We start from the raw sequence: 43,245 nt of genomic DNA on the forward strand, positions 1-43,245 counted from the left end.
AGAACACCCTTAATTAATTGTGTTTGTTTCATATAGTCACTTCCAACTAAGTTGTTTTACTACATAGATAGAATAACAAATGCTCACTAAGTTGTAAAGCAACTTAGTGAGCATTTGTTATTGATTAGACTAGATATTTATCGGTGAAATTATAATGTTGATAACTTCATTTAACTTCCAATATCGAGGAGGGTAATGTTCGTACCTTCGTCGCAAGCGACTACCACGTATCAGAGTGGACTTTCATCATCAAATTAGTGTCCGCCGGGCGCAATTCAAAAAAACTCACTAACTTAAATAGGTTAGTGAGATCTTTTTGATAGTATTATAAAGTGTGCTTTCTTGTTAAACGTACTTTATAAAAAGTTTAATCCTAACGTGAATAAAGTACATTTTTGAACAAAAATTTTTTACTTACCCAAATTCTATTAAGCAAAATACTTCTCAGCAATGGTCTTATAAATTTCAATATATTGTAAATAATCATCTTCGAAGACAAATTCATTAATTTGATGGGCGCTTTCATTACCAGGACCAGCAACGACTACATCTAGTTTAGGATTTGCTTGAACAAATTTAGAAGCGTCTGTACCACCAGGTGCACCAACTGTTAAGATGTTAACTCCTAAGACATTTTTGTAACTATCGCGTACGAGCTTCATAAACTTAGAATCAATATCAGTCTTAACGGGCCAGTTACTGCTTGAGACTTTCAACTCTAAGTTCATTTTTGGATCAGCTTGGTTAAGTTCATTAACGATAGACTGTAGATCAGAAATAATTTGGTCATTGCTTACTTCTGGGATGGTTCTAATTTTGGCTGTTAGTTCAGCATAGTCAGGAATGGTATTATCTTGGTCACCAGCATTCATAATGGTAACAGCTGGCTTGGTCGTTCCTAAGACGTCATCTTCGACTTTGATTAATTCCTTAAAGTAATCATTTTGTTTATTATAATAAGTAATCAAATTATCAAGGGCATTAATTCCAACCTCAGGCATTGAACTGTGAGCGGCCTTACCATGGGAAATAACTTTATATGAGACGGAACCCTTATGAGCACAAAAAGCTGCAATTCTAGTTTCTGGTTTAGCACCATTGGTTTCAATCAAACCGCTGTGTACTAATTTTTCAAGGACCAATTGTGATGAAGAGTTACTTGGTTCACCGACCACTAAAGCACTAAGATCGTCAGCATAACCTTCTTTAGATAACTTTTCAGCTCCAGCTTCACCTAATTCTTCACTAACTGTAGCGATAAATTTAATATTTCCTTTAAAGCTAGGATCTTCGTTCAATTCGATCAAAGCGATGGCAAGTCCGGCAAGTCCACCTTTCATATCAGATGATCCACGTCCAAAAATTTTACCATCAATATGTTTAGGATTAAATGGTCCATAATTCCAGGCATCATCATTGACTGTGGCAACGACATCTTCGTGACCAGTAAATCCAAGAATAGGGCCGTCACCTTTTTTAATGGTAGCAATTAAGTTATAACGATTATCATCAAACTTGTTTAGTTCACTTTCAATACCATTTTTAGCAAAAAGATCCTTTAAATAATTAGCAACCTTTTCCTCTTCACCATTGACTGTTTCTAGCTTAATCAAATCGTCCAGAATGCTAAGTCTTTGTGCTTTATCCATTTTTACTCCTCCAAGATAATGTATAATGTCATTAATAGGTTTAACTATTCTTATTCTAGTATTTTTTAATCAAAATTAACATCGAAAGGTTAAGAAAAATGAATTTATTGATGAAAATAGACCGATGGTTAGGGATTTTATTATTGGTAGTTGCAGTTTTAGGATTTTTTTTCCATTGGTTCAGTCGTAGTAACATAATTTCCGCTTTGATTGCTGGAGCAGTATTGTTATTGATCTCAGCAACAGCTGATATAGATAGGCCGAATAAAAGAAAATAAGCTATGTTACATGCGACAATCATCGTATATAACATAGCTTATATAATTAGTTTACTTTTTTACGTCCCTCAGGAGTATATTTGTTGTTTTGATGTTTATGATACAGATAATAGATTACACCAATAATTGCCAAGATTACGATTAGTGGCAAAATTATATGGATGAAGAATGAGAATAAAAGCAGGGCAATGAAGAATCCCAAAACGTATTTCCAAATGTTATTCATTTATTTCTCCTTTTTTATTTGTGTCTTAATTCTATTCAAAATTACCATTAAGTCAAGAAAAAGACATTTTGATTGACTTAAATTAGTAAAGCAGTTAGTATAGTCAACAGTCGCTACCTCTAATACAATATTCGGAACATAAAGGAGGCGTGAATAATATGAAATATAGAATTCTTTTAGATCTTAAAGATCAATTATTCACAGCAGTTGATGTTAATGATAGCAATAACTTTGGTAACGGTACAACCATTGAAAAAGCTATCAGCAATTTAAAGAACAACAATAAAGCTGCATAGATATTATTAATTTGCCAATAACTTCGGTTATTGGCTTTTTTTATTCCGGATTGTCAACGGCAAAATCACCAAAGGTAGCATTAACGGCCTTGGCTAAGTCATGGGGTTCAACTAGAATAGATTGACCAACCTTTCCGGCGGAGACAATAATTTTTTCTGACCTTTCAGCTTCGTTATCGAAGTAAATTGGATAATTATGTAAGGAATGGATTCCAACAGGACTATTAGCACCGTGTTCAAAACCACTAGTTTTAATCAAATCCTTTAATGGAACCATACCAACTTTTTTATTACCGGATAATTTGGCAAGCATTTTATAGCTCAAGTGTTTATCTAAGGGCAACATACCAACTAATGGACCGGTCTTGTTCCCAGTTAGTACAAGGGTTTTATAGATCTTGTAGCCATCGCGTGTATTTTTGTTTGTGACTAACTCTTGAGTGTCACCGTCAGCCGCAGTTTCAAAAGTCATTGGAACATAACTTACTTTCTCTTTATCAAGTATCTTTTCAACTAATGTTTTTTGTATTTTTTTCTTTTTGCTCATTTTTACCAACCTCTAAAACTTACTTATTATATAATAACAAAGCTAATAAATTTTAAAAGTAAGAGGTATTAACAGTTAGTAAAATTATTTTTAATTTTTCAGGCATATTTTCAGTCTACTGTTATATAATAAATTAGCGGTACAACAGGATAAGGAGCGATTATTATAATGAGTCTTTTCAAAAAGCACGAAGAAGATCCTGCCAAGAATGATTTTAGTAAGATTTCTCAAGAAATTAAGAATAGCCCTAAAAAATTGTCTGAGGCTCAAAAGTTATTTAAGGATAACGAATCTTTAAGAAAAAAAGTTGCTGATAGAAAGGAACAATCTACTGATAATAAGTAGATTGTTCCTTTTTTTGTGTTGTTTTTAATAAAGAAATGTTAAAGAAATATAAATTATATACTTGATTGTATATACAGTCGTGAGTATACTATTTTATGAAATCGATTACAAAGGGGTGTAAAGATGACATATGCAATGATTGGTACTTGGAGAATGGCCTATGAAGGACTTTGTAAAGGAATTGATCTTTTAAAAGATAGTGGTACTAGTGCTGATGCTGTAGAAACTTCTATTAAGGAAGTAGAGGACTATCCTTTCTTTAAATCCGTTGGTTATGGTGGCCTTCCGAATCAAAATGGTCTTGTCGAAATGGATTCGGCATTTATGAATGGCGATACATTTGCAGTTGGAGCGGTTATGGGGATAAGTGATGTAAAGAACCCTATTTCGGTTGCTAGAAGTTTGAGCCATGATCATTTCAACAGCGTGTTAGTTGGCAATGGAGCAACAGAGTATGCCACTCAAAATGGCTTTGAAAGAAAGAATATGTTGACTGAGCGTGCTCAAAAGATTTGGAGAAAACGTAAACGTGAAATTGAAGAGAAAAATCTTTCTCCTTATGACGGTCACGATACTGTCGGTATGGTTAGTTTGGATCAAAGCGGATCAATAAGTGTTGGGACGTCTACATCAGGTTTATTTATGAAAAAGCCTGGGCGTACTGGTGATTCAGCATTAGTTGGCGATGGATTTTATGCTGATAGTGAGATTGGTGGGGCCGCTGCAACAGGTTTAGGCGAGGATATTATGAAGGGATGTCTTTGCTATGAAATCGTTCGTTTAATGGGGACTGGTCTTAGTCCCCAAGATGCCTGTGATAAAGCGGTTTATCCTTTTGTTAAAAAGTTGAAAGAACGTTATGGAAAGATTGGTGAGTTTTCACTTGTTGCTTTGAATAAAGAAGGTCAATGGGGTGTTGCTACTAACGTTGAATTCACTTTTGCAGTTGGAACTGAAGATAGTAAGCCAGCAATTTATATAGCTTTTCCAGGTGAAAATGATACAACCAAGATCGATCCGATCACTCAAGAATGGTTAGATGCATATTCAAAGAGAATTAAGGCACCAATTGATTAAAGAGGAATGAATTATGAAATATTTGTACAGTGAGATTGCTGATAAATTAGAAGAATCAATTAAAAAGGGGGAGTATGGCACACATCAGAAATTGCCATCAGAAAATGATTTATCATTTCAATATGAGACTACCCGCTTAACTATTCGTAAAGCAATTTCGGAGTTAGAAAAACGTCAGGTGGTTGTAAAAGATCGAAATAAGGGAACTTTTGCATTAGCACCTGAAACCAAAATATCAAGTGGTATTAATGGATTAGTAGGGTTTACTGAAGCTGCTGAACGTAGAAACCTTCCAGCAGAAACAAAACTTTTGGATTTAGAAGATGTAAAAGAAATTCCCAAACAGGTTCAAGAACAATTGCAAGTTACTAAGAATGCAAGTTTTTGGAAAATTGAACGTTTACGTTTGATTGATAATGAACCGATGACTCATGAGAAGATTTATATTCAAAAAAAATTTGTACCTGATTTAAATGGGGAAAACGCAACAGGTTCATTATTTAAATTAATTGAAACTAATGTTGCCATTGCCTATGCCAGTCAGGAACTAGAATCAGTTATTTTGGATGGTGAAATTGGAAGACTTTTGCATGCTAAAGAACATATGCCGGGATTTTTGGCATATACGACCTCATATTCGGTAAACGGGTATCCGGTGCTTTATGATGAGTCGTATTATCGTTCCGATAAATATACTTTCCATAATATTTTGTACCGAAATCACTAACTTGGAGGTAACAGTATGAAAGTTATTATCTTATTAGATCAGATTCAATCAGGTTTAGGTGGCAAAGAAAAGGCCGACACCGCTCTTGGTGGCAAAAAACTAGCCATGGGTGCTGCCGATACGATCGATAAAACGTTGAAGAAACAAGATTCTTCAGTTATGGCAACATTCTTTTGTGGAACTGAATATTATGAACAGAATAAAGAAGAAGTCACTGGTAAAATAACTCGAATGTGTCAAAAAATGCAACCAGATATTTTGCTTGTAGGCCCAACATATGATTATGCGGATTTCGCCAGAATGGCCTGCGAAATAGGTTATGCGGTGGAAACAAATTCAGATATTCCGGTAGTCGCAATGGTCGCGAAGGAAAAAAATTCCGATACGGTCGCTCAGTTCAAAGATAAATTAAACATTATTAAGATGCCTAAAAAGGGCGGAACTGGATTAGCTGATTCAATTGATCATGGAATAGAGTTGTGCAATAAGAAAGTAAAGAAAGAAGATACTGATGATTTTGTAAAACAATATTGTTTTTAATTAGGAGATGAGCTTAATGCAGAAGAAATTTGAGCAAGTTTTAATGCCAGTGGCTACTAAATTAGCCAATAATGTAGTTCTGAGATCATTACGTGATGGTTTTTTGATTATTACGCCATTAATTATTGTTACATCAATTTTTTTGTTAATTGGTAATTTTCCAATTCCAGGTTGGGCGGATTTTTGGTCTGGGGTTTTAGGTCCAAAGTGGTCTGAATGGTTTAGTGCTGTTTCTGATTCTGTTTTTAGTTTTACTGGACTCTTAGCATGTTTTGGTATTTCGTATGCTTATGGTAAGAATCGGGGTTTACAAGCTGTACATGCGAGTGCAGTAGCAATTGTTTCTTTTTTAATTATGACACCAACAACAGTTAAAGTTGGGAAGACAACACTAGGTGCAGTTCAAACTATTTATTTAGGACCTAATGGTATTTTCTTAGGACTATTTACAGCTTTAGTTAGTGTTGAGCTTTATCGTTTTGCAATTAAGCGAAACTGGACAATTAAGATGCCAGATGGTGTTCCACCAGCTGTTAGTGAATCATTTGATGCTTTGTTGCCAAGTGCTTTTGTTATTTTGTTCTTTTTCTTAATTAGAATCATTTTCAGCTTGACTGAGTTTAATACTGCTTATAATTTTATTTATACAATGCTTCAGGCACCTCTAAAGAATGTTGGTAATTCTTTGCCATCAGTCTTGTTATATAATTTCTTAGCATCACTTTTATGGTGTTTTGGTATTAATGGACCAACTATTACTAATAGTGTTTGGTCACCAATTTTCTTTGTTTTAACGCAAGATAATTTAAAAGCTTTCCAAAGTGGTGCTAAATTACCACATATTTATACACAGCAATTTATTGATATTTTTACAACCTATGGTGGTGGAGGTAGTACACTTTCACTTTTAATAGTTATGTTGTTCGTATGTAAGTCAAAACGAATTAAGGAATTAGGTAAATTAGCAATCGTTCCAGGTATTTTTGGTATTAATGAACCAATTATTTTCGGGTTACCAGTCGTTTTAAATCCAATTATTGCAATTCCATTTATCATAGTGCCAGTCTTAAATACATTGATCTCAGGATTTGTATTTTCAATGCATTGGATTCCATATACTAATGGGGTTATGTTGCCATGGACAACACCACCTTTGATTTCTGGATGGCTTTCTACCGGTAGTTGGACTGGGTCTGTACTGCAGCTTTTTGAGTTGATATTAGGAGTTTTGCTTTATTATCCATTTGTTAAGATGCTCGATAAGCAATACTTAAATGAAGAATCTGCAGCGGCAGAATTGGATGATGTAGATATTGATTTTAGCGATATTTAAAATGACAAATAAGGGATGAATGAATTGAAAAAAATCAGATCGGATTTTCAAGAGTTATTTGATCAATCAAAAGATGAATTTATAACAGATTTTCGTAAATTAGTTCAAATACCTAGTGTTAATGGAAATAAAACTTTTGAAGCACCATTTGGTATTGGCCCCAAAAGAGCGCTAGAATATTTGCTTGAATTATCATCAAAATTAGGCTTTAGAACTGGTCAAGTTGCAAATTGTGTTGGTTGGGCTGAATATGGCCCCGAAGATGGCGATTATTTTGGAGTTTTAGGACATTCAGATGTGGTTGATGTAGTTGATGACTGGACGATGTCACCATTTGATTTAACTCTAAAAGATGATTATTTCTATGGTAGAGGTGTACTAGATAATAAGGGACCACTTCTGGCTTCGCTGTTTGCACTTTATTTGATAAAGAAACAAAATATTTCATTGAAAAAACGCGTTCGGATTATGTTTGGTACCGATGAAGAGATGGGCAGTAGGGATATTCCTTATTTTTTGAAAAAGGAAAAACCACCATATGCTGGTTTTACGCCTGATTGCAAGTTTCCAATTGTTTATGGAGAGCGTGGAATTGTCGATTTGACTGTTACTAAATCAATAACCGATGGATCATTAGAAGAAATTGATGAACTAGGTGGTGTTTTTGATCGTAGTTTTTTACCTGATTATGCGTTTGTAACGATTAATGATAAAAAAACAGATTTTCATGGTAAAAAAGCACCTAGCAATGCTCCAGATATGGCAGATAATGTGTTACCAAAATTGATTAAATGTTGTAGCTCACTAAATGGTCAAACGGGTGAATTATTTGAATGGCTTAATAAAAAAATAGCTAATCAGTATAATGGTGAGAATTTAGGACTAGATTTTCATGATGATGATTCAGGAGAGTTACAGCTTTCACTTTATTCGATTAAAATAATTGATGATGAGATCAATTTTAGTTTGTCAATGCGTTATCCGGTAACGTTTACTGAGAAAACAATTCTTGATCAATTAAATAGTCAATTTATTGATGGGATGACTCTTACAATTAATCGTAGTTTTCCTTCAACAGTTAAAGATAAGAATTTGGATTATATGCATAGGTTTTCCAAGATATATCAAGATGATACTGGATTAGATGGGACACCTGTTACTACGACAGGGGCAACTTATGCTCGTGAGATGCCAAACATCGTAGCCTTTGGACCATCTTTTCCAGGACAAAAAGGAATCGCTCATAAAGGTGATGAATGGCTCAAATACAGTGATTGGCAAATGATGATGCAAATTTATTATGATTGTTTGTTAGATGAGCTAGGCTAAGAATTGGACGAAAAGGGAATTTTAGGACTATCTTATATTAGAGCATTACTTAAATTGATTTTATAATTTAAGTAATGCTTTTTTAATGGGTTCAGATATATAAAATAATATTTGAATAATTTTTATTATTTTTGAAATTATCACTATTATTATAAACTAATACTATTAATAATTATTTTCGTATGATATAGTATTAAGAAAGGAACGAGGTGTAAGTATTTATGACAGCAAAAACAAATAAATATCGTATTTTAGAAACTAATGTTTTATTAGAAAGATTCGTTACTTATAATGAGGTGTTCACTGAATACTTTAAGACGATAAAGATTATTGAACGAGGTGAAGCCTTAAGGTATGAAACTTATGCACGTTTAACGGATAATTATATTTCTAATATCAAACGTTTCATCAAGTTATGTAATTCTTATATAACAAAATATAATCTTGAGAACAGCATGGTTGCCGAAAGAATGAACAATTACTTTATAGATCTGATTAATGCTATTGGTTGCTTGGACGTGAAGCATAATTCCATTGATTATTCAAGACTAGAGAATGCCAAGTCTAGAATCAGAGCTCGCCAAGATGAATTTGTTGATTCGATCAATATTTTAATTAATTAGTTAAATAAAGACGGTAACGTCTTTTTTTTATGTCCAATTTTTAGTAATCTTATTAATAATGGAGGAACGTTTATGATTTGGAAAAAAATAACTGTAGCGATTCCGAATGATTTCGATCCAGAAATCATTTCTGATATATTTATGCGCATCGGTGCTAACGGAACCGAAATGGTTGATGATGAAGATACGTCTGTTAAAACAAAAATTAATTCTTATTTTGATGAAAATAATTATAATGAAAAGATTGTAAATGATTTGAAGGATCGGTTGAAACAATTACCAGAATTTGGTTTTGATATAACTGGCGTCGAAGTTTCGGTTGATGAATTGGATGATAGTAGTTGGGAGAATGAATGGAAGCAATACTACCATCCTATGAAAATCAGTCGCTATTTAACCGTTGTTCCCAATTGGGTTAATTATCAACCGACACATGATGATGAACATATTATTGTTATGGACCCGGGAAAATCCTTTGGTACTGGAACACATCCGACAACGTATTCTTGTATGCAAGCTTTAGAGCTGATCTTAGGAGATGCAAATTCGTTATATGATGTTGGAACCGGTTCAGGTATTCTGTCAATTCAGGCACGTCAATTAGGTGTTAAAAATATCAAAGCTTTTGATCTTGATCCTGAAGCTGTAAGTGCAGCCAAAGAAAATATTCAATTAAATCCTGGTTGTGAAGATATTGAGGTTTTTGAAAATTCACTTTTAGATGGAGTAGATGGCAAGGTAGATGTAATTGTTGCTAATATTTTGGCAGATGTGATTGAACAATTTATTCCTGATATTGACAAACATTTAAATGTGAATGGGTTTGTAGTATTGTCAGGTATTATTAATGAGAAGGAAGCATTAATAACTAAAAAAATGACAGAAATTGGATTCATAGTTTTGGAAGCCTTTCATCTAAAAGGCTGGTCAACTTTAATTTGTAGAAGAAAAGAAGAGTACGAGGCAGAAGATGGAGCAATACTTCGTTAATAAAGTTATTGAAAATAATAGATTCGTAATAGAGGATTCTGAAACTTTTAAACATGTCGCTAAGGTTTTGCGTCATAAACCTGGGGATGTGATTTATTTAGTCGATCCTGAACAGAATTTATTTACAGCTACAATTGAACGAATAACTGACGATAAGATTGAGACAAGTGTTAATAAATTAGCAACACCTAGTACCGAATTGCCAATAGATGTAACAATTGCATGTTCTTTGTCAAAAAAAGATAAGATTGAATGGATCACACAAAAATCGACCGAATTAGGTGCTAAAAAGATTATTTTCTTTAGTTCTAAGTATTCAATTATGACTTGGAAGAAGAATGTTATTGAAAAAAAACTCATTCGTTTACAGGAAATAGCTAAAAACGCAGCACAGCAGTCAAAAAGACGAATCGTTCCCCAAGTTGTTTATGTCAATAAATTAACGGACCTAGTTGACCACAAAGCTCAGTCCAATCTAGTTGCATATGAGGAGTCAGCTAAACAAGGAGAAATAAGCCTTCTCGCCCAAACATTGAATCAGAATCCTAACTCAATTCTTTGTGCATTTGGTCCCGAAGGTGGATTTGCACCAGATGAAATTAATTTTTTAAATAAAAGTGACTTTTTGTCGGTTGGATTGGGACCTAGAATTATGCGAGCAGAAACAGCACCCATGTACTTCTTATCAGTGCTATCATATAAATACGAACTAACTGTAAAATGAGGAACAGATTGTGAAAAATATTTGGAAAAAAGTTGAAGCATCAAAAACAACTTATATTACTTTGATTTCTATTGTTTTGGTATTTATTATGCCAATTTTGTTTAATCTCTTTCATTTGGGAAGAACAAATCGAATTATCTGGTTATTCTTTATTATTAATATTTTCTTTGCTGGATTTATTGGTTGGTTTTCAAGAAAGTATCATTTGTCGTTTTATAATTTAGTTATTTTTCCGGTTATATTTGTTATTAGTGTTTTTGTCAAATATGGTCGTTATGGTTACTTTTTAGCTGGGATATATCTGGTTTTGAGTATTCTAATATATTTCTTATTTGAGAAAGAAAAATAATTGTAATTTAATGTCAAAGTAATCATAATAATATGTAAAATAAAAAGGCACTCAATGAGTGCTTTTTATTGTAACGGGGTGAATATTTCTATGAAAAAAATTAAAGATTATACTCCAGAAGAAGTTCTCGATATATGTCGAGAATACATGAATGATGAACATGTCGAGTTCGTTAATAAAGCCTATAATTTTGCGGCTTATGTTCACAAGGAGCAAAAGCGTGCCACTGGTGAACCATATATTATTCACCCAACTCAAGTAGCGCAAATATTGGCTTCGTTGAGAATGGATCCATACACAGTTGCTGCTGGCTATTTACACGATGTAGTAGAAGATACCAATATTACCTTAGGGGATGTTAAAGAACTTTTTGGTGATCAAGTAGCTACTATTGTTGATGGTGTGACTAAGATCAGTAAGTACAAATATCATTCACACCAAGAACTATTGGCGGAAAATCATCGTAAGATGCTTTTGGCAACCGCTAAAGATTTGCGTGTGATCATGGTTAAACTAGCTGATCGTTTGCACAATATGAGAACTCTGAAGGCATTACGTCCGGATAAGCAACGTCGTATTGCTACTGAAACTTTGGAAATTTATGCCCCATTGGCTGATCGTTTAGGTATCAGTAAGATCAAATGGGAGTTGGAAGATTTATCGTTACATTATATTAATCCTCAACAATATTATCGAATCGTGCATTTGATGAATAGCAAACGTGATCAACGTGAAGCTTATATTGCTGAAGCAATTGATTACATTAAGAAAAATGTCGATGCTTTGGGTATCAAATACGATATCTATGGTCGTCCTAAACACATATATTCTATTTATAAAAAGATGCGTGATAAGCATAAACAATTTTCAGAATTATATGATTTATTAGCAATCAGAATTGTGGTTGATTCTGTAAAGGATTGTTATGCCGTCTTAGGTTCAATTCATTCAAAGTGGAAACCAATTCCTGGCCGTTTTAAGGATTATATTGCGGTTCCTAAAGCCAATGGATATCAATCGTTGCATACAACCATTATTGGGCCTGGTGGTCAACCACTTGAGGTTCAAATTAGAACTTTCGAAATGCACCAAGTTGCTGAATATGGTGTTGCTGCTCATTGGGCTTATAAAGAAGGCAATTTCGATGGTGTACAATTAGACGATAATGAACAAAAAATTGATGTCTTCCGTGAAATACTTGAATTACAGGAGAACTCTGATAATGCATCAGATTTCATGAAGTCAGTCAAAGGCGAAATTTTTAATGATCGAGTTTATGTATTTACTCCTAATGGCGAGGTCATTGAATTACCAAAGGGTGCAGTAACATTGGATTTTGCCTATCAAGTCCATACTGAGGTTGGTAATCATTCAATTGGTGCCAAAATTAATGGCAGAATGGTTCCTTTGAATTATCAGTTGAAGAATGGCGATATAGTCGAGATGCTGACCAATTCTAATTCTCAACCAAGCCGTGATTGGGTTAATGTCGTTTATACGGCTAGAGCAAGAAACAAGATTAAACGTTATTTCCGAACTAAAGATCGTGAAGAAAATATTGTTCTTGGTCGAGAATCAATTGAAAATGAACTGAAGAATCGTTCACTTTCGGGTAAGAAGTATCTTGATAAAAAGCATTTAGAGATAGCTATGAAAATCTTCAATTACACCGAGCCTGATGAACTGTTTAATGCAGTAGGTTATGGTGAATTGTCACCAATTAACGTAGTTCATAAGTTGGTAAGTGAAGATCCCGATCGTAAAAAGGAAGCCGAGAAAAAAGAACTCGAAGATCAGGTTATCACTGATACTGATGATAAAGCTGCAAAAACACCAACCGATAGTCCTAAATTGCAAAAAGAACGTAATAATGCCAATAACAGTATTTCTGTTCAAGGAATCGATAATTTATTGATTCGCTTGGCTAAGTGCTGTAATCCGATTCCTGGAGATGATATTGTTGGATATATTACAAAGGGACGAGGATTAACAATTCATCGTGCTGATTGTCCTAATGTTCAAAGTGAAGAGGCAAAAAGCCGTTTTATTGATGTTGACTGGGATAATGTTACTAAAGAGAAACGTTATACAGCAGAATTGGATGTCTATGCTTTTAATCGTAATGGATTGATTAATGAAGTATTACAGGTTATCAATACCAATACTAATACGCTCAATAATGTCATTGGACGTCTTGATAAAGAAAAAATGGCCATTATTCATGTAAGTATCGGCGTTAATAACAAAGAGCACTTGGATAATATTATTTCTAAATTAAAGAATATTCCAAATGTCTACGAAATTAAAAGGACGGTAGCGTAATAGATGAAAGTTGTGATTCAACGAGTATCTAATGCCAAAGTTACTGTAGATGATAAAACCCTTGGTCAGATTGATCAGGGATTTTGTTTGTTAGTCGCCTTTGCAGACGAAGATACTGATGAAACTTTGGAGTACATGGCACGAAAAATTGCTAATATGAGAGTCTTTTCAGATGAAGATGACAAAATGAATTTATCTATTCAAGATATTGGTGGTAAAATTCTATCAATTTCGCAATTTACATTGTATGCTGATACTAAACATGGAAATCGACCAAGCTTTATTGGAGCGGGTAATTTTGAAATATCTAGTAAAAAATATGATCAATTTAATGATTTATTACGTGGTCGTGGCTTGATTGTTGAGACTGGAGAATTTGGCGCTGATATGCAAGTATCATTGACAAATGATGGACCAGTTACTATTTTAATGGAGAGATGATTATGAAAAGTATTGTTTGGGACTTTGATGACACTATTGCCAATAGTTATTCAGGGATTGTTTCAGCTACACAAAAATCTCTACGTGAAAATTTTGGCATTAGTCTATCGAAAGATACTATTTTTAAGGAAGCAAAAAAGACTTCAATAAGAAAGTTTGTAACTGAAATTTTAAATAATGAAGAAAATGTTGACCAAGCAGTTAAGATTTTTTATGTTTCTTATTTTCGTTATGAGAAAGAATATCACGATAAAATTACTTTGATGCCACATATTAAAAATGTGTTGGAGTTTTGTAAAGAAAAGGGCTATGAGCAGTTTATAGTAACTCATCGTGATCAATCAATTTACGACTTGGTAAGATCATTAGGAATTGCAAACTATTTTACAGAGGTCGTTAGTGTCGCTGATAATCATAAACGAAAACCTGATCCTGAAATGCTTAATTACTTAATAGATAAATATAAATTAACAGCTAATGAACTTTGGACTATTGGAGATCGTCAAATTGACCTAGATTTTGGTAAGAATGTTGGTGCACAAACAATTCTTCTAAATAGTGATAATGTTGATTTTGCTTATGACTACAAGGTTAGTGATGTACTAGAAATCGAAGAGATACTTTAATGGATAATAATATGGAAAAGAAACTAGAAAAGTTAACATATGATCAAATTGTGGCTATACATTTAGCAATTGAAGATGATGAGGAAATTACTTTCAGTGAAAAGCGTCTTCAAAGCGATGTTGAATTTATTAATCAGTTTGATGATTTAAATGTTTATTTGACGCATTTGTTCTGTACCATCATTTGTGACGATATTTTTGAAAAATATAATATGCAAACGGCTATTGCAACAATGGACTTTTTCTTGCGCCGTAATGGTTATTGCCTGGATTTAGAAAATGATATGGAAAAAGATACCATTATGGGATTAGTCAAAACAATTAAGGACAGCCGTGAATTGAAAAAAACTGAGATTAATTATATACAATCTCGTTTAGCGGATTGTATTCATCCATATAAGGGGAATTAGCCCACAGAAATTAAGTACTACAAAAAATAGGATCATATCAGACAAAAATTGTTTGATATGGTCCTATTAATATTCTATTTTATAGATTCCACAGTAAGGAATAACTGTTTCACCAGTCATTTGCGCAATTACACCACCATGAGTAACACAGGCAATACAATCATATTTATTCTTGTATTGATCTAAGACAGAATCTACACGATGTTTAACTTCATCTTTAGTTTCGAAATCAAGAGATGAGTGATGTGTTTCATTAAGATAATCATTATAGGCCTGTTGAACTTGTTTATCAGTTGGTTTTTGTGTACCTGATTTGTCAGGACGCCATTCGTGTAATAATAATTCAACCTGAGTTGGTATTTGTTTGTATTTTAAAATTTCTTGAGCAGTTTGCATAGTACGAGTATATGGGGAAATTAATAATAACTGGACTTCATTAAAAATGGGATCTTGAGCTGCTTTCTCAGCAATTTCTATCCCTTTAGGAGTTAATCGGGTTAGATCTCTAGCCAATCCGGTATAACCTGCTTTATCAACCTGAGAGAAATCAGGTTCGGAATGTCTGATTAAATACACTTTCATTATTAAGCCTCCGTATAGTTTATACTATAACAAAATAGAAATAAAAAAATCGATTTAGCAATCACTTTAAAGTGTTCGTTAAATCGATTCTTGTTTGGGTTATTTGAAATACTCCTTTAAACCATTAGTTATATCTTTAGCAACTTCCTGTTTGTAAGAATCAGAATCAATGTATTTATAGTCAGATTTAGAATTAATGTAACCTAATTCAATCAAAACGGATGGCTGACTATTGTAATGAAGAACATATAAATCTTTTTGGGCTGTTCCACGATTTCCAATAGACAAACTCTTAAGTTGGCTATTGAGATCAGTTGCTAATTCACCATCTTTATTCTTGTTGTAATAGTAGGTCGTGACTCCAGAAGCTGCATTCGCCTGAGGAGTTGAATCAAAGTGCAAACTTATGAAAGCATCTGCTTGTATTTTGCTGGATAGTCTGGCTCTATCTCCAAGTGACTTACTATCATCTCCAGATCTAGTCATTACGACTCTAGCACCAGTTTGTTCAAGTTGCTGTTTAATAGCCTTAGCATATGCAAGAGTGAAGTTCTTTTCATAGGTGCTCTTTTTGGACTCAGCTCCAGAATCATCACCACCATGTCCAGGATCAATGACGATTGTTGCCTCCGATATATTAGTAGCGGCTGATTTGACAGCACTCTTAGTACCAGAAATCGTAACAACCCAACTGGCAACATAACCAACAGAACCGTCTGAGTCACGAACTTTATACCATTTTCCAGTCTTGCTTAAATAATCAAATTGCTTGCCAACCTTAACGGTTTTAATAACTCGACCGTCTTGGCTAGGCTCGATTCTCAATTTGGTATTTGGCTGTGTAATGGTAACTTTTTTTATACTGTCATCACTAGAAGTATTAGAATTATTAGTTGATCCAGAAGTTTCTTGAGTACCTTGAATGAAGTTGGACTTGACCCAACCGGCAGTTCCGTTATAAAGAATTTGGGTCCAATCTTGTTCTTGATACATTATAGTGACCTTTTGTGACTGCTCAATCGTACCCAAAACATTACTGTTAGCATCAGCACTCTTAAAAACAGTCGTATTAGGGACTTTTACAATTCCAACTTTATTGGTTGCCGAACTGACATCGGTGTTATCGATCAACCAGCTGGCAACCCAGCCAATTTTGTCTCCGGATAATCTAACTTGATACCATTTGTTTTTTTCAGCTAAGATGGCTAATTTGTCACCTTTTTTTACTTGACCCATATTGGCGTAGGCCAGTCCAGGACCAACACGAACATTGACAGAATCAGATTGAACAATTACGGCATTGGCGCTGGCTAATGCAACGGTTGACCAACTTGACAGAGCAAGTAACAACAAAATGGCAACAAGAATTCGGTTCTTCATAAAAAATTTAATAATTTTTTTCATTTCACTGATTCCTTTGTTGTCTAAATACCGACATTCTATATGTATATATTACTTAATTAAGAAGAAACTTGAAAGAATAGAATACAAATTTATTAAGAAAGTTTGTGTTTATGGAACCTTTGTTCGTATAAAAAGCGAAAAACATTGGTTTTGAAGTTAAAATATAGTTATTTCAACAAATTTTACGAAGTTACTTATCCAGAACATGATGTATATTGTTATTGATTAATTAAAACAAATATTTTGAGAGAACTTGACTTTTGGCCTTATTTTGGATAGTTTATAACTATATTCGTAATCAAATAAGTCGTTTTACAGAGAATCTGGGTGCTGAGAGCAGATAACGATTGATTGTGTGACTTTTTAATCGTTTGGCAGGCGTTAACTGCAGCAAAAAAACTAGGTGGTACCGTGCAAAATGCACCCTTGTCTTATTTGGACAAGGGTGTTTTTTATTAAGGAGGATTTTATGCGTTATCAAAAACCAAAGGGAACAATGGATATTTTGCCAGGAGATTCAGAAAAGTGGCAATATGTTGAATCTATTGCTCAGGATACTTTTAACAAGTATCGTTTTTCAGAAATTAGAACGCCTATTTTTGAATCATACGAGGTCTTTGAAAGATCATCAGGTGACACATCTGATATTGTTTCAAAGGAAATGTATGATTTCAAGGATAAAGGGGATCGACACATTGCACTAAGACCCGAAGGAACGGCCGGAGTTGTTCGTGCATACGTTGAAAATAAACTCTATGGACCAGAACATATCAAACCCTATAAAGTTTGGTATAAGGGACCAATGTTTAGATATGAACGACCTCAATCAGGTCGTCAGCGTCAGTTCCATCAAATTGGTGTTGAGGCATTCGGTTCTGATTCACCTGAATTAGATGCTGAAATTATTTCAGTAGGTTTAGAGTTCTTGAATCGTTTAGGAATTAAAAATCTAAAAGTAGCCTTGAATTCTTTAGGGGATCCGGAATCGCGGGCAGCTTATCATAAAGCCTTGGTAGATTATTTCACACCCTTTAAAGATCAATTAAGTGATGATTCAAAAGTTCGTTTGGAAAAAAATCCATTACGTATTCTTGATAGTAAAGATTCTAATGATAAGAAAATCGTTGCTAATGCTCCTTCAATTTTGGATTACCTAAATGAAGCTTCTAAGAAGAGATTTGAATATCTTCAATCATTGTTAGATGATTTAAATATTAATTATGAAGTTGATTCAACTATGGTTCGTGGATTGGATTACTATAATCACACAATTTTTGAATTTATGGTAACTGATCCAGCGTTTGATAACAAAGAAATAACCGTTTTGGCTGGTGGCCGCTACAATGGACTTGTTGAAGAACTTGGCGGTCCAGAAACTCCTGGTATTGGTTTTGGCCTTGGTGTTGAACGTTTGATGCTATTGTTAAAGGATGAAGATATCCCAAACCAATCAAATTTGGATGTTTACTTGGTTACAATTGGTGAAAAGGCAGAACGTGCTTCAGTTAAAATATTATCAAGTTTACGCAGAGCAGGATTTGTTGCAGATAAAGATTATTTGCAAAGAAAGATTAAGGCACAATTTAAGACAGCTAATAATTTGAACGCAAAATACACTATAACAATTGGTGATACAGAACTGGAAAACGATACAGCTAATGTTAAAAATATGGCAACAGGGGATCAAGTTAGTGTATCGTTAGAAAACTTAGCCGAAGAATTGAAAAAAATCGAGGGATAAACATGGAAGAAAGAACAGATTATTGTGGCAACATTACTGAAGAGTATGTTGGTAAGAAAGTCTCTTTAGATGGATGGGTACAACGACGCCGTGATTTAGGTGGTTTAATTTTTGTTGACCTTAGAGATTATAAGGGAATTGTACAATTAGTTTTTAATACTGATAACCAAGAGGCACTTGATATTGCTGAAACATTACGTTCAGAATATGTTGTGAATGTTTTGGGTACCGTAAGATTACGTGGCGAAGGTGCTACTAATGATGAAATGACAACAGGTAAGGTTGAGGTTGTTGTTGAAAAGGTTGAGGTGCTCAACAAATCAATTACACCACCATTTGAAATTAAGGATGGTATTGATTCATCAGAAGAAACAAAACTAAAGTATCGTTATCTTGATCTTCGTAGACCCGAAATGCAAAAGGCTATCAGAACTCGTGCCCAAATCAAACATTCAGTTAATGAGTATTTATATGATAACGGATTTATTGATATTGAAACACCTAATCTAACACCATCGACACCAGAAGGTGCTCGTGATTATCTTGTTCCATCACGTGTTTATCCAGGACGTTTCTTCGCTCTTCCTCAATCACCACAATTATTCAAACAATTGTTGATGGTCGGTGGATTTGATCGTTATTTCCAACTAGCACATTGTTTCCGTGATGAAGATCTTCGTGGAGATCGTCAACCAGAATTTACACAGATTGATATCGAAACTTCATTTATGAGCAAGGAAGAAATTCAAACTGTTACTGAAGGACTTATTGCTCGTGTTATGAAGGATGAAAAGGGAATTGATGTTAAAACACCATTCCCAAGAATCGAATGGGACGATGCTATGGCTCGTTTTGGTTCAGATAAACCCGATGTACGTTTCGGCATGGAATTGCAGGACTTGTCAGAAACGTTTAAAGATAGTGGATTCAAAGTCTTTAAAGGTGCTATTGATGATGGTGGCCAGGTTAAGGCTATCGTCGTTAAGGGTGGAGCTGACAAGTATTCAAGAAAAAATATCGAGGCTTATCAAGAATATATCAAGCGTTTTGGTGCTAAAGGTCTTGCATGGACTAAGTACAATGACAATGAGCTTACAGGTGGCGTTGCTAAGTTTATCAAGGATCAAGAAGCTGAACTTGTTGAAAAACTTGGTCTAGAAAATGATGACTTATTACTTTTCGTAGCCTCAAACAAAAAGATCGTTGCCGATTCACTTGGCTACTTGAGAAAGGCTATTGCTAAAGAACAACACTTGTATGATCCAAATGAATTTGCTTTCATTTGGGTTGTTAACTGGCCATTGTTTGAGTATGACGAAGGAATCCAACGTTGGACGGCCGCTCATCATCCATTTACAATGCCAAATGAGGAAGATGTTCATTATCTAAATGATGGTGAAGATCCTCATAAAGCATATGCTCAAAGTTATGATATTGTTCTTAATGGTTATGAACTTGGTGGTGGATCAATTCGTATTCATGATTACAAGATTCAAGAAAAGATGCTTAAAGCTTTGGACTTTACTAAAGAAAAAGCATATGAACAATTTGGTTTCTTACTAGATGCTTTGCAATATGGTTGTCCTCCACATGGTGGTTTGGCTATTGGCTTGGATCGCTTTGCAATGTTGCTTTCAGGCAAAGATAACATTCGTGATGTGATTGCATTCCCTAAGAATTCAAATGCTACTGAACCAATGACACATGCACCACTTGAGGTTGCTAAACAACAATTGGATGATCTTGGAATTGAAGTAAGTAAAAAAGATTAGTTAAATATAAATAAGAGGCCAACCTATGATTATGGGTTGGCTCTTTTTTTGTAAAAGAAAATTATCGGTAGAGTATAGGGGCAAAATTAGTTTTGTGGAAACTATAGTTCTCAATAGAAAATATGATTATTAAAAAAACATTAAAAAATAATTTAAATTGTGTAAAATTCAAGCTCTGAAAAGATTGTGCCTGTAATTGTCTGAGCAAATTGGTAGATTTAATACTTCGGAAGTTTATACTAGAACTATACCTTGAGAAGGAGTGATTCTATGTCAAATGAATATAAAAAGGATTTAACCAATCTGACTGAAGAGGAATTGGAGGTCACTCAAAACGCTGCCACTGAGCGTCCATTTAGTGGTAAATATGATGATTTTTATAAGAAGGGTATTTACGTTGATGTAACTAGTGGCGAGCCATTATTTTCATCAGCAAAAAAATATGATGCTGGTTGTGGCTGGCCTTCATTTAGTGAACCAATTGCTAAGTTGAAAGAAAAGCGTGACACTCGTTTGAGTCGTGAAAGAACTGAGGTTAGAAGTGGTAGTGCCGATTCCCATTTGGGACATGTTTTCACGGATGGACCTGAAGAATTGGGTGGTTTAAGATACTGTATTAATTCTGCTGCCTTGAAATTTGTTCCTTATGATGAAATGGATCAAAAAGGATATTCCGATTATAAAAAATATGTCGAAGATGGAGATGCTGAATAAATGAAAAAGGAAACTGCAATTTTTGCTGGAGGTTGTTTCTGGTGTATGGTTAAACCATTTGACGAACAACCAGGAATTATCTCGGTTGTATCGGGTTACTGTGGAGGTCATGTGGCCAATCCAACTTATGAGCAAGTTTGTACTGAAACTACTGGGCATGCTGAATCAGTTGAAATTACTTATGATGCTGATGTTATCTCATATAAGGATCTAGTTGAAATATATTGGCAAATAGCTGATCCAACTGATGCTATGGGACAATTTCAAGATCGTGGCGATAGTTATCGTCCAATAATTTTTTATGCCAATGAAGAGCAAAAGAAAATAGCAGAGAATTCAAAGAGAAATCTTGCTGAATCAGGAATATTCGATGATCCAATCGTAACTGAGATTCAACCAGCTACGACATTTTATCCTGCTGAAGATTACCATCAAGATTTCTATAAGAAGAATCCTGAACGTTTTGAACTTGAAGAAAGTGGCGGACGTGCCGAATTTATTAAAAAACATCGGAAATAAGCTGAAATTTCCTTGTTTTGTGCTACTATGTTTAGGTAGTTTAAGACAATTAGGAGAAATTTTAGTATGGGTGAATTAGATAAGCTGATCGAAAGGCATCAGAACTTATCCAAAATTTCAACAGCATTTATATATTCAATTGCTGTATCAATTGCGGTTAACATGTTTTGGACACCTGGTGGGATTTATGGTTCAGGTGTTACAGGTGCTGCACAATTGGTATCAACGATTTCGCATCGATGGTTGCCGTTTAATATTTCGACAGCTGTTATGTATTTTGCATTAAATGCGCCATTATTTGTTTTATCATGGCGAAAGATCGATCACAAATTTACCATTTTTACAGTAATTGCGGTTGCTTTAGCCAGTATGATGATGCACTTGCTACCACCTGTGAAGATTACGGCTGATCCTTTAGTCTGTGCAATCTTTGGTGCGGTGGCTAATGGTTTCGGTACAGGAATGTCATTGAGAAACGGGATTTCTACCGGTGGTATCGATATTTTGGGAATTATTTTACGTAAGAAAACCGGTAAGAGCGTTGGAACTATTAACATTATTTTTAATGTTTTTATTGTTGCATGTGCAGGCTTCTTATTTGGTTGGGTACATGCACTATATAGTGCTGTAAGTATTTTTATCAACGGACAAGTTATTGATATGATTTATAATAAGGATCAAAAATTACAAGTTATGATCGTAACCTCCAAACCTAAAAATGTTATTACTCAGATTCAAAATGAAATGAGACGCGGTATTACTATTGTTCACGATGCTGAGGGCGCATATAAGCATGAGGAAAAAACTATTCTCTTTACAGTTATTTCTCGTTCAGAATTACATGATTTAGGAACTGCAATGTCTCTGTCTGACCCGCATGCTTTTGTTAGTGTTACTGACACTGTAAAAGTTATGGGACGATTCTATCAGGCACACATTTATTAAAAACAAACACGCTTAGAATTCGAATTAAGTTGAATGGCACTAGTAAAATCATATTTTGATTTTACTAGTGCCATTCTTTTAAGCAAAATTAAATTGTATTTTTTTCTTAAACTGGATTAAGCAATATAAAGTTAAAGAAAAATTGACTATGTTACAATTGAAGGAGTTTTGATATATTTTAAACTTTTAAGGAGTGTTTTTGATGATAATAGGTTCTCATGTTGCTATGAAGGCTCCTAACATGTTAGTAGGATCGGCTAAAGAAGCACATAGCTATAATGCAAATGCAATGATGATTTTTACTGGTGCACCTCAAAATACTCGTCGAAAAGATATTTCTGAGATGAATATTGAAGAGGGACAACGTTTATTGAAACTTTATGGCATTGACCACATAATTGGCCATGCACCATATATTATTAATTTAGGAAACACAATCAAACCAGAGAATTTATCTTTTGGTATTTCCTTTATACATGATGAGATTAAACGAGCTGATGCTCTAGGTATTGAAGCTTTGAGTTTTCATCCTGGAGCGCATCTTAAACAAGGTCCAGATGTAGCACTCAAACAAATAGGACAAGCTTTGAATGAGGCTATTGATCCTAATCAAAAAGTTTCGATTGCAATTGAAACAATGGCGGGTAAGGGGACTGAGGTTGGAACTAGTTTTGAACAAATTGCTGAGATTTTTAATAATTGTCAGAAAAATGATAAGTTATCTGTCACAATGGATACTTGTCATATGAGCGATGCGGGTTATGATATTAAGAATGATTTTGATGGTGTTTTAAATGAGTTTGATCATATTATTGGCTTGGATAAATTATCTGTAATTCATTTAAATGACTCGAAAAATGAACCCGGTTCACATAAAGATCGTCATGAAGATATTGGTTTTGGAACAATTGGTTTTGATGCTTTAAGCTATGTGGCTCATCACCCACAATTAGAAAATGTCCCTAAGATTATGGAAACACCTTATGTTAAAAAGAATGATGATGACAAAAAGGGGATAGCCCCTTATAAACTAGAAATTGAAATGCTACGTAATAATGAATTCGATCCCGATATGAAAGAAAAATTGATTCAAGAATAGAATCTATCCAAATAAAAAATGCTAATTCAGGCCCCGATAGGCTGAACTAGCATTTTTAAGTTAATATATTCTATTTTTGGTAACCATTAAAATTAAGTTTTTCCATAATTATAGCGGCAGTTTCTTCAATTGAACGATCGGCAACATTAATTACCGGACAGCCAAGTTCGTTGTAAATTTCATTAGAATAATCTAATTCTTTTTTTATTTCGTTTTCATCGGAATAAGTAGTATCAGGATCTAATCCATAAGCAATCATTCTTTGACGACGAATTTTAAGAAGAACGTTCATATCATTAGTGAGTCCGATGATCTTTTTCTTATCAACGTCCCATATTTGCTCTGGGAGGTTAGTTGTTGGTCCCAATGGTAAATTAGCCACCTTAATGTTTTTATTAGCTAAATAGAGCGAGAGGGGTGTTTTCGAGGTTCTAGAGATTCCCAATAAAACCAAATCAGCATCCAATAATCCCTTAGGATTTTGACCATCATCATTGGTAATCGTGAATTCCATGGCTGAAATCATATCAAAGTAATTTTTATCTAACTCATGAAGTAATCCTTTTTTACGAATTGGTTCTTGGTGAGTCATTTGTGAGAATGTCCCAATGATTGGATTCAGTATGTCATAATAGACAATACCATTATCTTGACAAAACTCATTGATTATTTGACAGATTTCTTTTGAGACAATTGTGTGTAAAACGACTGCTTTTTTAGCTTTTGCCTGTTCTAGGACCTTATTTAGCTGTTCATCTTTTTTTATAAAGGGATATTTGGTATAAGTAGTATCCATTTCCGGAAATTGAATAAATGCCGCTCTAGCAACACGTAGAGCGGTTTCTCCAACTCCATCTGATAAAACAAAAACGTCTAAATTCTGTTTCATAATAAATTCCTCCAAAAAAATGTAAAAAATTATTTGAACTATGTCTTCTTTTTGTTATAATAACATATGAACTGCAAGAGCAATAGTACAGTTACGTTAGAAATCGGAAGGAGGGATTATCATATGGCAAAAACCGTCGTTCGTGAAAACGAGTCGCTTGATGATGCTCTTCGTCGATTCAAACGTTCCGTTTCAAAGAGTGGTACTCTTCAAGAATATAGAAAACGTGAGTTTTACGAAAAGCCAAGTGTCAAGAGAAAGTTGAAGTCTGAGGCTGCTCGTAAGCGCAATAAGAAACGTCGTTAATAGATAGTTTCTAAAGGTTAAAACATTTATGTTTTAACCTTTTTTTTGTCAAAAAAATCGCTTAATGTGCTATCATTCAAAGTAATACAGGAGGTTTTTTGTTTATTGGCAGAAAAAGTTGAACAAATAAAAGAAAGCATTCAAATCAAGAATCCTCAAAATGCTGTTAACCTCTTTGGTGTAAATGACAGCAATTTGCATTTAATTGAGGAAGGTCTTGACGTTCAAATTCATGCTTTTGGTGATCGCTTGGATGTAACAGGGATTGAAGAAAATGTTAACAAGGCCCTGTTGCTTTTGAAGAAATTAATTGAATTAACGCAAACAGGCATTAGTTTGGGTTCTGCTGACATTGTTAGCGGATTGAAAATGCAGGAACGCGGGACGTTGGATTATTTTGGCGATCTTTATAAAGATGAATTGATAAAAGATTTCAGTGGCAAACCAGTAAGGGTAAGAAACTTTGGCCAACGTCAATATGTTAATGCCATTAATCATAATGATATTACTTTTGGAATTGGACCAGCTGGTACTGGTAAAACATACTTAGCAGTTGTTATGGCAGTTGCTGCTTTGAAACAGGGAACAGTTCAAAGAATAATCCTGACTCGTCCAGCTGTTGAAGCAGGTGAAAGTTTGGGATTTTTACCTGGTGACTTAAAGGAAAAGGTTGATCCTTATATGAGACCTATCTACGATGCCCTATACGCTATTTTAGGATCAGATCACACTAGCAGGCTTTTAGAGCGTGGAGTGATCGAGGTTGCTCCTTTGGCGTATATGAGAGGTAGAACTTTGGATGAAGCCTTTGTAATCTTAGATGAAGCTCAGAATACAACACGTGAACAAATGAAGATGTTCTTAACACGTTTAGGTTTCGGGTCTAAGATGATTGTAAACGGAGATATTTCACAGATCGATTTACCAGGGCATACTCGTAGTGGTTTGGTTCAAGCGCAAGCCATTTTGAAAAATTTACCACATGTTGAGTTCGTTAACTTTAGTTCAGCTGATGTTGTTAGACATCCGGTTGTAGCTGAAATTATTGATGCTTATGATGTATCAGACAAAAATGAAAAATAATTACTGGGGATTATTATGGACTTAGAAATTTATAACGATGATAATTTAATTGATCAAGATCGTGAGAATTGGGTTAAGGATATTGTTCAATTTACTTTTAATAAGTTGGATTTGAAAGATAATACGCAATTATCAATCCATTTTGTTACTAAAGATAAAATCCATGAAATTAATAAAGAATATCGTGATACCGATCGAGCTACTGATGTTATTAGCTTTGCTATTAACGATGGCGAGGATTCGTTAGATTACTTAGAAGAACAAATTCCTGACTTGCCAGTTGATTTGGGCGACTTGTTCATAAGTGTTGAGATTGTTGATGAACATGCCAAGGATTATGAACATTCTTTTGATCGTGAACTTGGATATACGATTGTTCATGGTATCTTGCATCTAAACGGTTATGATCACATCAAACCTGATGAAGAAAAGGTCATGATTGGTTTACAAGAAAAAATTCTTAGCGCATATGGCTTAGAGAAATAAATGAAAAGAATATGAAGGCAAAAGGCTTCATATTCTTTTTTTTAAACAATCTCTTGTATTATAATTGTTAATTGAGATATATAAAAAGGGAGACTGAGCTAGTGGAAATTAACGAAAAGCAATTATTTGATGTTGCTAACAAGGCAATGGAAAATGCCTATGTTCCTTATTCGCATTATAGAGTGGGAGCAGCTATTTTATGTAATGATGGCAAGATTTATTCAGGCGTTAATGTTGAAAACGCATCGTATGGATTAACAAATTGTGCTGAAAGAACAGCTATTTTTAAGGCCATTTCAGAGGGCGCAAAAAGGGTTCTGGCTATTGTTATTGTTAATGGAACGGATATCAAATCTAAGCCTTGTGGAGCTTGTCGTCAGGTCATGGGAGAATTCATGGATTCAGACGATGTTGTTTTTTTAGCTAATCAAAAGAATGACTTCAAAGAATATACTTTTAAGGAAATTTTGCCACTAGCATTCAGTGATAAGGACATGGATTAATTATGGACAATAAAAATTATAAATCAGGCTTTGTAGCCATTATAGGACGACCAAATGTTGGTAAATCAACATTTATGAATCGTATTATTAAAGAACAAATTGCTATCACATCACCAAAACCACAAACAACGCGTAATAAGATTCAAGGTATTTTTACCGATGATAAACGTCAGATTATTTTCTTAGATACGCCTGGTATTCACAAACCACATAATGATTTGGACCAATACATGGATAAGGCTGCTATCTCAGCACTTAAAGAAGTTGATGCTGTTTTATTCATGACTGAAGCTGGTGAGAAGTCAGGCCCTGGAGATAAATTTATCATTGAAGAATTGAAGAAAGTCAAGGCACCAGTGTTCTTGATTCTTAACAAAATAGATTTAATCAATCCTGATGAAATTGCACCACAAATTGACGAGTACAAAGATTTAATGGATTTCGCAGAGGTTATTCCTATCTCTGCTTCACTAGGGATTAATGTTGATGACTTGATGGATACTTTAACAAAAGATTTACCAGAAGGTCCAAAATATTACGATGATGATCAAATTACCGATCATCCCGAATATTTCATTGTTGGAGAATTGATCCGTGAAAAGATTCTGGAATCAACACGTGATGAAATTCCTCATTCAATCGCTGTAGTAGTAGAATCGATGAATCAACGTAGTGAAGCTGGGAAACTTCAGGTTGAAGCCTATATCTATGTCGAACGTGACAGCCAAAAGCCAATTGTTATTGGACGCGGCGGTTCAATGTTAAAAGACATTGGTATTGGTTCCCGAATCAAGATAGAACATTTACTTGGCGAGAAAATCAATCTAAAACTTTGGGTTCGTGTTAAGAAAAATTGGCGTGATGATCCAGCATTCTTAGCAAGTGCTGGTTACTCAACAAAGGATTTGAATAATTAATGGCACAAACGTCAACTAATTTTTTTGGAATCGTAGTTAGACGTCAACGTTATAAGGAACGGGATGCTTTAGTCACAATTTTGACTAGAGATTATGGTTTCAAAACCTTTTTAGTTCGAGGTACACAGACAGCAAAGTCAAAAATATCTGGTTCAGTGATAACTTTTTCCTATGGTGAATACTCAGGAATTATCAAGGAAGATGGATTATCCTATTTGAATTCGGCCTCCGACATCAAACAATTTGATGAAATTGTTCAAGATATTGAATTAAATGCTTATGCAACTTTTTTATTTGATTTATATCATGAGGCTTTTATCGATGATCCAGTGCCGGATACATGGTATCGAATGCTTTTTAAAGCCTTGTTGTACATTGAAAATGGCTATGATGCTCAGATCATCGTTAATATCATGCAAATGAAATTATTAGTTGCTTTTGGTGTTTCGCCCAATATGGATTCTTGTGTAATTGGTGGTGAGACGGAGGGAGTCTTTGATTTCTCAGTTTTACTTGGTGGAATCATCTGTTCAAAGCACTTTGATAATGATATTCATCGGTTACATATTCCTAAACGAATTGTTTACTTTTTACGGTTGTTTAGTAAAATAAGTTTCGACCAAGTAGGTAAGATTGAAATTAAAGAAAATAATAAAGACTTGATTCAACATGCTATCGATGCTATCTATTTAGGTACAGTTGGTTATTATCCTAAGAGTAAAACTTTCATCGACAAGATGAAGCGAGTTCGCTTTTAGCTAATTGACAACTGACACAAAAATGGTTATATTGATTATTGTTGAAACAGCGACGAAGAATAGTGAAAGCTTCGATTAGATTTATGGCGATTTATTTAATTAGAATATAAAAGTGCAGGACATAAGTCCTGAATTAGGGTGGAACCGCGAATACTCGTCCCTTGCAGAAAGTGCCTAAGTGTACACTGCAAGGGATTTTTTTGTTCCATTCGAAGGGAGAAAAAATGGTAAAGAAATTAAATGTTCAAAATATGATTCTCACACTTCAGAGATTCTGGGGTGATAAAGGTTGTATGTTAATGCAAGCTTATGATACTGAAAAGGGTGCCGGAACAATGAGTCCATATACGTTCTTACGTGCTATTGGACCAGAACCTTGGAACGCAGCTTACGTGGAACCATCAAGACGTCCAGCTGATGGCCGTTATGGTGAAAATCCTAATCGTTTGTATCAACATCATCAATTCCAAGTTGTTATGAAACCAGCTCCAGAAAACATTCAAGAGTATTATCTGGACTCATTACGTGCTTTGGGAATTGAACCTTTGGAACATGATATTCGTTTCGTTGAAGATAACTGGGAGAATCCATCAATGGGTTGTGCCGGTGTTGGTTGGGAAGTTTGGCTTGATGGAATGGAAGTTTCTCAATTCACATATTTCCAACAAGTAGGTGGTTTACAATGTCATCCAACGACGAGTGAGATTACTTATGGTGTTGAACGTCTGGCTTCATATATTCAAGATGTAAATTCAGTTTATGACCTAGAGTGGGGCGACGGTGTTTTATATGGGGATATCTTCAAGGAACCAGAATATGAACATTCAAAATATTCATTTGAAGAAAGTAATCAAGACATGTTGTTCAAATTTTTTGATGAATATGAAAAAGAAGCAAATCGTTTAATGGATCTAGGATTAGTTCATCCAGCTTATGATTATATTTTAAAATGTTCGCATACATTTAACTTGTTAGATGCACGTGGAGCCGTTTCTGTTACTGAACGTGCAGCATTTTTGTCACGTATCAGAAAGATGGCTCATAAGGTAGCTAAGGCCTTTGTTGAAGAAAGAGAGAAGCTGGGATTCCCACTTTTAGCAAATAGCGAAGCAGTAAAGGAGAATGGAAATGACTAAAAATTATTTATTAGAAATTGGATTGGAAGAAATGCCAGCTCATGTTGTAACTAAGAGTGTTAACCAATTTGCCCAAAAAGCTGAGAAGTTTCTTAAAGAAAATCGTATTTCTTTCGATTCAATCGAAAAGTTTTCTACTCCTAGACGCTTAACTATTTTGGTTAAGGGAATTGCTGAAAAACAAACTGATATTGATGTCAAGGCTAAAGGTCCTTCAAAGAAAATTGCTCAAGATGCTGATGGGAACTGGACTAAAGCAGCACAAGGATTTGCTCGTGGCCAGGGGATGACGGCTGATGACATTTTCTTTGAGGAATTAAAAGGCGTTGAGTACGCTTATATTCAAAAACATGAAGATGGTCAAAAAGTAGAAACTGTTTTGACACATATGGATGAGGTTATTAAGTCAATTACATTCCCAACAAGAATGCGTTGGGGTTCATATGATTTTGAATATATTCGTCCAATTCATTGGTTGGTTTCATTACTTGATGATAAAGAAGTACCTGTAAAGATATTGGATATTGAATCAGGTCGTATGACTCGTGGTCATAGATTCTTAGGCGAAGATATTGAAATTGATGATGCTAAGAATTATATTGAGAAATTGAGAACTGAATTTGTAATTGTTGATGCTAAAGAACGTAAACAGATTATCTCAGATCAAATTGACAAGATTTCAAAGGATAATAATTGGGATATCGATGTTGACCCAGATTTACTTGAAGAAGTTAACAACCTAGTTGAGTTCCCAACAACCTTCTTCGGCTCGTTTGATAAGAAATATTTGGAGATTCCTGAGGAAGTTCTTATTACTTCAATGAAAGATAATCAAAGATATTTCTATGTTCGTGACCAAGATGGCAAACTTGCTCCATACTTCATTGGTGTTAGAAATGGTAATACTGAGCATATTGAAAATGTTATTCGCGGTAATGAAAAAGTTCTTGTAGCTCGCTTAGAGGATGCTGATTTCTTCTTCAAAGAAGATCAAAAGAAAACAATTGCTGATTATGTTGAGAAACTTAAGACAGTTAACTTCCACGTTAAGATCGGTACGATGTATGAGAAAATGGCTCGTGTTCATCAAATTGCTGATCATTTGGCAGATTTGTTTAATTTCTCAGATACAGAAAGGAAAGATTTGTTACGTGCCAGTGATATTTATAAATTTGATCTAGTAACAAGTATGGTTGATGAATTCCCAGAGTTACAAGGTGTCATGGGTGAAAAGTATGCTGAGATTATGGGCGAAACACAATCTGTTTCTCAAGCTGTTCGTGAACACTATATGCCAATTTCAGCTGAAGGTTCATTGCCTGAAACTAAAGTTGGTGCTGCTTTGGCAATTGCCGACAAAATTGATTCATTAATAACATTCTATGCTGTTGATTTGATTCCTAGTGGTTCAAATGATCCATATGCACTGCGCCGTCAAGCCTATGGTGTCATTAGAATTTTGGATCAATATCAATGGTCATTGAATCTTGAAGATTTACAAGATTATCTAAAAACTAATTTAACGGTGCCTGCTAAGTTGGACTTGGGTAAGAATGAAAAGGCCATCAGTGATTTTATGATTGACCGTGTTCGTCAATTGTTAAATCAAAAAGGTATCAGAAACGATATTATTGATGCAGTCGCTTCAGGTTCAAATATTGATCCAATTGCTATGATTGATGTTGCTCAAGTTCTTCAAAACCATATTGATGACGATGACTTCAAGGTTGTTATGGAAGCACTTGGTAGAATTGCCAACTTATCTAAGAAGGCTAAGTTTGGTTACTCAGATGACTTGACAGTTGATGGGTCATTGTTTGAAAATCCTTCTGAATCTCAACTGAAAGAACAAGTTGAACAAATTAACGATGACAGTGCAGACGAATTATTTAAACAATTGGCTGCAATGCGTCCAGTAATTGATTCGTATTTTGATGAAAATATGATTATGGCTAAAGATGAAAAAATCAAGAATAACAGATTAACTCAATTGGTTATGGCTAATCATTTGATTGCTAGACTTGGTGATTTGTCTAAGATCGTTACTAAGTAGAAATATAAATTATAATAAAAAATACCTAGAATAATTGAAAACAATTGTTCTAGGTATTTTTTTACTTGGTTTTCATCATGCGACATTTTAGCTAAGTATTCCAATATTAGGCAAAAGAGGTAAAATAAAATCAATTTTAAGAGTAAATAACGTGACTTCTATATGAAACCGTGTATAATAAATATTTGACAAGTGGCTAGTGGTCCCAGTTTGCACTTTTTGTGGGAGCACTTTTTTATTTCAGTGCCACTGGTACAATGGTTTAACATGTTTGTTTTTTATAAATAGATGTGTTAGATTATGTTTCTTCGGTTGATAAACGTATGAGGAGGTGACGGCCATGGCAACGAGAATTCCTCAGGAGTTCATTGATGAAGTTACCTCGAAGACAAATATTGTCGATGTTATTAGTAAATATGTACAACTAAAAAAATCTGGTAAAAATTTGTTTGGACTTTGCCCGTTTCATGAAGAACGAACTCCATCGTTTTCAGTAGCAGAGGACAAACAAATTTTTCATTGTTTTAGTTGTGGTCGTGGTGGAAATGTTTATAAATTCATTATGGAGATGGAAAACAAAACTTTCCCAGAAGCTGTAATTGAAGTTGCTCAAATGGGCAATATTTCTGTACCTGACCAATATGAGGCTCGTAATGAACAATATCAAAATTCTGATAGTCAAACATTGTTAAAAATGTATTCAGATGCGGCTAAGCTATATAGCCATATTCTGATGAAGACTGAAAATGGTACTCCAGCTTTGAAATATCTGAGAAATCGTGACCTTGAAGATGATTTGATTCAGACTTTTGGTATTGGCTATGCACCTAATAATAACAATTTGTTGTTACAATTCTTTAAAGACCGTGATATTAGTGAAGAAATTCTAAGAAAATCAGGATTATTCGCTGAAAATCAGGAAGGAGAATTATTTGATCGTTTTCGTGATCGAGTAATGATTCCTATCACTGATGAGTCTGGAAATATCATTGCTTTTTCAGGACGTATTTTGGATAAAGAGGCTTCTACGGCTAAATATCTTAATAGTCCTGAAACCGAAATTTTCAATAAGGGTAAAACACTATTCAATCTGAATAATGCAAAGAGAGAGATTCGGGAAAAGGGCAATGTAATTCTTTTTGAAGGATTTATGGATGTTATTAGTGCATATAAGGCTGGAGTTACTAATGGTGTAGCGTCAATGGGTACAAGTTTGACGGACCAACAACTCTATGTTTTGAGTCGGTTGACTAATAAGATTAATGTTTGTTATGACGGCGACGATCCTGGTGTTGAGGCGACTTATCGAGCATTAACTCAGTTAACTGACGAACGTTTTAATTATGGCGTAATCAGTATTCCAGATAAAAAGGACCCTGATGAATATATTAGAAGTGAAGGTCCTGAGAAGTTTCAAAGTTTAACAAATAATGGTGTTCAAACGCCTATTGCTTTTATTTTGAATTATTTTAAGCGTAATTATAACTTAAATAATGAGCATGATCAGTTAGAGTTTTTGAATCAGTCATTGCAAGAAATAGTTAAGTTACAGTCACCAGTGGAAATCGATATGTATGTTGGTAAAGTTGCTGATGAGATGCATGTTTCAAAAGATGCTATCAATAAGGAATTAGATTCCTTAAGACGCCAACAAGAGATTCAAAAACCAGCTAACAATTATAAAGACGTCCAGCAAAAAACTTTAGAAAAAACTACTTCGAGTGTACGACAAAAGTATGGTCGTTTAGAGAAATCGGAACGCTTCTTATTATATTGGGCGATTAATTATCCAGAGATTAGAATTAATCTTAAAGGTAATGGTTTTCGCTTTGTTCATCAGAATTATCAGCGTATTTTTGATTCATTATTATCATATGTTGAACAGCAGGATTTGAATGAAGAAGAGATAAATATTTCTGATTTTATGAATTTGCTGACGGATGATGACAAGAATCTATTGGCTGAACTTGAAATGATGAATATGCCAGAAGAATATACTGACCAAGAAATTGATGATTATATTAATAATGTTAAAAATTCTAGTTTAGAAGATCAACTGGAAGAAATTCAAGAACAGCTTAAGAAGGCGGCGATGGTTGGTGACAATCAGTTACAGTTACAATTAACTCAAAAGTTGATTGATGTAAGAAGAATCCTTAGCAATTAAGTATACTGGAGGAATAATATATATGGCAGCTACTAAGAAACCAGCAGTATCAAAAGAATTAAAAGCAGCAACAAAGAAATTAATTAAAGATCTTAAAAAGACCGGAAAAATCACTGAAGACGATCTTCAAGAAAAAATTATCAAGCCTTATAAACTTAAGGGTGATGCATTAACTAATTTTGTTAGTGAACTTGAAGATGTTGGTATTGGTGTTGTTGATGACAAGGGCAATCCAAGTAAACTTGCACTTCTAAAGGAAAAGAAAGAAGAAAGCAAGTCTAAAAAGAACGATACCACCGCACCAACTGATATTAAGGTAAATGATCCTGTTCGTATGTATCTTAAGGAAATTGGTCGTGTTCCATTGCTTAATGCTCAACAAGAAGTTGATTTAGCTTTGAAAATTGAACAGGGTGATGAAGAGGCTAAGCAAAAATTAGCCGAAGCTAACTTGCGTTTGGTTGTTTCAATTGCTAAGAGATATGTTGGACGTGGCATGCAGTTCTTGGATCTAATTCAAGAAGGTAATATGGGTCTAATGAAGGCTGTTGAAAAGTTTGATTATCGACTAGGATTTAAGTTCTCAACTTATGCAACATGGTGGATCAGACAGGCCATTACTCGTGCCATTGCTGATCAAGCTAGAACTATTCGTATCCCAGTTCATATGGTCGAAACAATTAATAAATTGATCAGAATTCAACGTCAATTGTTACAAGATTTGGGTCGTGAACCTCTTCCCGAAGAAATTGGTGCTGAAATGGATATGCCTACGGGCAAGGTTCGTGATATATTGAAGATTGCTCAAGAACCAGTTTCATTGGAAACACCTATTGGTGAAGAGGATGATTCTCATCTTGGCGATTTCATTGAAGATTCTGATGCAACTAGTCCTGAGGATCATGCATCATATGAATTGTTGAAAGAACAATTGGAAAATGTTTTGGATACATTAACTGATCGTGAAGAAAATGTTTTACGTTTGCGTTTTGGTCTAGATGATGGTCGTACTAGAACACTTGAGGAAGTTGGTAAAGTCTTCGGTGTTACTCGTGAAAGAATCCGTCAGATTGAAGCCAAGGCCTTGAGAAAGCTACGTCACCCATCAAGATCTAAGCAACTTAAAGATTTTCTTGAATAATGAATGGCTTATAATCAGTAAGGCTGCCCGAAAGGGTAGCCTTTTTTATATTTGGTAGATATCTTGAAAGTTTAAGGAGTAAGTAATGACTGTAAAAATTGGAGTAATTTTAGGAACGGTTAGAACAAATTCATTGGGAATGAAGATATTCCAATATTTGGAAAACACTTTTTTTGATAATGAGGAAACTGAATATACCTGGATACCATTAAAAGACTATTCGTTACCATTTTATGATCATGAAGAAATACCTCTTGGTGGTCATATCAATGAATTGAATAATAATGAGGTCAAATGGTTAGATACATTAAAACAACAGGATGGTTATATTATTTTATCGCCAGAGTATGATCATTCAATTAGCGGCGTTTTAAAGAATGCTTTGGACTTTGTTGGCCTTGAAGTTGATCATAAACCAGTTCAAATTATTACATACTCGTATTATTCAGACGGAGGGGTATTGGCCGCTAATGCAATTGTTCCCATTCTACAAATGTTAAAGATGATAGTTTTGCCGACGCCAGTTTTGTTATGGGATGCGGATACTAATTTTACTCAGGGTGGCTTGGATATGCTCGTTAAAAATAGTATTCATTTTGAAAAACGCCTACATGAGGCCTTTAGTGATATTGAATTTTATAGTAAGGTTTTGAAACAAAATCCATTTTTGAACAAGAAATAAAAATGTAAGTGTAGAAAAATCGGACAAAAATTTCAATATGTTTCTGAAAAAGAAGCTTTTTTATTTATATTTTTTCATAATTTGATTTACAATTAATATATCTATTTTTTGGAGGATGTTATGTTAGATAAAAAGATTTACGACGAAATATTTTCACGCTCTTTTACTATTCCAATTAAAGTTGTTTTTTGGGATGGCAAAGAAAAAAGTTATGGACCAGAGGGAAAGTCTGATATAACTATAAAGTTTAATGAAAAGGTTCCAATTTCAGATGTTGTTAAACATGCTACTTTAACGTTAGGTGAAGCATACATGGACAAAAAGATTGAGATCGAAGGTTCAATTCAAAAATTGATTACTTCAGCATATACTCAATCTGATAGTTTTATGTCTAGTTTGAAATTAAAGAAGTATATTCCTAAGTTCAGCCATACTGAAGAAGGAAATAAAAAAGAGATCCAAGAACATTATGATATTGGTAATGATTTCTACAAGTTATGGCTTGATGATACAATGACTTACTCATGTGCTTATTTTAGAACTCCTGAGGACACATTAGAACAGGCCCAAATGAATAAAGTTCATCATATTTTAAATAAACTCAATACTAAACCTGGCGAAACTATTCTTGATATCGGTTGTGGTTGGGGAACTATGATGTTCACCGCTGCTAAGGAGTATGGCCTGAAGGCTAAGGGTGTTACTCTTAGTCAAGAGCAATATGATTATGTTAATCAAAAGATTCAAGATGAAAATTTAGGAGACCAAATGGAGGTTATGCTAGAGGATTATCGTGAAGTTAGCGAAAAATTTGATCATGTTGTTTCCGTCGGTATGTTTGAGCATGTTGGTAAGGAAAACCTACCTGGTTATTTTGAAACCGTTAAAAAGCTTCTAAAACAAGATGGTAATGCATTAATTCATGGTATTACAGGTCAACATTATGGTGTTGGTGTTGATGCATGGTTGGTTAAATATATTTTCCCAGGTGGTTATATTCCTGATGTTAAAGAAAACGTTGGTCATATTTTAGATGCAGGTTTGCAAATTGATGATCTTGAACCATTACGTCGTCATTATCAAAAGACCGTTGAAATTTGGGATCGTAACTTCCATAAGGTTGAAGACAAAGTTGATGAAATGTATGGAGAAAGATTTGTTCGTATGTGGGACTTGTATCTTCAAGCCTGTGCTGCATCATTTGAAAGTGGTAACATTGATGTAATACAGTTCTTATTGACAAATGGACCTAGTGGTACAGCAATGCCAATGACACGTGAATATATGACAGACTTAGATAAAAAGACTGCGGAATAGAGGTTAAAGTGACTTTACTTTCGAAGAGATTACAAGCCGTTTACCAAATGGTTGATGAAAATACTAGGGTGGCTGATATTGGTTCAGATCACGCTTATTTACCGGTGGAATTGATAGAAGAGAATATTGCTAATTATGCTATTGCCGGAGAGGTTGCAGTAGGACCAATGTCCCGTTCTAAAAAAGACGTAGAAAAGTTTGGACTCAGTAAAAAAATTGATGTCAGACTTGGAGATGGACTAGCCGTTATTAAAGAAGCTGACAGGATTGATACCGTTACAATTGCAGGGATGGGTGGAATTCTTATTCAAAGCATTTTGACCCGTGCAACGTTAGAACAATTGAGTAATGTAAAAACTTTGATATTGCAACCTAATATTGGTGAACCGTTAGTGCGTCATTGGTTGGTAGATAATAGTTTTGTTATTGTTGATGAAGACATTGTTGAAGAAGATCATCATGTTTATGAAATTATTAAGGCAGAAAAAACAAACAATATTGCTAATTTGACTGAACCAGAATTTTTGATGGGCCCAATTTTAATGCAAAAGAAAACACCAACCTTTGTCTCTAAATGGCAGCATAAACTTAATAGCTATCAAAAAGCTGTAAGTAATATGCAAAATGCCAAACAGATCGATCAAACAAAGATTGATGTTATGAAACAATATATTAAATATATTGAGGAGATACTATAATGGTTAAAGTTCAAGATATTATCAATCAAATTGAAGAGATTGCTCCATTATCAATTAAAATGGACGGTGATCCCACGGGTTTTCAATTGGGAAATCGTCAGCAAAATGTCAAACGTTTGATGACGACTTTAGACGTTCGTCCCAACGTGGTTGCTGAGGCTATTGATAAGAATATTGATTTGATCGTTGCTCATCATCCATTGATGTTTCATGCAGCACATAATTTAGATCTTAATTCACCTCAAAATAAAATGTATCGTGATTTGTTATCGAATAATATTTCTGTCTATGCTAGCCATACTAATATCGATAAGGCACATAATGGCATGAATGATTGGTTAATGGAAGAATTAGGACTACAAAATATTCATTTTCTAGACGAGGACGATGACTATTCTATTGGTCGTATGGGTGAGTTAGATAAACCAATGGATCTAGTGGATTTTGCTAAAAAAGTTCGTGACTCCTTTGGTTTGGCTAATTTACGTTATGTTAAATCAGATCTAGGACAACCAGTCAAAAGAATTGCTGTTATCGGTGGAGATGCGGGTAAGTTTTATCCTGAAGTTTTGAGGGCAGGAGTAGACACATTTATTACTGGGGATGTATATTATCATACTGCACATGATATGATGGCTAATGGTCTAAATGTTATTGATCCAGGTCACCATGTAGAAGCAGTCTTTATAAAACAAATGGCAAATATTTTAAATGATTGGAAAAAATCTAATAAAATAGATATAGATATAGTACAATCAGAAGTAGATACTGAACCATATAATTTTTTATAGGGAGTGCATAAAAATGGCAATAAAGTATGAAAAATTGATTCCTCGTTTCTTGGGATATGTAAAACAAAATACTCGTTCAGATGAATATTCGACAACAGTTCCTTCTACGGAAAGACAAACGATTTTTCTAAAGAAACTTGCTGAAGAATTAAAAGAAATTGGTATGAAAGATGTCAAGATTCGTAAAGTTGATTCATATTTGACAGCAGAATTGCCTTCAAATATTGACTATGATGTGCCTGTTTTGGGATTGATTTCGCATGTTGATACAGCAGATTTTAATTCAGAAGATATTAAGCCTAAAATTATTGAGAATTATGACGGTAAGAGTGTTATTAAATTAGATGAAGCTGGTCAATATACTTTGGATCCAGCAGTTTTCCCTTCATTAACTAAATATGCTGGTCAAACTTTAATAACAACTAGCGGTGATACGTTGTTAGGATCTGATGATAAGTCCGGCGTAGCCGAGATTATAACCGTTATGGAATATTTGATTAATCATCCAGAAGTTAAACATGGCAAAATTAAAATTGGACTTGGCCCGGATGAAGAAATTGGTACAGGTGCTAAAAAATTTGATGTTAAAGATTTTGGTGCCGATTTTGCATATACAGTTGATGGTGGCCCTGTTGGACAATTAGAATATGAGACCTTTAGTGCTGCTGGTTTGAAAGTTCATATTACTGGTAAAGATGTCCATCCTTCAGGTGCGAAGGGAATTATGATTAACTCAATATTGATTGCTAATGAGTTCCAGAATGCTTTGCCAGCTGATGAGGTACCAGAGAAAACCGAAGGTCGTGAGGGATTCTTCCTATTATGTGATGAACAAGGAACAATTGATCATACCGATATGTCATATATCATTCGTGATTTCGAACGTGATGGTTTGGAAGCTCGTAAGAATAAAGTTATTGAAATCGTTAAGATGCTAAATGATAAGTATGGTGAAGGTACTGTCACTATTGATATGGGTGATCAATATTATAATATGTATGAAATTATGAAGGATCACATGGAAGTAGTTAAGATTGCCGAACAAGCTATGAGGAATCTTGGCATTGAACCGGATGAAGCACCGGTTCGTGGTGGTACTGATGGTTCAACAATTTCCTTTATGGGCTTGCCAACACCTAACTTATTTGCAGGTGGTGAGAATATGCATGGTCGTTTTGAATATGTTTCAGAACAAGCTATGGAGAAGGCCGCTGATGTAGTATTGGAAATTATTAAATTAAACAGTGAAAAGAAATAATTAGAATATTAAAGTAAATAGAGCTAGTAATTGTTTTTTGATTACTAGCTCTATTTATTTTAAGTAAAAACTAAATACTTTTCCGAAAAAACGTATCAATATAAATGTTTTACGAAAACATAAAAACAAACATCTAACCAACTCTTAACTAAACATTATAAGGGAATAAAAATACAATTCATCAATATATTACTTTATACCGGTAATGGAAACTTAAAGATAAGCTAGCACAGAGTCACAGCTAGCTTACTATTATTAGTAACCAATAAAAAATAGACGTGTTGATTATGAAGACATCTGTTATATCAATAGACAATTTAGTTTATAAACGTGAAATCACCTGAATAACGTTTTAAAATCAAGTTGGGTATTGTTTATTAATAAAAAGCAAAATAGTTAAAACAAAGACAATCAGTCAATAGAAAAACCTAGGCTAGTGATTGATAGTTGAATATGATCTTATGAAATAACACTCTAATTGATATTTGTCTACATATATATATAAAGTAGATGAATAAGTCAAAAGGAGTGTTTTTTATGTTAAAGAATAAAAATATTGAAGATAAAGAGTTCAAGATAGGTTATGTGCGTGTATCTAGTTCAGATGAACGTCAAAAATTAGGCTATGAGGCTCAAAAGAGGATACTTGCAGACAATAATATTGATTCTATATATAGTGAAAAAATAAGTGGGCGTAAAGATAATCGACCCGAGTTTAAAAAGGCCTTAGCATATTGTAAAAGATTATCTAGTCAAAGCTATAAGGTCACATTTGTTGTGGTTAAACTGGACAGAATCTCTCGTAAGATGTCTTCATTGCTCAACATATTGGAAGACTTAAAGTCTAATAATATAGCGTTTAAATCTATAAAAGATGATATTGATACGTCAACTCCAACCGGAATACTGATGATGCAATTGTTAGCCATGTTTAGTGAATTTGAAGTAAATACATTACGCGAGCGTACTAAGGAAGGGCTTCGCCAAGCAAAATTAGATGGCAAGGTACTTGGACGACCAGCTCTAGATGATAAAACTAAAAATAAGATTGCAAATTTATATTGCAACCCTGATATTACGGTTAAGCAAGTTGCAATTCAATGTAATGTTTCAGAACGTACTGTATATAAAATTGCGAAACAAAGGAAATTATCCAGATTATTTATAAAAGGGACTTCCTTTCATGATTAGACTGATGTTATACTGTTTACATAAAAATGATGATATTTTATGTACTGAACGACCGTTTTGTTCAGTACATAATCAAAAAAATAAAATTAATACAAAGCATTGGTATAACTGTATTCGTACAAGTTGTGTCAGTGCTTTTTTGTTGTCTGTGGATGACGGTCGTTTTACTCATACACATCATTACATAAAGATGGAGGAATACTAATTTAAGGATATTTATATAAGATTTATTTTATGATTTTGACTTTTTAGGGGGAAAAATGAGTTTTAAGAGAAAATTACTATATGCTACCTTATTTGCTTCAAGCTGTCTCATTTCTACAACTGCTGTGGTAAAGGCCGATACGACTGCTGATAATGCCGATATTATTAGTCAAAGCAGCGCTGAAAGTAATCAACAAGCTCAATCAAGTAATGCTGTTGAAAAGAATACAGGTACCGATGTAGATAATGCAGGTAAGATTGATGATTCGACCAATAATGTTATTCAAGATAACCTTCAATCTACTCAAGTAACACAAGATGCAAGTCAAGCAACTACACAACAAGAACAATCGAGCCATAGCGATGTTTCTGCTGACGGTGTTTATTCAGTTGCTAATATTACATATTTATACGATGCAAATGGTACTCAAATTTCTAATAGAGCACTTGGACCAAATACAGACTGGTATACCGACCAATTACATACACTAAATGATGGTTTTTCATATTATCATGTTGCAACAAATGAATACGCTAGGTCATCCGATGGTACTTACATACCTTATGTTCAATCATATTCTGGTAATGCCACGGTAGTTTATCAAAAGGGGTCTAGTATCCATGATTTTCAAGGCTATGGTAATAAAGCAACATATTTAGGTAATGATTTACCAACTGGTAGTAGTTGGAAAGTAGATAATCACGCTAATATTGGTGGCAAGGAATGGTACGAAATTGGTAACAATACATGGGTGCCACAGGATTATGTTGTTATCAATGGTGGTCAATATAAAGATGCTGATTGGATTTCAGGTGTGCCTTTGATTGCACAAAGGCCAGAGTTACCCAATGGTTGTGAAATTACGGCTGTAACAATGATGTTGCAATACGCTGGTGCTAATGTAAATAAGATGCAATTGGCTTACGAGATGCCAAGAAGTAGTAATCCTGAATATGGATATATTGGTCAACCTTGGGACTCAACTGGTATAACAATTTTTCCAAATGCCTTGATGCATTTAGTTGAAAGGTATGCGGGTTCTGCTAAGGATTTAACTGGTCAAGGATTCGATGCTATTAAATATCAAATTAATCTTGGTCATCCAGTGGTGACTTGGAATACACTTTATGGTTTTCCATATCATGCTTTAGTAGTAACAGGTTATGACCAAAATTATGTTTATTACAACGATTGTTGGGCTAATCAAACTCTTCAAATGGGAATTAATCAATTTATAAATAATTGGAACACGCAAAATAGACGTGCAATAAGTTATTAGGGGACGGACAAATGAAGATAAGAACTAAATATGCAGTTATGTGTGGATTTGCTTTAACGATGTTTCTTGCTACACAACAAACTGTAAAAGCTGATACGGCAACTGATTCTCAACAAGTAGAAAATGTTTCTACTACAAATGAAGGCGACAATACCGCAGTGTCACAAGCAACTGCATCAAATGATGGCGCTCAGGCCGTTTCAACACAAGACAGTACAGATACTAATAAACAAAATAACGCTGAAGTGAGTCAAGATGCTAATACTCAAGCTGATTCAACTACATCAAATATTGAACAAATAAAGGGCGTTGTCGTAACTCATAATCAAGCTATGACTTATCTATATGCACAAGATGGTACGCAAATTGCCAATCGTGGTCTAGGCGCAAATACTCCATGGGTCACTGACCAGAAACTTTCATTGAATGGTTCTACTTATTATCGAGTTGCTACTAATGAATTTGCCGATAGTAATGATGTAAGTATGCAATATGGTAGTACGGCAGATGGCGTTGTTCGAGTAAAACAAGATGGTGCTGTTAATTATTCAAGGACTGAGCAAGGATTTATCAGAAGTGGTCAGCCTAATTTTGATGCCAACTCAACTTGGAAATATAACCGTACTGATAATATGGATGGTTTAACGTAAGCACCTAATAACCGACCGTCTATGATTTAGGCGGAATTCGAATTATGATTATCTCATCAAACATATTGGTGAGGTATTTTTTTATGGAAAATCAACCTGAAATCGTGAAGGTCAATGTCCCTAAGGC

General features: G+C 34.3%; 46 protein-coding genes. 40 read left to right on the top strand and 6 right to left on the bottom strand.

The features are described 5' to 3' along the window. Positions 1 to 428: 428 nt before the first annotated feature. Positions 429 to 1,649 (bottom strand): M20/M25/M40 family metallo-hydrolase, encoded by a 1,221-nt coding sequence (locus tag CBP76_RS05865; protein ID WP_102196016.1) that lies wholly within the window; start codon positions 1,647 to 1,649, stop codon positions 429 to 431. Between the two features lie 98 nt (positions 1,650 to 1,747). Between CBP76_RS05865 and CBP76_RS13155 the strand changes: the two genes are divergently transcribed. Beyond that, positions 1,748 to 1,927: a hypothetical protein gene (locus CBP76_RS13155; RefSeq protein WP_102196017.1), complete on the top strand. Its 180-nt coding sequence runs from the start codon at positions 1,748 to 1,750 to the stop codon at positions 1,925 to 1,927. Between the two features lie 46 nt (positions 1,928 to 1,973). Here the strand turns inward: CBP76_RS13155 and CBP76_RS05875 are convergent, their stop codons facing one another. After that, positions 1,974 to 2,153, bottom strand: a complete 180-nt coding sequence (locus CBP76_RS05875; RefSeq protein WP_102196018.1) for a hypothetical protein — start codon at positions 2,151 to 2,153, stop codon at positions 1,974 to 1,976. A gap of 158 nt (positions 2,154 to 2,311) precedes the next feature. On the opposite strand from CBP76_RS05875, the gene CBP76_RS13160 reads away from it, so the two are divergent. Continuing rightward, positions 2,312 to 2,449 carry a hypothetical protein gene (locus CBP76_RS13160; RefSeq protein WP_166667201.1) on the top strand — a complete coding sequence of 46 codons (138 nt, stop codon included), beginning with the start codon at positions 2,312 to 2,314 and terminating at the stop codon, positions 2,447 to 2,449. A gap of 40 nt (positions 2,450 to 2,489) precedes the next feature. Here CBP76_RS13160 and CBP76_RS05880 read toward each other — a convergent pair whose 3' ends face one another. Beyond that, positions 2,490 to 2,996: an aminoacyl-tRNA deacylase gene (locus CBP76_RS05880; protein ID WP_102196019.1), complete on the bottom strand. Its 507-nt coding sequence runs from the start codon at positions 2,994 to 2,996 to the stop codon at positions 2,490 to 2,492. Positions 2,997 to 3,164: 168 nt separating this feature from the next. On the opposite strand from CBP76_RS05880, the gene CBP76_RS13165 reads away from it, so the two are divergent. The 14 genes from CBP76_RS13165 to CBP76_RS05945 all read left to right on the top strand — a co-directional run bounded on the left by CBP76_RS13165 (position 3,165) and on the right by CBP76_RS05945 (position 14,832). Next, the gene (locus CBP76_RS13165; RefSeq protein ID WP_166667202.1) at positions 3,165 to 3,341 is read left to right on the top strand and encodes a hypothetical protein; all 177 of its coding nucleotides are present in this window, start codon (positions 3,165 to 3,167) and stop codon (positions 3,339 to 3,341) included. Between the two features lie 123 nt (positions 3,342 to 3,464). After that, the gene (locus CBP76_RS05885; RefSeq protein WP_102196020.1) at positions 3,465 to 4,418 is read left to right on the top strand and encodes a glycosylasparaginase; all 954 of its coding nucleotides are present in this window, start codon (positions 3,465 to 3,467) and stop codon (positions 4,416 to 4,418) included. Between the two features lie 13 nt (positions 4,419 to 4,431). Beyond that, positions 4,432 to 5,145: a GntR family transcriptional regulator, LSA1692 subfamily gene (locus CBP76_RS05890; protein WP_245865634.1), complete on the top strand. Its 714-nt coding sequence runs from the start codon at positions 4,432 to 4,434 to the stop codon at positions 5,143 to 5,145. A gap of 15 nt (positions 5,146 to 5,160) precedes the next feature. Further along, entirely contained in the window at positions 5,161 to 5,685 is a 525-nt protein-coding gene (locus CBP76_RS05895; protein WP_102196022.1) for a GrdB-related putative oxidoreductase, read from the top strand. Positions 5,686 to 5,701: 16 nt separating this feature from the next. After that, a complete protein-coding gene (locus CBP76_RS05900) occupies positions 5,702 to 7,018 on the top strand; it encodes a PTS sugar transporter subunit IIC (protein ID WP_102196023.1) in 1,317 nt (438 codons plus the stop codon). Between the two features lie 24 nt (positions 7,019 to 7,042). Further along, on the top strand, positions 7,043 to 8,347 hold the full coding sequence (locus CBP76_RS05905; RefSeq protein WP_245865638.1) for a Sapep family Mn(2+)-dependent dipeptidase: 1,305 nt from the start codon (positions 7,043 to 7,045) through the stop codon (positions 8,345 to 8,347). Positions 8,348 to 8,568: 221 nt separating this feature from the next. Continuing rightward, positions 8,569 to 8,970: a hypothetical protein gene (locus CBP76_RS05910; RefSeq protein ID WP_102196025.1), complete on the top strand. Its 402-nt coding sequence runs from the start codon at positions 8,569 to 8,571 to the stop codon at positions 8,968 to 8,970. Positions 8,971 to 9,042: 72 nt separating this feature from the next. Further along, on the top strand, positions 9,043 to 9,960 hold the full coding sequence (prmA, locus tag CBP76_RS05915) for a 50S ribosomal protein L11 methyltransferase (protein ID WP_102196026.1): 918 nt from the start codon (positions 9,043 to 9,045) through the stop codon (positions 9,958 to 9,960). Beyond that, positions 9,941 to 10,684, top strand: coding sequence for an RsmE family RNA methyltransferase (locus tag CBP76_RS05920; RefSeq protein ID WP_102196027.1), 744 nt, complete (start codon positions 9,941 to 9,943; stop codon positions 10,682 to 10,684). The genes prmA and CBP76_RS05920 overlap by 20 nt, the downstream gene beginning before the upstream one ends. Positions 10,685 to 10,694: 10 nt before the next feature. After that, positions 10,695 to 11,033 (top strand): hypothetical protein, encoded by a 339-nt coding sequence (locus CBP76_RS05925; RefSeq protein WP_102196028.1) that lies wholly within the window; start codon positions 10,695 to 10,697, stop codon positions 11,031 to 11,033. A gap of 90 nt (positions 11,034 to 11,123) precedes the next feature. Then, entirely contained in the window at positions 11,124 to 13,355 is a 2,232-nt protein-coding gene (locus CBP76_RS05930; protein WP_102196029.1) for a RelA/SpoT family protein, read from the top strand. Positions 13,356 to 13,358: 3 nt separating this feature from the next. After that, entirely contained in the window at positions 13,359 to 13,796 is a 438-nt protein-coding gene (dtd, locus tag CBP76_RS05935; protein ID WP_102196030.1) for a D-aminoacyl-tRNA deacylase, read from the top strand. Positions 13,797 to 13,798: 2 nt separating this feature from the next. Next, positions 13,799 to 14,422, top strand: a complete 624-nt coding sequence (locus CBP76_RS05940) for an HAD-IIIA family hydrolase (protein WP_102196031.1) — start codon at positions 13,799 to 13,801, stop codon at positions 14,420 to 14,422. Next, on the top strand, positions 14,422 to 14,832 hold the full coding sequence (locus CBP76_RS05945) for a hypothetical protein (RefSeq protein WP_102196032.1): 411 nt from the start codon (positions 14,422 to 14,424) through the stop codon (positions 14,830 to 14,832). Before CBP76_RS05940 ends, CBP76_RS05945 begins: the two co-directional genes overlap by 1 nt. Positions 14,833 to 14,898: 66 nt before the next feature. On the opposite strand, the gene CBP76_RS05950 is transcribed toward CBP76_RS05945, so the two are convergent. Then, the gene (locus tag CBP76_RS05950; protein WP_102196033.1) at positions 14,899 to 15,414 is read right to left on the bottom strand and encodes a histidine phosphatase family protein; all 516 of its coding nucleotides are present in this window, start codon (positions 15,412 to 15,414) and stop codon (positions 14,899 to 14,901) included. 99 nt (positions 15,415 to 15,513) lie between these two features. Then, on the bottom strand, positions 15,514 to 16,818 hold the full coding sequence (locus CBP76_RS05955) for an N-acetylmuramoyl-L-alanine amidase family protein (protein ID WP_102196034.1): 1,305 nt from the start codon (positions 16,816 to 16,818) through the stop codon (positions 15,514 to 15,516). A 469-nt stretch (positions 16,819 to 17,287) separates the two neighbouring features. Between CBP76_RS05955 and hisS the strand changes: the two genes are divergently transcribed. From hisS to CBP76_RS05985, 6 genes are all read left to right on the top strand, one after another. Further along, the gene (hisS, locus tag CBP76_RS05960) at positions 17,288 to 18,559 is read left to right on the top strand and encodes a histidine--tRNA ligase (protein WP_102196035.1); all 1,272 of its coding nucleotides are present in this window, start codon (positions 17,288 to 17,290) and stop codon (positions 18,557 to 18,559) included. 2 nt (positions 18,560 to 18,561) lie between these two features. Next, on the top strand, positions 18,562 to 20,331 hold the full coding sequence (aspS, locus tag CBP76_RS05965) for an aspartate--tRNA ligase (protein WP_102196036.1): 1,770 nt from the start codon (positions 18,562 to 18,564) through the stop codon (positions 20,329 to 20,331). A 270-nt stretch (positions 20,332 to 20,601) separates the two neighbouring features. Next, positions 20,602 to 21,045, top strand: coding sequence for a peptide-methionine (R)-S-oxide reductase MsrB (gene msrB / locus CBP76_RS05970; protein WP_102196037.1), 444 nt, complete (start codon positions 20,602 to 20,604; stop codon positions 21,043 to 21,045). Next, on the top strand, positions 21,046 to 21,564 hold the full coding sequence (msrA, locus tag CBP76_RS05975; RefSeq protein ID WP_102196038.1) for a peptide-methionine (S)-S-oxide reductase MsrA: 519 nt from the start codon (positions 21,046 to 21,048) through the stop codon (positions 21,562 to 21,564). It abuts the gene before it with no gap. A 66-nt stretch (positions 21,565 to 21,630) separates the two neighbouring features. Further along, positions 21,631 to 22,509, top strand: coding sequence for a YitT family protein (locus tag CBP76_RS05980; protein WP_102196039.1), 879 nt, complete (start codon positions 21,631 to 21,633; stop codon positions 22,507 to 22,509). A gap of 202 nt (positions 22,510 to 22,711) precedes the next feature. Then, entirely contained in the window at positions 22,712 to 23,608 is an 897-nt protein-coding gene (locus CBP76_RS05985; RefSeq protein WP_102196040.1) for a deoxyribonuclease IV, read from the top strand. A 70-nt stretch (positions 23,609 to 23,678) separates the two neighbouring features. On the opposite strand, the gene CBP76_RS05990 is transcribed toward CBP76_RS05985, so the two are convergent. Further along, positions 23,679 to 24,497, bottom strand: a complete 819-nt coding sequence (locus tag CBP76_RS05990) for a pyruvate, water dikinase regulatory protein (RefSeq protein WP_102196041.1) — start codon at positions 24,495 to 24,497, stop codon at positions 23,679 to 23,681. Between the two features lie 123 nt (positions 24,498 to 24,620). Between CBP76_RS05990 and rpsU the strand changes: the two genes are divergently transcribed. The 18 genes from rpsU (at position 24,621) to CBP76_RS06080 (ending at position 43,118) form a co-directional block, all read left to right on the top strand. Then, entirely contained in the window at positions 24,621 to 24,803 is a 183-nt protein-coding gene (gene rpsU / locus CBP76_RS05995) for a 30S ribosomal protein S21 (RefSeq protein ID WP_010019742.1), read from the top strand. A 105-nt stretch (positions 24,804 to 24,908) separates the two neighbouring features. Beyond that, positions 24,909 to 25,886 (top strand): PhoH family protein, encoded by a 978-nt coding sequence (locus CBP76_RS06000; protein WP_102196042.1) that lies wholly within the window; start codon positions 24,909 to 24,911, stop codon positions 25,884 to 25,886. Between the two features lie 15 nt (positions 25,887 to 25,901). Then, on the top strand, positions 25,902 to 26,372 hold the full coding sequence (ybeY, locus tag CBP76_RS06005; protein ID WP_102196043.1) for an rRNA maturation RNase YbeY: 471 nt from the start codon (positions 25,902 to 25,904) through the stop codon (positions 26,370 to 26,372). Between the two features lie 101 nt (positions 26,373 to 26,473). Beyond that, positions 26,474 to 26,875, top strand: coding sequence for a cytidine deaminase (locus CBP76_RS06010; RefSeq protein WP_166667203.1), 402 nt, complete (start codon positions 26,474 to 26,476; stop codon positions 26,873 to 26,875). Between the two features lie 2 nt (positions 26,876 to 26,877). Then, positions 26,878 to 27,792, top strand: a complete 915-nt coding sequence (gene era, locus CBP76_RS06015) for a GTPase Era (protein WP_102196044.1) — start codon at positions 26,878 to 26,880, stop codon at positions 27,790 to 27,792. Continuing rightward, a complete protein-coding gene (recO, locus tag CBP76_RS06020; RefSeq protein ID WP_102196045.1) occupies positions 27,792 to 28,550 on the top strand; it encodes a DNA repair protein RecO in 759 nt (252 codons plus the stop codon). The genes era and recO overlap by 1 nt, the downstream gene beginning before the upstream one ends. 224 nt (positions 28,551 to 28,774) lie before the next feature. Then, positions 28,775 to 29,686 (top strand): glycine--tRNA ligase subunit alpha, encoded by a 912-nt coding sequence (gene glyQ, locus CBP76_RS06025; RefSeq protein WP_102196046.1) that lies wholly within the window; start codon positions 28,775 to 28,777, stop codon positions 29,684 to 29,686. Further along, on the top strand, positions 29,679 to 31,739 hold the full coding sequence (gene glyS / locus CBP76_RS06030) for a glycine--tRNA ligase subunit beta (protein ID WP_102196047.1): 2,061 nt from the start codon (positions 29,679 to 29,681) through the stop codon (positions 31,737 to 31,739). Before glyQ ends, glyS begins: the two co-directional genes overlap by 8 nt. Positions 31,740 to 32,079: 340 nt before the next feature. Then, positions 32,080 to 33,906 (top strand): DNA primase, encoded by a 1,827-nt coding sequence (dnaG, locus tag CBP76_RS06035; RefSeq protein ID WP_102196048.1) that lies wholly within the window; start codon positions 32,080 to 32,082, stop codon positions 33,904 to 33,906. A gap of 22 nt (positions 33,907 to 33,928) precedes the next feature. Continuing rightward, a complete protein-coding gene (gene rpoD, locus CBP76_RS06040; protein WP_102196049.1) occupies positions 33,929 to 35,047 on the top strand; it encodes an RNA polymerase sigma factor RpoD in 1,119 nt (372 codons plus the stop codon). Between the two features lie 85 nt (positions 35,048 to 35,132). Beyond that, positions 35,133 to 35,729 (top strand): NADPH-dependent FMN reductase, encoded by a 597-nt coding sequence (locus tag CBP76_RS06045; RefSeq protein WP_102196050.1) that lies wholly within the window; start codon positions 35,133 to 35,135, stop codon positions 35,727 to 35,729. Between the two features lie 120 nt (positions 35,730 to 35,849). Next, positions 35,850 to 37,046, top strand: a complete 1,197-nt coding sequence (locus CBP76_RS06050; RefSeq protein WP_102196051.1) for an SAM-dependent methyltransferase — start codon at positions 35,850 to 35,852, stop codon at positions 37,044 to 37,046. An 8-nt stretch (positions 37,047 to 37,054) separates the two neighbouring features. Then, the gene (locus tag CBP76_RS06055; protein WP_102196052.1) at positions 37,055 to 37,744 is read left to right on the top strand and encodes a tRNA (adenine(22)-N(1))-methyltransferase; all 690 of its coding nucleotides are present in this window, start codon (positions 37,055 to 37,057) and stop codon (positions 37,742 to 37,744) included. Continuing rightward, positions 37,744 to 38,535 carry a Nif3-like dinuclear metal center hexameric protein gene (locus CBP76_RS06060; protein WP_102196053.1) on the top strand — a complete coding sequence of 264 codons (792 nt, stop codon included), beginning with the start codon at positions 37,744 to 37,746 and terminating at the stop codon, positions 38,533 to 38,535. The genes CBP76_RS06055 and CBP76_RS06060 overlap by 1 nt, the downstream gene beginning before the upstream one ends. A gap of 13 nt (positions 38,536 to 38,548) precedes the next feature. Continuing rightward, positions 38,549 to 39,793 (top strand): peptidase T, encoded by a 1,245-nt coding sequence (pepT, locus tag CBP76_RS06065; protein WP_102196054.1) that lies wholly within the window; start codon positions 38,549 to 38,551, stop codon positions 39,791 to 39,793. 537 nt (positions 39,794 to 40,330) lie between these two features. Beyond that, on the top strand, positions 40,331 to 40,984 hold the full coding sequence (locus tag CBP76_RS06070) for a recombinase family protein (RefSeq protein WP_166667204.1): 654 nt from the start codon (positions 40,331 to 40,333) through the stop codon (positions 40,982 to 40,984). Positions 40,985 to 41,244: 260 nt separating this feature from the next. Then, positions 41,245 to 42,468 (top strand): C39 family peptidase, encoded by a 1,224-nt coding sequence (locus CBP76_RS06075; RefSeq protein WP_102196056.1) that lies wholly within the window; start codon positions 41,245 to 41,247, stop codon positions 42,466 to 42,468. A gap of 11 nt (positions 42,469 to 42,479) precedes the next feature. Beyond that, the gene (locus CBP76_RS06080; protein ID WP_102196057.1) at positions 42,480 to 43,118 is read left to right on the top strand and encodes an SLAP domain-containing protein; all 639 of its coding nucleotides are present in this window, start codon (positions 42,480 to 42,482) and stop codon (positions 43,116 to 43,118) included. Positions 43,119 to 43,245: the final 127 nt, after the last annotated feature.

It is taken from the genome of Companilactobacillus nuruki (assembly GCF_002872255.1).
Lineage (GTDB): Bacteria > Bacillota > Bacilli > Lactobacillales > Lactobacillaceae > Companilactobacillus > Companilactobacillus nuruki.

What these genes read in the sequence shown, in the direction of transcription:
- CBP76_RS05865 (WP_102196016.1), bottom strand. Translation starts at nt 1,649, where the DNA reads ATGGATAAAGCACAAAGACTTAGCATTCTGGACGATTTGATTAAGCTA.
- CBP76_RS13155 (WP_102196017.1), top strand. Translation starts at nt 1,748, where the DNA reads ATGAATTTATTGATGAAAATAGACCGATGGTTAGGGATTTTATTATTG.
- CBP76_RS05875 (WP_102196018.1), bottom strand. Translation starts at nt 2,153, where the DNA reads ATGAATAACATTTGGAAATACGTTTTGGGATTCTTCATTGCCCTGCTT.
- CBP76_RS13160 (WP_166667201.1), top strand. Translation starts at nt 2,312, where the DNA reads ATGAAATATAGAATTCTTTTAGATCTTAAAGATCAATTATTCACAGCA.
- CBP76_RS05880 (WP_102196019.1), bottom strand. Translation starts at nt 2,996, where the DNA reads ATGAGCAAAAAGAAAAAAATACAAAAAACATTAGTTGAAAAGATACTT.
- CBP76_RS13165 (WP_166667202.1), top strand. Translation starts at nt 3,165, where the DNA reads ATGAGTCTTTTCAAAAAGCACGAAGAAGATCCTGCCAAGAATGATTTT.
- CBP76_RS05885 (WP_102196020.1), top strand. Translation starts at nt 3,465, where the DNA reads ATGACATATGCAATGATTGGTACTTGGAGAATGGCCTATGAAGGACTT.
- CBP76_RS05890 (WP_245865634.1), top strand. Translation starts at nt 4,432, where the DNA reads ATGAAATATTTGTACAGTGAGATTGCTGATAAATTAGAAGAATCAATT.
- CBP76_RS05895 (WP_102196022.1), top strand. Translation starts at nt 5,161, where the DNA reads ATGAAAGTTATTATCTTATTAGATCAGATTCAATCAGGTTTAGGTGGC.
- CBP76_RS05900 (WP_102196023.1), top strand. Translation starts at nt 5,702, where the DNA reads ATGCAGAAGAAATTTGAGCAAGTTTTAATGCCAGTGGCTACTAAATTA.
- CBP76_RS05910 (WP_102196025.1), top strand. Translation starts at nt 8,569, where the DNA reads ATGACAGCAAAAACAAATAAATATCGTATTTTAGAAACTAATGTTTTA.
- prmA (WP_102196026.1), top strand. Translation starts at nt 9,043, where the DNA reads ATGATTTGGAAAAAAATAACTGTAGCGATTCCGAATGATTTCGATCCA.
- CBP76_RS05920 (WP_102196027.1), top strand. Translation starts at nt 9,941, where the DNA reads ATGGAGCAATACTTCGTTAATAAAGTTATTGAAAATAATAGATTCGTA.
- CBP76_RS05930 (WP_102196029.1), top strand. Translation starts at nt 11,124, where the DNA reads ATGAAAAAAATTAAAGATTATACTCCAGAAGAAGTTCTCGATATATGT.
- dtd (WP_102196030.1), top strand. Translation starts at nt 13,359, where the DNA reads ATGAAAGTTGTGATTCAACGAGTATCTAATGCCAAAGTTACTGTAGAT.
- CBP76_RS05940 (WP_102196031.1), top strand. Translation starts at nt 13,799, where the DNA reads ATGAAAAGTATTGTTTGGGACTTTGATGACACTATTGCCAATAGTTAT.
- CBP76_RS05945 (WP_102196032.1), top strand. Translation starts at nt 14,422, where the DNA reads ATGGATAATAATATGGAAAAGAAACTAGAAAAGTTAACATATGATCAA.
- CBP76_RS05950 (WP_102196033.1), bottom strand. Translation starts at nt 15,414, where the DNA reads ATGAAAGTGTATTTAATCAGACATTCCGAACCTGATTTCTCTCAGGTT.
- CBP76_RS05955 (WP_102196034.1), bottom strand. Translation starts at nt 16,818, where the DNA reads ATGAAAAAAATTATTAAATTTTTTATGAAGAACCGAATTCTTGTTGCC.
- hisS (WP_102196035.1), top strand. Translation starts at nt 17,288, where the DNA reads ATGCGTTATCAAAAACCAAAGGGAACAATGGATATTTTGCCAGGAGAT.
- aspS (WP_102196036.1), top strand. Translation starts at nt 18,562, where the DNA reads ATGGAAGAAAGAACAGATTATTGTGGCAACATTACTGAAGAGTATGTT.
- msrB (WP_102196037.1), top strand. Translation starts at nt 20,602, where the DNA reads ATGTCAAATGAATATAAAAAGGATTTAACCAATCTGACTGAAGAGGAA.
- msrA (WP_102196038.1), top strand. Translation starts at nt 21,046, where the DNA reads ATGAAAAAGGAAACTGCAATTTTTGCTGGAGGTTGTTTCTGGTGTATG.
- CBP76_RS05980 (WP_102196039.1), top strand. Translation starts at nt 21,631, where the DNA reads ATGGGTGAATTAGATAAGCTGATCGAAAGGCATCAGAACTTATCCAAA.
- CBP76_RS05985 (WP_102196040.1), top strand. Translation starts at nt 22,712, where the DNA reads ATGATAATAGGTTCTCATGTTGCTATGAAGGCTCCTAACATGTTAGTA.
- CBP76_RS05990 (WP_102196041.1), bottom strand. Translation starts at nt 24,497, where the DNA reads ATGAAACAGAATTTAGACGTTTTTGTTTTATCAGATGGAGTTGGAGAA.
- rpsU (WP_010019742.1), top strand. Translation starts at nt 24,621, where the DNA reads ATGGCAAAAACCGTCGTTCGTGAAAACGAGTCGCTTGATGATGCTCTT.
- ybeY (WP_102196043.1), top strand. Translation starts at nt 25,902, where the DNA reads ATGGACTTAGAAATTTATAACGATGATAATTTAATTGATCAAGATCGT.
- era (WP_102196044.1), top strand. Translation starts at nt 26,878, where the DNA reads ATGGACAATAAAAATTATAAATCAGGCTTTGTAGCCATTATAGGACGA.
- recO (WP_102196045.1), top strand. Translation starts at nt 27,792, where the DNA reads ATGGCACAAACGTCAACTAATTTTTTTGGAATCGTAGTTAGACGTCAA.
- glyQ (WP_102196046.1), top strand. Translation starts at nt 28,775, where the DNA reads ATGGTAAAGAAATTAAATGTTCAAAATATGATTCTCACACTTCAGAGA.
- glyS (WP_102196047.1), top strand. Translation starts at nt 29,679, where the DNA reads ATGACTAAAAATTATTTATTAGAAATTGGATTGGAAGAAATGCCAGCT.
- dnaG (WP_102196048.1), top strand. Translation starts at nt 32,080, where the DNA reads ATGGCAACGAGAATTCCTCAGGAGTTCATTGATGAAGTTACCTCGAAG.
- rpoD (WP_102196049.1), top strand. Translation starts at nt 33,929, where the DNA reads ATGGCAGCTACTAAGAAACCAGCAGTATCAAAAGAATTAAAAGCAGCA.
- CBP76_RS06045 (WP_102196050.1), top strand. Translation starts at nt 35,133, where the DNA reads ATGACTGTAAAAATTGGAGTAATTTTAGGAACGGTTAGAACAAATTCA.
- CBP76_RS06050 (WP_102196051.1), top strand. Translation starts at nt 35,850, where the DNA reads ATGTTAGATAAAAAGATTTACGACGAAATATTTTCACGCTCTTTTACT.
- CBP76_RS06060 (WP_102196053.1), top strand. Translation starts at nt 37,744, where the DNA reads ATGGTTAAAGTTCAAGATATTATCAATCAAATTGAAGAGATTGCTCCA.
- pepT (WP_102196054.1), top strand. Translation starts at nt 38,549, where the DNA reads ATGGCAATAAAGTATGAAAAATTGATTCCTCGTTTCTTGGGATATGTA.
- CBP76_RS06070 (WP_166667204.1), top strand. Translation starts at nt 40,331, where the DNA reads ATGTTAAAGAATAAAAATATTGAAGATAAAGAGTTCAAGATAGGTTAT.
- CBP76_RS06075 (WP_102196056.1), top strand. Translation starts at nt 41,245, where the DNA reads ATGAGTTTTAAGAGAAAATTACTATATGCTACCTTATTTGCTTCAAGC.
- CBP76_RS06080 (WP_102196057.1), top strand. Translation starts at nt 42,480, where the DNA reads ATGAAGATAAGAACTAAATATGCAGTTATGTGTGGATTTGCTTTAACG.